Here is a 57671-nt window from a genome sequence, read left to right on the forward strand (position 1 = left end):
CCGCAGCCGCTGCCCCCGGCCGCCGACGTCCGCCCGGTGCGGCTGCGGATCCCCGCCATCGGCGTGGACGCGCCCGCGCTCGTCCCGCTCGGCCTGGGTGCCGACCACGAACTGGAAGCACCCGAACGATTCGAAGACGTCGGCTGGTACGCCGCCGGCCCGGTGCCGGGAGACCCCGGGCCGGCGGTGATCGCCGCCCACGTCGACTCCCGGTCCGGGCCGGCGCCGTTCTTCCGGCTGCGTGACCTGCGCGACGGCGACCAAGTGTTCGTCGCGCGCTCCGACGGCCAGGAGACCCGATTCGTCGTGGACACCGTCCAGCGCTACCCGAAGAACGCGTTCCCGACCGACGCGGTGTACGGGCCCGCGCCGGGCAGCGCGCTGCGGCTGATCACCTGCGGCGGCAGTTTCGACGCGGCGAAACGGTCCTATCGCGACAACATCGTCGTCTACGCCTCGACCCGCTGGGGTTAGAACTCCTTGATCAGCCCGCGGCGGGCCAGCTCGGGCCGGACGCCGTCGCCGAACCAGTACGCCTCCTCCAGGTGCGGGTAGCCCGACAGCACGAACTCGGTGACCCCGACGCTGTGGTACTCCTCGATCAGGTCGGCGACCTCGGTGTGGCTGCCCACCAGCGCGGTGCCCGCGCCGCCGCGGACCAGGCCGACACCGGCCCACAGGTTCGGGTGGATCTCCAGCCCGCGGACGCCGCCCTCGGTCCGGCCGCCGTGCAGGGCGACCATCCGCTGCTGCCCGATCGACTCGCTCGCCGCGAGCTGCGCCTGGGCCTTGGCGACCTGCTCCGGGCTGAGCGCGTCGAGCAGCTTCTGCGCCTCCGCCCACGCTTCGGCCGAGGTGTCGCGCGAGATCGTGTGCAGCCGGACGCCGAAGCGGACCGGCCGGTCGCCGGCCAGCTCGCGGACCTTGCCGATCTTCTCCGCCACCTGCGCGGGCGGCTCTCCCCAGGTCAGGTAGACGTCGGCGTGCCGGGCCGCGACCGGCAGCGCGGCCGGCGACGACCCGCCGAAGTAGATCGGCGGCACCGGGTCGGGCGCGGCCAGCGTCGTCGCCCCTTCGACGCGCAGGTGCTCGCCCTCGAAGGTGAACGGCTGCCCGGACCAGACGCCGCGGACGATGGTGAGGAACTCGTCGGTGCGCGCGTACCGGGCGTCGTGGTCGTGCCAGTCGCCGAAGCGCCGCTGCTCGACCGCGTCACCGCCGGTGACGATGTTGAGCAGCACCCGGCCGTTCGACAGGCGCTGGAACGTGCCGGCCATCTGCGCGGCGAGCGTCGGCGAGATGACGCCGGGGCGGAACGCGACCAGGAACTTCAGCCGGGTCGTCTCGCGGATCAGCGCGGCCGTGGTCAGCCACGCGTCCTCGCACCACGTGCCGGTCGGCGTCAGGACGCCTTCGAAGCCCTGGCGCTCGGCGGCGCGGGCGACCTGGGCGAGGTAGTCCAGATCGGGTTCGCGCTGCGCCGACGGGCCCTGGGACCGGTTGGCGTGGAAGCGTTCCACGATCGTGCGGCCGTCCCCGCTGGTGGGCAGGAACCAGTGCAGCCTGATGCTCATCCGTTGCTCCTCGCCTGGTCCAGGTCGGAGGCGAACCGCCGGTCGGCGAACGCGGCGAAGTCCACCTTGCCCGGCAGAGTCTTCTCCTCGGTGAAGGCGTCCGCGAGCTGCTGCTCGGACTGCACGACCGAGTCGTCCAGCGCGATCGGCTGGTCGCGGCCCGCGTCGACGGCCTTCTGGGCCACTTCGAGCTTGAGCCCGGTCTCCTTGGCCCACGCTGCTGCCCACTCCGGGCGGTGCGTGTCGGCCCACTTCTGGGCCTTGACCACCCGGATCACGAAGTCGCGGATCGCCGAGTTCCGGCCGGGGTCGGCCAGCGCCGCGGTGCTCGCGGTTTCGAAGGCCAGCCCGTTGGAGGCGCCGCGCCCGTCGGCGAGCACCCGCGCCTCGGCCTCGATCTGGGCCTGCGCGGTGTAGGGGTCCCAGATCGCCCACGCGTCGATCGTGTGCTGGGTGAACGCGGCGTAGGCCTCGGCCGGCTGCAGGAAGCTCACCTTGATGTCCTTGGTGGACAGCCCGTTCTTGTGCAGTGTGTTCAGCAGCTGGCCGTGCGCGGAACTGCCCTTCGCGACACCGACCGTCTTGCCCTTCAGCGAGGCGACGTCGGTCAGCGGCGAATCGGGCGGGACGAGGATGGTCTCCCGCTCGACGTTGCTGCGCGCGACGCTGACCACCGCGATCTTGGCCTTCGCCGCGGCGGCGAAGATCGGCGGCGTGTTGCCGACGCGGCCGATGTCGATCGCGCCCGCCGAAGCCGCCTCGAGCAGCGGCGGTCCCGAGGTGAACGTGGACCACTCGATCTTGTACGGCGTGCCGTCGAGCTGGCCGGCCGCGGTGAGCAGCGACTTGACGCCGCCCTTCTGGTCGCCGACCTTGAGCGTCACCTTCGCCAGGTCGGCCGCGCTCACCGGGCCCGGCACCGCGGCCGGCCCCGAGCTCGTCGCCGAGCCGCACCCGGCGAGCACCAGTGCCGCCGCGACGAGCGCGATTCCGTTACGCCACTGCATCTTCGGTCACTCCCAGGTCCGCCAGCACGCGCCGGCGGAGGTCGTCGTGGTCGGCTTCGCGCGGCCGGTGCTCGGCCACGATCCGCCCGCCGTCGAGCACCAGGACCCGCCCGGCGAGCCGCAGGGCCTCGTCGACATCGTGGGTCACGAGCAGCACGCCGGGCTGGTGGCGCTGCCAGAGGTCCAGGACCAGCCCGTGCATCGCGATCCGCGTGAGCGCGTCGAGTGCGCCGAAAGGTTCGTCGAGCAACAGCAGATCGGGTTCGCGCACCAGGGCGCGGGCCAGCGACACGCGCTGGGCTTCGCCGCCGGACAAGGTGAGCGGCCAGTCGTCGGCGTGGTCGGTCAGGTGGACCTCGCCGAGGGCCTTTTCGGCCAGCGCGCGGTTGCGGGCCTTCGAAACGCCGTCCTGGCGCAGCCCGAGGACGACGTTGCGCCAGACCTTGCGCCACGGCAGCAGCCGGGGCTGCTGGAAGGCGACCGAGACGGTGCCGGTCACGTCCGCGCGGCCCTCGACGTCGTCGTCGAGACCGGCCAGCACGCGCAGGAGCGTCGACTTTCCCGAGCCGCTGCGGCCGAGCAGGGCGACGAACTCGCCGCGCTCCACCGTCAGGTCGAGTCCACTGAGGATGGTCCGCTCACCGAAGCTCTTGGTGAGGTCACAGACCTCGGCTACCGGGTTCGCCACCGCAGCACCCTCCGTTCGAGCAGCCGGACCAGCGCGTCGGTGACGAGGCCGAGCAGGGCGTACAGGACTAGGCCGACGACCACGACGTCGGTGCGCAGGAATTCGCGCGCGTTGTTGATGAGGTAGCCGACGCCGGCGTCGGCGTTGACCGTCTCGCCGACGATCAGCGCCAGCCAGGCGATGCCGAGCGACTGCCGGAGACCGACGAGCGCCTGCGGCAGCGCGCCGGGGATCACCACGTGCCAAAGCCGTTCCGCCCGGCTGAACCCGAGCGCGCGCGAGGCTTCGACGAGGTTCGGGTCGGCGCTGCGGATTCCCGAGTGGACGTTCAGGTAGAGCGGGAAGGCCACGCCGAGGGCGACCAGCACGATCTTGGTTTCCTCGCCGATCCCGAACCACAGGATGAACAGCGGGATCAGGCCGAGGAACGGCAGTGTCCGAAGCATCTGCACGGGCGGGTCGACCAGCACCTCACCCCAGCGGGACAGCCCGGACACGATGCCCAGCACCACCCCGATGACCGCGCCGATCGCGAACCCGGCACCGACGCGGCCGAGCGACACCGCGAAGGCGTCACCGAGTTCGCCGCTGCGCGCGACTTCGACGCCGGCCTGCACCACCGTCCACGGTGAACTGAGCTTGTCGGGCGGCAGGACGCCGGTGGCGCTGGCGATCTGCCAGGCGGCGACGAGCACCACCGGGCTGATCCAGCGCCGCAGGTCGAGCCGGCGCACGGTCCGGCGCGGCGACCCTTCGGCGCGTTTCCGGGCGCGCGGAAGCACGCCCGTGAAGGAAATCGACACGGATTTCTCCCGGGGACGGGGATGTTCGGGCTTGCGTGATCCCGAGCTTCGAGCCCGTTCGCGGGGAAGTCAATCCGTGGACGCTCACTCCCAGTCCGTGAACACGGCGGGTTTCACCCCGTGGAACGGTCTCAGCCCCCGAACATGACCTTCCACTCGTCGAGCGACCGCGGCCGGTAGACGAAGTTGGTGCGCTTGACGTCGGACAGCGCGGCCGACGGTTCGGCCGAGTACTGGTGCCCGGGGTAGACGACGGGGTCGCCGGGCAGGCCGGCGAGGGCCTGCAGGCTGCGGTAGATCTCCTCGGCGTCCCCACCGGGGAAGTCGGTGCGGCCACAGCCTTCGAGGAACAGCGTGTCGCCGGAGACGAGCCTGTCCTCGACGAGGAAGCACTGGCTGCCGGGCGTGTGGCCGGGGGTGTGCAGCATCCGCACCGGGATCGACCCGACCTCGAGGACGTCGTCGTGGTCGTGCGCGCGCAGGTCGGTGGGCTCGACCCCGGTCACCCGGCGGACCCACTCGGTCTCGGCGCCGTTGACGTGGACCGGCACCGGCCGGAGCGCGAGCAGCTCGGCGATCCCGGGCAGCTCGAAGCCCATCATCGCGCCGCCGACGTGGTCGGGGTGGTGGTGCGTGGCGAGCACGCCGGTGAGCCTCATGCCATCGGCGTCGAGGACGTCGAGCAGGTCCTGCACGGCGTAGGCCGGGTCGACGATCACCGCGTCCTGGGTGTCCCGGTCGCCGATGAGGTAGGCGAAGTTCACCATCTGCGTCGCGACCGGGTCGCCGACGGCGAAGTCCCGCCCGGCGAGCAGCTGCCGGAAGTAGAGCCCATCTGCCATGGCCACACCCTACGGGTCAGCTTTTCGCCGGGGTCAGCACGATCCGGCCGAACACCTCTCCGGCGTGCATCTTCCGGTGCGCCAGGACCGCTTGCTCCAGCGGCAGCACCTCGTGCACGACCGAGGTCAGCTCGCCCCGGTTCGCCGCGGCGAACAGGTCCGCCGTCACCGCGCGCCGGTCGGCCTGGGGCACGGTGTTGGCGCTGAAGGTCGCGAACGACAGCGACTTCTGGAAGGCCGCGAACAGGTGCTTGCCGAAGTCGCTCGGCGGGTCGCCGGCGACCGCGCCGACCGCCACCAGGCGGCCGTTCGGGCTCAGCTTGGCGAAGAACGACGGCAGCCCCGGGCCGGCGACGACGTCGAGGATGACGTCGTAGGTGTCCGCCGTCCCCTCGCCCGCGCGGTCCAGTACGCGGGTCGCACCCAGCTCGCGCAGGCGGTCGGCGCGCTCGGGCGACGACGTCGTGACCGCCACCGCGCCGGCCCCGGCCCGCGCCGCGAGCTGGACCGCCATGATGCCGATGCCGCCCGCCGCGCCGCGGACCAGCACCGACTCGCCCGGGGCGAAGTGGGCGTGGCGGAGGCCGAAGTGGGCCACGGCGCCGGAGCTGCCGAGCGTCACCGCGTCGGCGGCGGACGTCGCCGACGGGAGCGGGACGAGCGTCTCGGCCGGGGCGACCGCCTGCTCGGCGTAGCCGCCACCCACCCCGGTGAAGGCCCACACGCGCTGTCCGGCCCAGTCCGGGTCGACGCCCGGCCCGGTCGCGGTCACCGTGCCCGCGATCTCGCCGCCGAGGATGTGCCCGTCCCGGAACCCGTACGCGGCGAGGGCGCCGCTGCGGATCACGGCGTCGACGCCGCCCACGCCGATCGCCTCGGTGGCGATCAGCACCTGCCCCTCGGCGGGTTCCGGGGCCGGGAGGTCGATGACCGCCAGCCCTTCGGGACCGCCGAACGCCTGCACCGCAACTGCTTTCATGCACCCGACGGTAGTGGACGCCGGCGTCCACTTGGCTAAAGTGAGAGCGTGGCCGATCAGTTGTCTCACCTGCTGCGCTCCGACGCCCGCGACAACCGCGAGCGCATCCTCGACGCGGCCCGCGCGGTGTTCGCCGCCGACGGCCTGGACGTGCCGATGCGCGAGATCGCCCGGCGCGCCGGGGTCGGGCCGGCGACCCTGTACCGCCGGTTCCCGACCAAGGAGCTGCTGGTCACCGAGGCGTTCGCGGACCAGATGCGGGCGTGCTACGCCATCGTCGACGAAGGGCTGGCCGACCCCGATCCGTGGCACGGCTTCGCCTCGATGGTCGAGCGGCTCTGCGAGCTGCACGCCCGCGACCGGGGCTTCACCGCGGCCTTCGTCTCGGCGTTCCCGCACGCGATCGACTTCGCCGCGGACCGCGCACGGGCGTTGCGCTCGATCGCCGAGCTGATCCGCCGCGCCCAGGAGGCCGGGCAGGTGCGCCCCGACGTCGTCCTGGACGACCTGGTCCTGATCCTCATGGCCAACAGCGGCATCCAGGCGCCGTCACCCGCTGCGCGTGTCGTGGCTTCACGGCGCTTCGCCGCGCTCGCTCTCCGGGGCCTGCGAGCCTGAACCCTGGTGCAGGGCTGCGTACGCGCGTTCGCGCAGGACGTTCGCCTCACGGTCCGACATGGTCGCGTCCAGCGGGCGCAGGGTTATCCGCACCAGGAGGTTCTTCTGGTCCTCGGTGGCGCCGAGCCGGGCCAGCGCCTGGGGCGGCAGTTGCGCGCACGGCGTCTCCTGGCGGATTTCGACGCGCTCGACGACGTCGGCGTCGTCGCCGAGGGCGGTGCGGACGCGATCGCCGAGGTCCTCGGCCCGGTCGTCGGCCGCCACCGCGATGGAGAGGTCGCGGCGCACCGGCGGGAGAACCGACACCGGACGGTACGGCGCGAGATCGGCGAGCTGCGCGACGACGGCCGGGTCCGCCGACCGCAGGAGGCGGATGTCCGGGATGCCCTTGAGCAGCATCACCACCCGGTCGAGGCCCAGGCCGAGGGCGAGCCCGGACCAGCCCTCCCCGAGGCCGGCGCGAGCGAGGACGGCGGGTGCGCTCGCCCGCATTCGGCGATCTCGACCCACTCACCGCGGTGCTCGACGTCGAGCTGGGCACCGTCCACTGTGTACGGATGACGGCGCGGTTCGAGCCGCCACCGGCGTCCCGGCAGAAGGTGCTCGACGAGGGCGGCCACGAGCTGGTCGAGGTCGGGCTCTTCGGTGCGGGTGATGCGCCAGAGGTCGAGCTGGTGCGGAGTGCCGGTGTGCAGCCGGTCGATGCTGTCGCGCCGGTAGACGACGCCGGGGCAGACGAGCAGGACGTCATCGGCCGGGCACGCTTTGAGCGCCCGCAGCGCGGCGGGGACCATGGCGCTGGAGTGGCTGCGCAGGACGTGGTCCGCGTCGACGTAGCGGGTGTAGCGCGCGTCGCGGGTGACGTCGGCGGGGTCGTAGCCGAGGTGGTCGTAGTTGTCGGCAACGGTGACGACCCGATCACCCGGCCACCACCGCACTTCGGTACGCGGTCCTCCGACGGCGGCGACGGCCCGTTCGACGACGAGCTGAACGGCATGCGGACCGGCCGCGCGATCGGTGAGATCGCGGACGGCGAGGTCACGGGTGAGCTGGGTGGGGGTGAGAAGTTTGGGCATGACGGAACCTCCTGGGTGAACGGGACGGGGTGATTGCTCCCCCTGACCCGGACACCAGGCGAGGTTCAGTTCGGCTGTGGCCGATCCACGCGCGGCGGCAACGCCGTTCAGGCAGCGGCAAGCGCGGGCATGGCACCGAAACCCCGCTGGCACCTGGAAAGGGCCAGGGGGCCGGTAAATCGGCGGTACTCCGCAGCGACGGCCACGAACCCAGGTTAGCCGGGCCTGTCACGCGAATTTCCCACCGGCGGCCCGGGGAACGGCCGCCAGGCACGAGAGCGCACAGGACCCCAGCCGGCAAGGAACCGCACGCCACCCAGAGGACCTCACCCGGCCTCCCCTCCCCCCTCCCCGCACCCCCCCGGAGACCCCCTTACTCACCCACCTCCCCATCGGCCAGCTCCCGCAGCAAATCCAAATGCCCCACATGCCGCGCCGTCTCCTGGACCACATGAGCCACCACCCACCGGACCGTGAACTCCCCCCGCCGCCGCGTGCGGTCGTCCGGGCCTACCCGGCGCAGCGCCTTCTCCGATCGCGCCCACTCGGCCTTGTACGCCGCCACCACCGAGGCCGGTGTGTCGTCCGGGGCCAGGTCCCAGCTCGGGTCCGGCGAGCCCACCCACAGCGACGGCAGGTCCGCTCCCCCGGTCTCGATCGACAGCCACCACCGCTCGACCGCCGTCAGGTGCTTCACCACCCCCAGCGCGCTCAGCCGCGGCGACGTCGGCAACGGCGTCGCCGCCGCCTGCGCGACCGGCAGCCCCGCCAGCTTGTTCACCGCCGTCGCGCGGAGGAACTGCAGGAAGTCCAGCTGAAGGCGCAGCTCGTCCCACGCCAGCCGCGCGGGCCAGGACCGATGCGTCTTCGAACTTGTGTTCGACATGACCGGAAAGTATCGCACGGGTCCGACAAAATAGAGTGATCGGCATGTGGTGGGGACTCCTCTGCGCCCTCGGCGCCGCGATCGCGTACGGCGTCGCTTCGGTGATGCAGTCCGTCGCCGCCCAGGCGACCGAAGACTCCGGGTCCGGCGGGGTCGACCCGAAGCTGCTCGTGCGCGTCCTGGGCCAGTGGAAGTTCGTGCTCGGCCTCTCGCTCGACGTCCTCGGCTTCGTCGCGCAGATCGCCGCCCTGCACGTCCTGCCGCTGTTCGTCGTGCAGGCCGCGCTCGCCGCAAGCCTCGCCGTGACCGCCGTCGCCGCGCGGTTCCTCGGGGTCCGGCTCGGCCGGAAGGAATGGGCCGCCGTCGCCGTCGTGGTCGCCGGGCTCGCGCTGCTCGGCGCGGCCGCCGAGAGCGAGGGCTCCGACCCGGTCGGGCTCGGTTTCCGGCTCGGGCTGATCGGCGCGGTCGCCGTCCTGGCCGCCGCCGGGATCGTCGCCGGCAAGGCGAGCCGCCGCGTGCGGACGCCCGCGCTCGGGCTCGTCGCCGGGCTCAGCTTCGGCGTCGTCGCCATCGCCGGGCGGATCATCCCCAGCCTCGCCCCGCTGGACCTGCTCACCGACCCGGCCACCTACACCGTCGCCGTCGCGGGCGGGATGGCGATGCTGTTCTACGCGACGGCGTTGCAACGCGGCAGCGTCACCACCAGCACCGCGATGATGGTGCTCGGCGAGACCGTCTTCCCGTCGCTGGTCGGCGTGCTCGTCCTCGGCGACCGCACCCGGCCCGGGTTCGCCGTCGTCGCGATCGCGGGGTTCGCCCTCGCCGTGGCGGCCGCGCTCGCGCTGGCGCGCTTCGGAGAGCCGGCGACCGAGGGAAATGAGACGAAGCCGACCGTATTCCCGTAACTTGTTTACTTAGACTAGCCTTACCTATCCCACGACAGGACAGGGAGGCGCGGGTGAGCACGACCGGACGGGAAGTCCTCCGCCGTTCGATCACCGGGCAACGACGATCGGTGGCGCTCGCTTCGCTGCTGACCGCGGGCCACCAGGGCGGCGAAGCGCTGGTTCCGGTGGTGATCGGCGTGGTGATCGACCAGGCCGTCGCGGACGGCTCGGTGGGCACGCTGCTCTTCTGGCTGGCGGTTTTGGCTGTGCTGTTTGCCGCGCTGTCGACCAGCTACCGCCTCGGGGCCCGCTTCGGTGAGCGTGCTGCCGAACGCGCCGCCCACGAACTGCGCCTCGACGTCGGACGTCGCGTGCTGCACCCCGGCGGCGGCGCCGAAGCCGGCAACCTCGCGGGCGAGCTCGTGAGCATCGGGACGTCGGACGCGAAACGGGTCGGGCAGCTCAACGGCGTCCTGCCGTTCGGCGTCGCCGGTCTGGCCGGGCTGCTGGTCAGCGCCGTCGTGCTGCTGACCATGAGCCTTCCGCTCGGCCTGCTCGTGCTGCTCGGCACGCCGCCGATGCTGTACCTGGCGCACCTGGTCGGCAAGCCCCTCGAACGCCGCAGCGAAGCCGAACAAGAACGCTCCGCCTTCGCCTCCGGCATCGCCACGGACCTCGTCGCCGGGCTGCGCGTGCTCAAGGGCGTCGGCGCCGAGCGCGCCGCCGTCGACCGCTACCGCCGCACCAGCCAGGATTCGCTGCGGGCCACCTTGCGCGCGGCACGCGCCCAGGCCTGGCACAACGGCGCGCTGCTCGCGCTGACCGGCATCTTCATCGCCGTCGTCGCGCTCGTCGGCGGGAACCTCGCCGCGGCGGGCGACATCAGCGTCGGCGACCTCGTCGCCGCGGTCGGCCTGGCGCAGTACCTGATCACGCCGTTCTCGATCTTCTCGTGGGTCAACGGCGAACTCGCCCAGGGCCGCGCGTCGGCCGGGCGCATCGCCGACGTGCTGAACGCTCCGCCCGCCGTCGACGCCGGCGAGGCCACGATCCCCGCTCCGGCCGCGGGGCACGTCCGGCTGTCCGCGCTCAGCCGCGGCGCGCTGCGCGACGTCGAGTTCGAAGCCCGCCCCGGCGAGCTGCTCGGCGTCGTCGCCACCGACCCGGCCGCCGCGACCGACCTGCTGGACTGCCTCGGCCGCGCCGCCGACCCCGCGACCGGCTCGGTGTCGGTCGACGCGGTCGACCTGTCCACTGTGGACCCGAGCCGGGTCCGCGAGGTGGTGCTGGTGGCGGCGCACGACGCGGACCTGTTCGCCGGGACCGTCGCCGAGAACTTCGCGACCGGGCCGCTCAGCGAAGAGGCGATGTCCGCGGCCGCCGTCGACGAGGTGGCCGGCGCGCTGCCCGACGGCATCGCGACCGCGGTCACCGAACGCGGGCGGTCGCTGTCGGGCGGGCAGCGCCAGCGGGTCGCGCTCGCCCGCGCGCTCGCGGCCGACGCGCCGGTGCTCGTGCTGCACGACCCGACGACCGCCGTCGACACCGTCACCGAGGCCCGGATCGCCGCGAGCCTGGCCGAACTGCGGCGCGGCCGCACGACCATCCTCGTGACCACCAGCCCGGCGCTGCTCGCCGCGACCGACCGAGTCGTCCTCCTCGACGGCGGGCGGATCGCGGGCGAAGGCAGCCACGCCGACCTGGCCGGTCGCGCCGACTACCGGGCGGCGGTGCTGTCATGACCCGTGAACTCCTCCCCGTGGCCGACGGCCGCCGGATCCGCGCCGTCCTCGGCGAGCTCCTCGGCCGGGCGAAGGGCCGCACCGCGGCCGCGTTCACGATGCTGGTCGCGGCCACCGCGATCGGGCTCCTCACCGCGCCCCTGCTCGGCCGGGTCGTCGACCTCGTCGCCACGCGGCGGCCGGCGGCCGAACTGCTCACGCCGGTCGTCGAGCTGGTCCTCGTCGCGGCCGGGCAGGCCGTCGCGACCGCGATCGGCGTGTCGCTGGTGGCGCAGCTGGGCGAGACGATCCTGGCCGAGCTGCGCGAACGCTTCGTCGAACGGGCCCTCGGCCTGCCGCTCGACCAGCTCGAGCGCGCCGGGTCCGGCGACCTGACCGCACGCGTCACGAACGACGTCTCGGTCGTCGCGGAAGGCGTCCGGCAGGCGCTGCCCGAGCTGGGCCGCTCGGTGCTGACGGTCGTGCTGACGCTCGGTGCGCTGGCCGTGCTGGACTGGCGGTTCCTGCTGGCCGCGCTGGTCGCCGTGCCGATCCAGCTGTGGACCGTGCGCTGGTACGTGCCGCGCGCGAAGCCGCTGTACGCGAGTCAGCGCGAGGCTGTCGGCGAGCAACAGCAGCAGCTGCTTGACACCATCGGCGGCGCGAAGACCGTCCGGGCGTTCCGGCTGGCGGACACGCACCTGGAGCGGGTGCGGCAGCGGTCCGACACGGCCGTCGACCTGGCGCTGCGCGGGATCCGGCTGGTGACGCGGTTCTACGCGCGGCTCAACCTGGCGGAGTTCGCCGGGCTGTCCGCCGTGCTGGCCGTGGGGTTCCTGCTGGTCGGGGCGAACGCGGTGACGGTCGGCGTGGCGACGGCCGCGGCGCTGTACTTCCACAGCCTGTTCGGCCCGATCACGACGGCGCTGGCCCTGGTCGACGACGCGCAGGCGGCCGCGGCCAGCCTCGCGCGCATCATCGGCGTGGCCGACCTGCCCGCCGAGGCGTCGCCTTCGCAGCCGGCGCGGCCGGTGGACGCGTCGGTGAAGACGGCGGCAGCCGGTTACTCCTATGTGGACGGTCACCCGGTGCTGCGCGACGTGGACCTCGGCGTCGCCCCCGGCGAGCGGGTGGCGCTGGTCGGCGCGAGCGGCGCCGGGAAGACGACGCTGGCCAAGCTGATCGCCGGGATCCACCGGCCGGCCACGGGTTCGGTGACGCTGGGCGGAGTGGCGCTGGAGGAGCTCGGCCCGGAGGCCACGCGCCGGACGGTCGCGCTGATCAGCCAGGAGGTCCACGTCTTCGCCGGACCGCTGGCCGAAGACCTCCGCCTCGCGCGCCCGTCGGCGTCCGACGAGGACCTGCGGACGGCGCTGGCGAAGGTGGGCGCACTGTCCTGGGTGGACAGTCTGCCTGCCGGGCTGGCCACGGTGGTCGGCGAAGGCGGTCACCAGCTGACGGTGACCCAGGCCCAGCAGCTGGCGCTGGTCCGGCTGGTGCTGGCCGATCCGCCGATCGCCATCCTCGACGAGGCGACGGCGGAGGCAGGCAGTGCGGGTTCGCGCGTCCTGGAGTCCGCGGCCGCGGCGGCCCTGGAAGGCCGGACGGCGCTGGTGGTGGCTCACCGCCTCACCCAGGCGGCGGCGTCCGACCGCATCGTGGTCCTCGACGCGGGCGCGGTGGTCGAGTCCGGCACGCACGACGAGCTGGTCGCGGCGGGTGGCCAGTACGCGAAGCTCTGGGCGGCCTGGTCGGGCCAGCGCACCTGACCCGTCCGCAACGCGAAAAGCGCCGGGAGCCAACGAGCTCCCGGCGCTTTCCTCGGAGAAGGGTCAGGTGTCCATGGCGTCGGCCAGGGACTTCGGCCGCATGTCCGTCCAGTTCGCCTCCACGTGGTCCAGGCACTCCTGGCGGGCGGCCGGGCCGAACGCGACCGTCCAGCCGGGCGGGACCTCCACGAACTCCGGCCACAGGCTGTGCTGGTTCTCCGCGTTGACCAGCACCAGGTACGTACCGGCCGGGTCTTCGAACGGGTTGGTCATGCGAGGCCTCCTCAGGCGGTGATGTCCGTGCGGGCGCCGTTGACGACCTCGGCCAGCTTCTGGATGACCGGGGCCGCGAGCACCGGGTTGAACCGGGGTTCGGTCGACCAGTCGGCGAGCTGGTTCGCCTTGACCGCGGGCAGCTGCGCCCACGTCGGGATCGCCGCCAGTTGCTGGCGCGACAGCGCGAACGTGCGGCTGTCGCTCAGGATCAGGTCGGCCGGGTACTTGCCCGCCTGCTCCCAGCTGAGCGTCTCGAAGTAGTCGTCCGGGCCCGCGCCGTTGATGATGTCGAGGCCCAGGTCGCGGTAGTACGCCAGGTCCGCGAAGAACTCCGGCTTGCAGACGTACAGGTTGTCCTTGTCGCTGGACACCACGAGGACCTTGAGGCCCGGCTTGGCCTTGATGGCGGCCTTGAGGTCGTCGGACGCCTTCTGGAAGTCGTCCTTGCCCTTCTTGATGGCGGCGGAGTTCGCGTCGCCGCCCAGCGCGACGGCGAGCTGCTCGTAGCGCTCGATCACCTTCGGCAGCGTGACCTTGTACTCCGACAGCGCGACGATCGGCGCGATCGCCTGCACCTTGGCGCCGAGGTCGTCCTTGAGCACCCACAGGTCGGTCGGCTTGGTGCCGGTCAGGCCGGTGACGACCAGGTCCGGCTTCAGCGCGGCGAACTTCTCCATGCTGAAGTCGTCCCAGGCGTTGCCGATCGAGGTGACGGCGCTCAGGTCGATGTTGCCGGCCTGGATCTCCTTGGCGCCGTCGGCCGTCTTCTGCGGGCCGAACACGCCGAGCGGGTGGACGCCATAGTCCCACAGGGCGGCGGCCGAGCTGGCGTAGGCCACGACGCGGGACGGTCGCTGGTCGCGGGAGGCCTTCTGGTTCCGGTCGTCGGTGAACTCCCACGGGCCCGAGGACGCCGGGGCGGCCTTGTCGTCGGTGCTGCCGCACGCGGTGAGCGCCGCGGCCGCGGCGAGACCGCCGGTCCCGATCAGGAATCCACGCCGGCTGAGCCCGGCACCGCCTTGAAACACCGACATGAGAACCTTTCGAGGATTTCGGGGGTTCCGGGTGGCGGAGCCCCCGGCCCGGGCCGGGGGCCCGGATGTCACAGTCAAGCTTTTAGGATAGGCACACCTTATTTAGGTGAGCCTGCCAAAAGCAACCGTCGCGACCGACCTGTGTCCACGCCCACCTGCGTCAATTCCGGCCCGACAACTGCGCTTCCGCGCCAGGAACCGGCTCGGCCGGGTCGTGGCCCAGGTGGACCTGGCGGTTGTCCGCGTCGACGTGCACCACGCGCGGCCGGTGCCCCGCGCGCTCGGCCTCGTCGACCTGGGCGTAGGTGATGATGATGACGAGGTCGCCGGGGTGCACGAGGTGCGCCGCCGCGCCGTTGATGCCGATCACGCCGGTCCCGGGCTCGCCGGTGATCGCGTAGGTCTCCAGGCGGGCGCCGTTGGTGATGTCGACGATCTGGACCTGCTCGCCTTCGACGATGTCCGCGGCGGCCATCAGGTCGGCGTCGATGGTCAGGGATCCGACGTAGTGCAGGTCGGCCTGGGTCACCGTGGCGCGGTGGATCTTGGCGTTCATCAGGGTGCGCTGCATCAGCTTCCTCGGGTTTCGGTGATCAGGACGGCGAGGCCGGCCGCGGTGGGGGTACGGAAGAACTCGGCGATCGGGAGCTCGGTCCCGAGCCGCTCGGTGATCCGGTTGCGCAGGACCACCAGCAGCATGGAATGCCCGCCGAGGGCGAACAGATCGTCGTCGGCACCGACGGCGGCGACTTCCAGGACCTCCGCGAAGACTGCGCAGAGGGTCTTCTCCAGGGGTGTTTCGGGGGCGCGGCCGCGGGTCTCGAACTCGGGCACCGGCAGGGCGGCCTTGTCGAGCTTCCCGTTGGGCGTCACGGGGAACGCGTCCAGCGGGACGATCGCGGCGGGCACCATGTACTCCGGCAGTGACCGGGCCACGAACTCCCGCAGGCGCACCGGATCCGCGTGCGCCGGAGTGGTGTAAGCGACCAGGCGCTGGTCCCGGTCTTCCCGGACGACGACGAGTGCCTGCTCCACGTCGTCGTGCCGCGCCAAGGCCGTTTCGATCTCGCCCGGCTCGATCCGGAAGCCGCGGACCTTGACCTGGTCGTCGGTGCGGCCGAGGTACTCGAGCTGCCCGTCAGGCCGCCACCGCACCAGGTCGCCGGTGCGGTACATCCGCTCCCCCGGCTGATGCGGTGAGGCGACGAACCGCTCGGCGGTGAGTGCCGGACGCTCGTGATAGCCGCGGGCCAGCCCGGCGCCGGCCAGGTACAGCTCGCCGGGCACGCCGGCCGGGACCGGGCTCAGGCCGACGTCGAGGACGTACGCGCGGGCGTTGTGGACCGGGCGCCCGATCACCGGCCGGTCGGCGTCGGCGAAGCGGCCGACGAGCGCGTCCACCGTGGCTTCGGTCGGGCCGTAAAGGTTGTACGCCGACGTCCCCGGCATCGACCGCAGCGACTCCCACAACGTCTGCGACACCGCTTCGCCGCCGACACCGACGACACCGAGGGCGCACTTGCCGTCTTCGACCACACCGGCCGCGGCCAGCTGCGCGAAGTGCGACGGCGTGAGCTCCAGGAAGTCGAGCCCGCGCTCGCGCACCACCGCGGCCAGCCGGTCGGGGTCGCGGCGCGTGTCGTCGTCGACGACGTGCACCTCGTGCCCGTCCAGCAGCCACAGCTGCGGCTGCCAGGAGGCGTCGAAGAAGAACGCCCACGCGTGCCCGACCCGCAGCCGCCTCCCTCCCGCGGCGGCGACCGCCGGGCGGTAGAGCGTCTCGCGGTGGCTGTGGAACAGGTTCACCAGCCCGGAATGCGGGATGACGACGCCCTTGGGCTTGCCCGTCGAGCCGGACGTGTACAGCACGTACGCCGGGCTCGCGGGCGACGGCGGGGTCAGCGCCGCGTCAGTGTCCACAATGTCCTCGACGAACAACGCCCCCGGAACCGGCGAGGCCACCGCGCGGCTGGTCAGCACCAGCGCGGCACCGGCGTCGGCGAGGATCGCCGAGATCCGGTCGGCCGGTTGGTCCGGGTCCACCGGCAGGTACGCCGCGCCCGCCTTGAACACACCGAAGATCGCCTCGACGACGGCCGCGGACCGCGGCAGCACGAGCGCGACGACCTTCTCGGGACCCGCGCCGTGCGAAGCCAGCCACCGGGCCAGCCGATCGGTCGTCGTCGCGAACTCCGCGAAGGTGACACTGCGGGAAGCGTCGCTCAGTGCGGTCGCGCCCGGCGTCGCCGCCACCTGCGCGGCCAGCCGGTCGACGACCGTCGGCGCGGACGTCGTCAGCGGCTCGCCACGCCCCCACTCGGTGACGATCCGGTGCCGTTCGGCCGCGTCCAGGACGTCGATCCGGCTCAGCGGCCGGTCCGGATCCGCGACGACGGCCGTCATCAACCGCACCAACCGTTCGGTGAGCGTCCGGGCGGTCGGCTCGTCGAACAGGTCGAGGCTGAACTCGAGGTCGCCTTCGATGCCGTCGGGGGTTTCGACCAGGTCGAAGGACAGGTCGAACTTCGCCTGCCGCAACCCGGTGTCCCGGTAGGACGCGTCGAGGCCGAGCAGCCGCTCCGGCTCCGAACCCGAGTGGTAGACGGCGAGCATGACCTGGAACAGCGGGTGCCGCGCCAGGGACCGGGCCGGGTTGAGCAGCTCGACGAGGTGCTCGAACGGCAGGTCCTGGTGGGCGTACGCGGCCAGGTCGGCCTCGCGGACGCGGTCCAGGAGCTCGCGGAACGTCGGGTCGCCGCCGGTGTCGGTGCGCAGGACGAGGGTGTTGACGAAGAACCCGGCGAGGTCCTCCAGTGCGTGGTCGGTGCGGCCGGCCACCGGGGTGCCGAGCGGGATGTCGGTGCCCGCGCCGAGCCGCGTCAGCAGTGCCGCGAGGGCGGCCTGCAGCACCATGAACGTGCTGGTGTCGCTGCCGTGGGCCAGCTCGCGCAAGCCGCGGTGGACGCCGGCGGGCACGGTGAACGGCACGGCCGCGCCACGGTTCGTCGAGCGCGCCGGGCGGGGCCGGTCGGCCGGGAGCGCCAGCTCGTCCGGGATCCCGGCGAGGGTGTCGCGCCAGAACGCCGCCTGCCGGCCGAGGAGGCTGGCCGGGTCGTCGGCGCGGCCGAACATCTCGCGCTGCCACAGCGTGTAGTCCGCGTACTGCACCGGCAACGGCGTCCACTGTGGACGTTCGCCGCGCAGCCGCGCCGCGTAGGCCGTGTCGAGGTCGCGCTTCAACGGCGGCAGCGACCACCCGTCGCCGGCGATGTGGTGCACCAGCAGTACGAACACGTGCCGCTCGGGCCCGGCCGACACGAGCGTCGCGCGGACCGGGATCTCGGCATCGAGGGTGAAGCAGTACGACGCCGCGGCGGTGACGCTCTCGCCGAGGTCGGCCGCCGTCTCCGTGACCAGCACCGGCCGGGCGCGGTCGTCGCCAGGCGCCAGGACGACCTGGCTCGGCGTGCCGTGGTCCTCGACCAGGATCGTCCGGAGGATTTCGTGCCGGGCGACGACGTCGCCGAGCGCGGCCCGCAAAGCGTCGGTGTCGACCGGTCCGGTCAGCTCCCACGCCCACGGGATGTTGTAGGTCGCGCTCAACCCGTCGAGGCGGTCGAGGAACCACAGTCGCTGCTGGGCGAACGACAACGGCAGCACCTCGGGCCGCTCGACCGGCGCCAGCGCGGGACGGCTCTGCCGGCCCGGGTCGAGCAGCGAGGCCAGGCGGGCCGGGGTGGGCGCGTCGAACACCGCCCGGATCGGGACCTCGACGCCGAGCAGCGCGCGGATCCGGCTGACCAGCCGCGTCGCCAGCAGGGAATGCCCGCCGAGGGTGAAGAACCCGTCGTCCGGCCCGACCTGCGGCACCCCCAGGACGTCGGCGAAGAGGTCGCACAGCGCTTGTTCGGCCGGGGTCCGCGCGACCCGGCCCGAGGTCCGGATCTCCGGGTCGGGCAGGGCGGCGCGGTCGAGCTTGCCGTTGGCGTTCAGCGGCAGTTCCGGCAGCACCACGATCGCCGACGGCACCAGGTACTCCGGCAGCCGCACGGCCAGCGATGCCCGCAGCGCGACCGGGTCGCCCGACGGGGCGACGTAGGCGATCAAGCGGTCGTCACGGGCGATCACCGCCGCGCGGGCCACCGAAGTGGTCAGCGCGGCTTCGACCTCGCCCGGCTCGACGCGGAACCCGCGGATCTTGATCTGCTGGTCCGCGCGGCCGAGGAACTCCAGGGCGCCGTCGGTCCGGCGGCGGACCAGGTCGCCGGTGCGGTACATCCGCTCCCCCGGTTCGAACGGCGACGCGACGAACCGTTCCGCGCTGAGCGCCGGCCGGCCGAGGTAGCCCCGCGCGAGCCCGGCACCGGCCAGGTACAGCTCGCCGCGGACGCCCGGCGGCACCGGGCGCAGCGCGCCGTCGAGAACGTACGCGCGGGTGTTCGCGACCGGCCGTCCGATGGCCACCGGCCCGCAGGCCTGGGCCAGGCTGTCGCCCGCGGCTTCGGAACAGCCGTACAGGTTGACCAGCTTCGCTGCCGGCCACCGCCTCGCCACCTTCTCGGCGAGAGCGGCGGAAAGCGGCTCGCCACTGGTGATCCACGTGGTCACCGAGGCGAACGCGTCGGCCGGGGCGTCCTCGGCGAAGCTGTCGAGGAGGCTCGGGACGACGGTCAGCACCTGGGCGCCGGACGTGCGCACGAGCTCGGCGAGCGCGTGCGGGTCGGCGGCTGTCGCGTCGTCGGCGAGCACCACGGGATCGCCCGCGACGAGCCCGCCGAGCAGTTCGGTCGAGCCGTCGATGAACGTCAGCGCGCTCTTGGCCACGCGTACGCCCGCGGCGATGTCCCGGCCCCAGTACAGCCGGTTGGCCAGCGCGCGCTGGGTCCCGGCGACGGCCTTCGGGCGTCCCGTGGAGCCGGACGTGAAGATCACGTACGCGGGGTTGTCCGGGTTGATCGACGGCCAAGCCGGTTCGGGCCCGGTGTCGCCGGGGCGCACCAGCCGGTCGCCGAAACCATCCTCGGAGACAACCAGGTGCGGGTCGGCGTCGGTGAGCATCAGCTCGACGCGCTCGGCCGGGTGGTTCAGGTCGAGCGGCAGGTAGGCAGCGCCGGTCTTGAGCACCGCCAGGAGCGCGACGACCAGGTCGGCCGACCGCGGCAGCGCCACGGCCACCACGCGTTCGGGCCCGGCGCCGCGCGCGAGCAGCGCGCGGGCGAGGGTCGTGGCCCGCGTGTCCAGGTCCGCGTAAGTCAGCCGCTCGGAGCCGAACACCAGCGCCGTGGCGTCCGGGGTGCGGGCCACCTGGGCGGCGAACAGCTCCGCAGTCGTCTCCGCCGGCAGGGGTGTCGCGGGTGCGGCTTGCTCGTGTTCGGCGTCGGTGAGCAGGTCGACCGCGCCGATCCGGGTGTCCGGGTCGGCGACGACCGCCTGCAGCAGCATCCGGAGCCGGTCGAGGATGGCTTCGACGCTCGCGCGGTCGAAGACGTCGCTGTTGTACTCCGCGGTGCCGCGGATCCCGGTCCGGCTGCCGGGCCGCTCGCCGACGAAGAACGTCAGGTCGGCGCGGGCGGTACCGGTGCGGACCGGCTCCTCCGCGACGGTCAGGCCGGGCAGCGCGAGGTCGGCGACGGCGTTGTTCTGCCAAGCCAGCATCGTCTGGAACAGCGGGTGGTACGCCAGCGACCGCACCGGGTTCAGCGCTTCGACCAGCCGCTCGAACGGGACGTCCTGGTGGGCGTAGGCGTCCAGGCTGCGATCCCGCACCCGGGCGACGAGGTCGCGGAACGACGGGGCGCCGCCGGTGTCGACGCGCAGCACCAGGGTGTTGACGAAGAAGCCGACGAGGTCGTCGAGGGCCTGGTCGGTCCGGCCGGCGATGGAGGTGCCGAGCGGGATGTCGGTGCCCGCGCCGAGCCGGGTGAGCACGGCGGTGAGCCCGGCGTGGACGACCATGAACACGCTGGCACCACACGCGCGGGCCAGCTCGACCAGTCCACCGTGGAGTTCGGCGTCCCAGCCGAAGGCGAACTGCTCGCCGCGGTAGGACGACTCGGCCGGGTGCGGCCGGTCGGTCGGCAGCTCGATCCGTTCCGGCAGCTCCGCGAGGGCGTCACGCCAGTAGGCCAGCTGCGGTTCGATGACCGGCTCGCCGAGGACGTCGCGCTGCCACAGCGTGTAGTCCGCGTACTGGACCGGCAGCGGGGTCCACTGGGGAACCTCGCCGGACTGCCGGGCGGTGTACGCCGTGGCGAGGTCACGCCACAGGGGCGCGGTCGACCAGCCGTCCGACGCGATGTGGTGGAACACCAGCACCAAGACGTGCTCACGGGCGCCCAGCCGCAGCAGCTCGGCGCGCAGCGGGATCTCCGATTCCAGCTCGAACACCGTGCGGGCCGCTTCCGACACCGCGTCGGCGAGCGTGGCTTCGGTGACCGTGCGCGTCGGCAGCGGGATCGTGACGTCGCCGAGGATCAGCTGACGGGCTTCGCCGTCGATCTCCGGGAAGATCGTGCGCAGGGCTTCGTGGCGGTCGACCACATCGGACAAGGCGAGCTTCAGCGCAGGGACGTCGAGGTCGCCGGACAGCCGGATCGCCGTCGGCATGTTGTACGTCGCCGACGGGCCTTCGAGGCGGTGGAGGAACCACAGCCGCTGCTGGGCGAACGACAGGGGCAGCACGTCCGGCCGCGGCTCGACCCGTTCCAGCGCGGGCCGGGCGGCCGAGGAATCCGAAGTGGACAACAACGCCGCCAGCCCGGCGACCGTCGGTGTTTCGAACACCGAGCGCACCTGCAGCTCGACGCCGAACACCGCGCGCAGCCGCGCGACCAGGCGCGTCGCCATCAGCGAGTGCCCACCCAGGGCGAAGAAGTCGTCGTCGACGCCGATCGACGCGGCGTCGAGGACCTCGGCGAACAGGCCGCAGAGGACTTCCTCGACGGGGGTCCGCGGGGCCCGGCCGGCGGTGACGGCCTGCTGGTCCGGGCTCGGCAGCGCGCGCCGGTCGAGCTTGCCCGAGGCGAGCAGCGGCAGCCGGTCGAGGACGACGAACGCCGACGGCACCATGTACTGCGGCAGCCGGTCGCGGACGTGGGCGCGCAGGGCCGACACCAGCGCACTGGTGTCGCGCTGCCCGGCCGGGTGGTTGCCCAGGGTGCCGAGCGCGGCCCGCACCGGACGCGCGCGGTGGATCCGCGTCGGCTCGCCGGTGGTGAACACGACCTCGAGCGCGCCTTCGTGCGTGGGTGCTGCATATACCTGGTACCCGAAATCCTGCAGCCGCTCGAAGTCCACTCCGGACGGCTCGGCGTCCAAACCGGACAGTGCCGCGTCGGCATCTCCGGCGGCGAGCGCGGCGACCGCGGCCAGCTCGCCGGACAGTCGCGCGTCCGGCACTCCGGTGACGCGCAAGCGGGCCGGACGCTCGGCCAGCAGCCGCTCCAGCTCGTCGAGCGAGGTGAAGGCGACGACGTCTTCCTCGACCGGCGCCGGCTTGGGTGCCTTCCGCAGGACGACGTCGTAGCGGTGCCGGGTCAGCTCGTTGTGCGCCGTGCCACGCTTCACCCACAGGTCGACGTCGTCGAAGCCGTCGAGCTGCCGGGCCAGTGCCGTGAAGAAGTCCGGGTCCAGGACGAGTTCGCCCTCGCGCGCGATGGCCTGGTCGACCGCGGCGACGTCGCGACGGCCGTGGCGCAGCTCGGTCGCCGTGCGGAACGCCCGCAGCGAACGCAGGTTGCGGATGTCACCGAGGAAGATCACCCCGCCCGGCCGGACCCGCGCCGCGACCGTGCGGACGACCTCGGCGAGGTAGTCGACGCTCGGGAAGTACTGCGCGACGGAGTTGATGATCACTGTGTCGAACGGCTCGTCGGGCAGGTCCCCGAGGTCGTGCGCCGGGCGGGCCGCGACGTGGACCTTGTCCGCGAACGGCGTCGTCGCGAGCTCCCGCCGGAGGTTGGCGATCGCCTTCTCGGACAGGTCGACGCCCCAGTACGCCTCGGCGTCCGGCGCGATCCGGGACAGGATCAGCCCCGACCCGACGCCGATCTCGAGGACGCGCTTCGGCTTGAGCGCGCGGATGCGGTCGATCGTCGCCGCGTGCCACTCCCGCATCTCGTCGAGCGGGATCTCGGTGCCGTCGTAGCTGGAGTTCCAGCCGGTGAAGTTCTCTTCCAGGCCGCCAGACGCGGCTTCGGTGAAGACGTTCTCGTGCAGCTCGCGCCACTCGCCGACGTGGTCCAGCTCGGCTTCTTCGTCGCGGCCGGCCGCCGGGACCGCGTAGGCGATGAGCCGGCCGTCCTGGGCGAGGACGACGGACTGCCCGACGGCCGGGTGCTCGGTGAGCACGGCTTCGATCTCGCCCGGTTCGATGCGGTAGCCGCGGATCTTGATCTGGTCGTCCGCGCGGCCCAGGAAGACGAGGCGGCCGTCCGGCAGCCACTTCACCAGGTCGCCGGTCCGGTAGACCCGGCCGCCCGAGCCGAACGGGTCCGCGACGAACCGTTCCGACGTCAGCGCGGCGCGCCCGAGGTACCCGCGGGCCAGGCCCGAGCCGGCGAGGTACAGCTCCCCCACCACGCCGGGCGGGACCGGCCGCAGCCCGGCGTCGAGCACGTACGCCCGCGTGCCGGGGTCGGGGATGCCGATCGGGACGACGGTCGCGTCCGCCAGCTCGACCGGGTCGCTCTCGCCGAGCGTCGAGTTGGTGGTGGCCTCGGTCGGGCCGTAGGCGTTGAACATCCGGCGGCCCGGCGCCCAGCGCCGGATCAGCTCCGGCGACACGCGCTCGGTGCCGGCGAGCAGGACGCTGTCGCGCGGGAGGTCGCAGTCCGCCGGCATTGCGTCGAGCAGCGCGGGCGGGAGGATCATGAAGTCCACGCCGTGCTCGTGCGCGTACTCGGTCAGCGCGGGCCCGGCGACCCGGCGCTCGGCCGGGACCACGACGAGGCGGCCGCCGGAGAGCAGGCCCAGGCAGAGGTCCCAGAAGGCGACGTCGAAGCTCGGCGACGCGAACTGCAGGACCCGGCTGTGCGGCCCGATCCCGAACCGGTCGACCTGGGTGGCGACGAGCTTCGCGACGCCCGAGTGCTGGAGGACGACGCCCTTCGGCCGCCCGGACGAGCCGGACGTGTAGATCACGTAGGCCGCGTTCTCCGGCTGCACCACGACGGCGGGGTCCTCTGTGGACATCCCGTCGAGGGCGGCATCGTCGAGGAGCAAGCGAGGCACGTCGGCGGGGAGTTTCGCGTCGAACTCGCGGGTCGTCACGACGCAGACCGGGCGGGCGTCCTCGACCATGTAGGTGATCCGGTCGCCGGGGTAGTCGACGTCGATCGGCAGGTACGCGGCGCCGGCCTTGAGCACGGCCAGTTCCGCGACGATCATGTCGACCGACCGCGGCACGGCCAGCGCGACCACGCGCTCCGGCCCGGCACCGCGGTCGACGAGCAGGTGCGCGAGCCGGTTCGCGCGGGCGTTGACGTCGGCATACGTCTGCTCGACGTCCTCGAAGACGAGCGCGACGGCGTCCGGCGCTTCGGCCACCCGGCGGGCGAACAGGCCGGGGAACGTCTCGGTGCCCGCCGGTTCCAGGGAGCCGGCCCACTCGGTCAGGACCCGGTCGCGTTCGTCGCCGTCCAAGAGGTCCAATGCGCCAACCGGGCGGTCCGGCTCGGCCAGCGCCGCGCGCAGCAGCACTTCGAGGCGGCGCAGGATCGCGTCCGCGCCCTGGTGGTCGAAGACGTCCGCGTTGAACTCCAGGACGCCCGCGATCCCGGCGTCGCGTTCGGTCAGCGAGATGGCCAGGTCGAATTTGGACGTCCCGGTGGTCACCGGGATCTCGGTGACGGTCAGGCCGGGCAGGGCGACGTCGGCGCGGGTGTTGTTCTGCCCGGCGATCATCACCTGGAAGAGCGGGTGGTAGGACAGCGACCGCGCCGGGTTGAGCACCTCGACGAGCCGTTCGAACGGGACGTCCTGGTGGGCGTACGCGTCGAGGTTGCGCTCGCGGACGCGCGCCACGAGGTCGCGGAACGTCGGCTCGCCGCCGGTGTCGACGCGCAGCACGAGGGTGTTGACGAAGAACCCGACGAGATCGTCGAGGGCCTGGTCGGTGCGGCCGGCGATGGGTGAGCCGATCGGGACGTCGGTGCCCGCGCCCAGCCGGGTGAGCAGGGCGGCGAGGGCCGCGTGGACGACCATGAACACGCTGGCGCCGGACTCGCGCGCCAGGTCGGCCAGTCGCGTGTGGAGGTCCGCGTCCCAGGTGAAGGTGTGCAGCTCGCCGCGGAAGGTCGCGGTCGCCGGGTGCGGCCGGTCCAGGGGCAGCTCGATGCGGTCGGGCAGGCCGTCCAGGGTGTCGCGCCAGTAGTCCAGCTGGGTGCTGAGCACGCTGTCCGGGTCGTCCTCGGCACCGAGCAGATCCTGCTGCCACAGCGTGTAGTCCGCGTACTGCACCGGCAGCGGCGTCCACTGTGGAGTCTCTCCGGCTCGCCGGGCCGCGTAGGCCGTGGCGATGTCGCGCCACAGCGGGGCCATCGACCAGCCGTCGGAGGCGATGTGGTGGAACACCAGGGCCAGGACGTGCTCGCGCTCGCCCAGGCGCAGCAGCTCCACGCGCATCGGCGCTTGCTGTTCGAGGTCGAACGAGCCGCGGACCAGTCCGGTCAGCGCGGTGTCGAGGTCGGTGACGTCCCGCACCGGCAGGGCGATCTGTCCGGCCGGGAGGACGTCCTGGTACGGCACGCCGTCGTGCTGCGGGAACCGCGTCCGCAGTGCCTCGTGGCGGGCGACCACATCGGACAGTGCGGTGCGCAGCGCCTCGACGTCCACTTCGCCTTCGAGGCGCATGATCAGCGGGACGTTGTAGGTGGCCGACGGGCCTTCGAGGTGGTGCAGGAACCACAGCCGCTGCTGTGCGCCGGACAGCGGCACGAGCGCGGGCCGGGCCATCGGGACCAGTTCGGGCCGCGCGGTCCCGGTCCCGGCACCGACCAGCGTGGCGAGGCCGGCGGCGGTGGGCGTCTCGAACACCGACCGGACTTCCAGCTCGGCGTTCAGCGTCGTGCGGATGCGGGCGATCAGCCGGGTGGCCAGCAGCGAGTGCCCGCCGAGGGCGAAGAAGCTGTCGTCCGGGCCGACCCGCGGCAGGCCGAGGACGTCGGCGAACAGCTCGCACAGCTGACGTTCGACGGGCGTGCGAGGTTCGCGGTCGGACGTCGGCGCGACGGGATCGGGTGACGGCAGGGCGCGGCGGTCGAGCTTGCCGTTGGCCGTCACCGGGAGCGCGTCGAGGACGACGATCGCCGACGGGACCATGTGTTCCGGCAGCCGGTCGGCGGCGAGGGTGCGGAGTTCGGCGGTCAGGGCGCTGGTCCGCCGGAACCGGCCGGGGTTGCCGGTGTAGGAGAGCAGCGGGTCCGGGCCGGGCCGGAACGCGCCCGCGGTCTCACCGGTCGTGAACACGACATCGACGGACCCGTCGCCTTCGGCGGACCAGGTGACGACCGTGCGGTAGCCGTGCGCGTCACCGAAGGCGTACCAGTCTTCGGGGTTCACCCCGCCCGGCGCGGTGCGGCCGTTCGGAACGCGTTCGATCCGGCTCGGACCGGCGACCTCGTCCACGGTGGACAGATCGCTGCCCCACACGAGTGTGGGAACCTCGGGCGCGACGGCCGAGCCGGGGCGCAGGACCACGTCGTAGCGGTACTGGGTCAGCTCGTTGACCGCCCGGCCGCGCTTGACCCGGATGTCCGCGGTGACGCCGTCGAGCCCGGCGAAGAACTCGGGTGCGACGAGGAGTTCCTTCTCCCGCAAGAGGTTCTGCTCGACGTCGCCCCCACGTGCTTCGGCCACCGCCGCGTGGAAAGCACGGACCTGCCGCAGGTCGCGGACGTCGCCGACGAACAACGAGCCGCCCGGTGCGAGAAGGGCGAGGGCCTTGCGCAGCACCTCCAGCAGGTACGTCCCGCTCGGGAAGTACTGGACGACGGAGTTGAGCACGATGGTGTCGAAGAACCCGGACGGCAGTCCGGACAGGTCCGCGGCGTCGCAGGTGCGCAGCTCGACGCGATCGGCGAGTGCCGGATCGGCCTCGACACGGCGGCCCAGCGTCGCGATGACCTCGGCGGAGAAGTCGGTGCCCCAGTACGTCTCGCAGTGCGGAGCCAGCTCGGTCAGCAGCAGGCCGGTGCCGACGCCGATCTCCAGTACCCGCTTCGGCTGCAGCGACCGGATCCGCGTGACGATGGCGTCGCGCCACTCCCGCATCTCGTCTCGCGGGATCGGTTCGCCGGTGTAGCTGGAGTTCCAGCCTTCGAATTCGTCGGCGGCGGCCGCGTACATCGAGTCGTACAGTTCGCGCCACTCGCCGACCTGCTCGGTCTCGTCCAGCGCTGACGGCTCGGCGGGCACGACGTACCCCACCAGGCGGACGTCGCCCGGGCGATCCTCTCGGGCCACGACCACGGCGTGGGCGACGTCGTCGTGGGCGGCGAGGGTCGCGGCGATCTCGCCGGGCTCGACGCGGAAGCCGCGGATCTTGATCTGCTCGTCGCCGCGGCCGAGGAACTCGAGGACGCCGTCGGGGCGGAAGCGGGCGAGGTCGCCGGTGCGGTACATCCGCTCCCCCGGTTCGAACGGCGAAGCGACGAACCGTTCGGCGCTCAGCCCGGGGCGGCCGAGATAGCCGCGGGCGAGCTGGACGCCGGCGAGGTACAGCTCGCCGGCGGTGCCGGGTGGCACCGGGCGCAGGGCGGCGTCGAGGACGTAGGTCCGCGTGTTCCACACCGGACGTCCGATCGGGACGGACGTGTCCTCGGGGGACGTCCGCCAGGAGGTGACGTCGACCGAGGCTTCCGTGGGGCCGTAGAGGTTGTGCAGCTCGGCGTCCAGGACCTGACCGAACTGGACGACCGCGTCGGCGGGCAGGGCTTCGCCGCTGCACAGGACGCGTCGCAGGCTCGTGCACTCCCGCGCGGCCGGCTCCTGCAGGAACACCTGGAGCATCGACGGGACGAAGTGGACGGTCGTGACCCCGCGGTCGCGGATCAGCCGGGCGAGGTAGGCCGGGTCCTTGTGGCCGTCCGGCCGGGCGACGACCTCGGTGGCGCCGGTGATCAGCGGCCAGAGGAACTCCCAGACGGAGACGTCGAAGCTGGACGGCGTCTTCTGCAGGACGCGGTCGTCGCCGGTCAGGCCGTACTCGTCCTGCATCCAGAGCAGGCGGTTGACGATGCCCGCGTGCGGCACGACGACGCCCTTGGGGCGGCCCGTCGACCCGGAGGTGTAGATGACGTATGCCGGGTTCTCCGGCTTGAGCGCGACGTCGAGCGGCGCGTCCGAAACTCCGTCGAGCAGCGGCATGTCGTCGGCGGTGGCCAGGACCAGCGCCGGAGCCGCGTCTTCGAGCATGAACGCGATGCGCTCGGCCGGGTAGCCGGGGTCGAGCGGCAGGTAGGCCGCGCCGGTCTTGAGCACGGCGAGGATGGCCGTGACCAGGTGCGTCGAGCGCGGCAATGCCACGGCGACGACGCGCTCGGGCCCGGCACCGCGCTCGGCCAGTGCGCGGGCGAGGCGGTTCGAGACGGCGTCCAGCTCGGCGTAGGTCAGCTCTTCGTCCTCGAAGACGAGCGCCGTGGCGTCCGGCGTCCGCGAGACCTGGGCGGCGAACAGCTCGGGCACGGTGACCGCGGGGACGTCCTCGACGGCGCCCGACCAGACGGCGGGCAGGGCGTCGCGTTCCGCCGGGGTCAGGACGTCGAGGCTGCCGAGCCGGCGGTCGGGCGCGGAGACGACCTGGCGCAGCAGGACTTCGAGGCGGTCGAGCAGGCCGGTGACGGTGGCGTGGTCGAACACCTCGGCGTTGAACTCGGCCTGGCCGTGGATGCCGTCGGCGCGTTCGGTGAGGGAGAACCAGAGGTCGAACTTCGCGGTGCCGGTGCCGACGGGCCGCTCGGTGACGGTCAGCCCGGGCAGTTCGACGCCGGCGCCGGGCGTGTTCTGCCAGGCGAGCATGGTTTGGAACAACGGGTGGTGCGCCAGCGACCGCGCCGGGTTCAGCGCTTCGACGAGACGCTCGAACGGGACGTCCTGGTGGGCGTACGCGTCGAGGCTGCGTTCACGAACCCGGGCCACCAAGTCCCGGAACGACGGGTCGCCGCCGGTGTCGACGCGCAGCACCAGGGTGTTGACGAAGAACCCGACGAGATCATCCAGGGCCGGGTCGGTCCGGCCGGCGATCGGGGTGCCGATCGGGATGTCGGTGCCGCCGCCGAGCCGCGACAGCAGGGCGGTCAGGCCCGCGTGGACGACCATGAACGGGCTCGCGCCGCACGCTCGGGCCAAGTCGGTCAGCCCGGCCTGCAGGCCCGCATCCCAGGCGAAGGTGAAGAACCCGCCGCGGTAGGCCGACACCGCCGGGTGCGGCCGGTCGAGCGGGAGCGGGATGCGCTCGGGCAGGCCGTCGAGCGCCGTGCGCCAGTAGCCGAGCTGCGTCGTCTCTTCGGCGGCGAGGAGTTCACGTTGCCAGAGCGTGTAGTCCGCGTACTGCACGGGTAACGGAGTCCACTGTGGAGCCTCGCCGCGGAGCCGGGCGCGGTAGGCAGTGGCGATGTCGCGCCACAGCGGAGCGAGAGACCAGCCGTCGGCGGCGATGTGGTGCACGACGAGGACCAGCACGTGCCGCCGCGGGTCGACGGTCAGCAGCGCGGCCCGCACCGGGACCCCGGCGCCGAGGTCGAACACGCCGCGGACCAGGCCGTCGACGGCGGTGTCCACTTCGGACTCCGGCAGCTCGCGGACGGTCAGCTCCACCGTGGCCTCGGCCAGGACCTGCTGGTACGGGACGCCGTCGGCGGTCGGGAACACCGTCCGCAGCGCCTCGTGCCGGTCGAGGACGTCGTGCAGGGCCGTCCGCAGCGCCTCGACGTCCAGCTCACCGGACAAGCGCATGACGAGCGGGACGTTGTAGGTCGCCGACCCGCCTTCCAGGCCGTGCAGGAACCAGAGCCGCTGCTGCGCGAACGACAGCGGCAGCCGTTCGGGCCGCTCGGTGACCCGGGTGAGCGGGCGTCGCTCGGTGCCGGTCACTGCCCCGGCCAGCAGCTCCGCCAGCGCGGCCGGGGTCGGCGCGTCGAACACCGCGCGCACCGGCACCTCGGCGCCGACCGCCGCGCGGATGCGCTGGATCAGCCGGGTCGCCAGCAGCGAATGCCCGCCGAGGGCGAAGAAGTCGTCGTCGGGTCCCGCTTGCGGCACGCCGAGGACGTCGGCGAACATCTCGCACAGCAGCTGCTCGACGGGGTTGCGCGGCGCGCGGCCCGGCCCGGCGGTGAACCGCTCCGGGCTCGGCAGGGCCTTGCGGTCGAGCTTGCCCGAGGCGAGCACCGGCAGCTTGTCCAGCACGACGAACGCCGAGGGCACCATGTACAGCGGCAGCCGGTCCCGCACGTGCGCGCGCAGCGACGCGACCAGCGCCCCGGTCTCCCGCCGGGCCGCCGGGTTGTTCGCGTACGACGCGGGCGTGCCGGTCTGCCGCCCCGGGCGGTACGCGGGGCCGTCCTCCCCCCTCGAGAAGACGGCCTCGAGCGCACCGCCCTCGGCGGCCCAGGTCACCGCGACCCGGTACCCGGCGCGGTCGCCGAGCCGGTACAGGGCTTCGACGTCGACGCCGTCACGGCGGTCGAGGGCGGCCAGTGCCGCCTCGGCGTCGCCCTCGTCGAGGGCACGCACCGCCGCCAGCTCGCCGGACAGGCGGGCGTCCGGGATCCCGGTCACCCGCAGCCGGCCGGGCGTCTCGGCGGTCAGGAACCGTTCCACCGCCCCGAGATCGCCGTACGCGACGACCTGCTCGTCGACCGGGCCGGGCTTCGGTGCCTTCCGCAGGACGACGTCGTAGCGGTGCCGCGTCAGCTCGTTGTGCGCGCTGCCGCGCTTGACCCACAGGTCGACGTCGTCGAAGCCGTCGAGCCCGCGGGCCAGCGCCGGGAAGAAGTCCGGGTCGAGCACCAGCTCGCCCTCGCGCGCGATCGCCTGGTCGACCGCCGCGACGTCGGCCCGGCCGTGCCGCAGCTCGACGGCGGTGCGGAACGCGCGCAGCGAGCGGAGGTTGCGGAGGTCGCCGAGAAAGATCGTGCCGCCGGGCTTGACGAGTCCGGCCGCGGTCCGGACGACTTCGGTGAGGTAGTCCGCGCTCGGGAAGTACTGCGCGACGGAGTTGATGATCACGGTGTCGAACGGCTCGTCCGGCAGCTCGCCGAGGTCGTGCGCCGGGCGGGCGGCAAGGTGCACGCGGTCGGCGAAGGGCATCGCGGCGACCTCGCGCCGGACGTTCTCGATCGCGCTCTCGGAGAGGTCGACGCCCCAGTACGTCTCGGCGTCCGGCGCGATCCGGGACAGGATCAGACCGGACCCGACGCCGATTTCGAAGACCCGCTTCGGCTTCAGGGCACGGATGCGCTCGATGGTCGCCGCGTGCCACTCCCGCATCTCGTCCAAGGGGATGTCGGAGCCGTCGTAGCTGGAGTTCCACCCGGCGAAGTTCTCCTCGATGCCGGTCGAGCCGGCGAGCATCTCCTCGTGGACGGCGTGCCACTCCTCGACGTGGCCTTGCTCGGCCGCCTGGTCGCGGTCGGGCACCGGCACGGCGTAGGCGTACAGGTGTCCGTTCTGGGCGACGACGACCGACTGGCCGACGCGGGGGTGTTCGGCGAGCACGGACTCGATCTCGCCGAGTTCGATGCGGTAGCCGCGGATCTTGACCTGGTCGTCGGCGCGGCCGAGGAACACGAGCCGCCCGTCCGGGAGCCACTTCACGAGGTCGCCGGTGCGGTAGAGGCGGCCACCCGAACCGAACGGGTCGGCCACGAACCGTTCCGCCGTCAGCCCCGGTCGTCCGAGGTAGCCGCGCGCCAGGCCCGACCCGGCGAGGTACAGCTCGCCGACGACGCCGACGGGCACCGGCGCGAGGGACGCGTCGAGCACGTACGCGCGGGTCCCCGGGTCCGGGACGCCGATCGGCACGGCCGAGCCGGGCGCGATCTGCGGGTCGCACAGCCCGAGCGTCGAGTTGGTCGTGGCCTCGGTCGGGCCGTAGGCGTTGAACATCCGCCGCCCCGGCGCCCACCGGCGCACCAGCTCCGGCGACACCCGCTCGGTGCCGGCCAGCAGCACGCTGTCGCGCGGCAGGTCGCAGTCGTCGGGGAACTCGGCGAGCAGCGCGGGCGGCAGGATCATGAAGTCGACGCCCTGGGCGTGGGCGTACTCGGCCAGCTCCGGGCCGGGCACGCGCCGCTCGGCGGGGACGATCACCAGGCGTCCGCCGGAAAGCAGGCCGAGGCACAGGTCCCAGAACGCGACGTCGAAGCTCGGTGACGCGAACTGCAGCACCCGGCTGTGCGGGCCCACCCCGAACCGCTCGGACTGGGTCGCGACGAGCTTCGCGACGCCGGCGTGCGACACCACGACACCCTTGGGCCGGCCGGTGGAGCCAGAGGTGTAGATGACGTAGGCCGCGTTCGCGGGAACGATCGCCGCGGCCGGGTCCGGTGCCGGCTCCCACGAGACTTCGTCCAGCAGCAGGACGTCGCCGTCGAAGCGGCCGGCGAGGTCGCCGGTGGTCACCACGCAGACCGGGCGGGCGTCGGACACCATGAAGGCGATGCGCTCGGCCGGGTAGTCCGGGTCGAGCGGCAGGTACGCCGCACCGGCCTTGAGCACGGCCAGCTCGGCGACGATCATGTCCGGGGACCGGGGCACGGCGAGCGCGACCACCCGTTCCGGCCCGGCGCCGTGCCCGATCAGGACGTGCGCGAGCCGGTTCGCCCGCGTGTCCAGCTCGGCGTAGGTCAGGTGCTCGTCCTCGAAGACGAGCGCCACGGCGTCCGGCGCTTCCCGGACGCGAGCGGCGAACAGCTCCGGCAGGGTCGCCGGCGGGGTGTCGAGGTCGGTGTCGTTCCAGTCGTCGAGAATCCGGCGCAGTTCCGGCTCCGGCATCAGGTCCAGGCGCTCGACCGGCCACTGTGGACGATTCAGGGCGTCGGTCAGGAGGTGCGCCAGGTGGTCCAGCATGCGGTCCACTGTGGATTCGTCGAGGACGTCGGCGCGGTAGTGCACGCCGTCTTCGGTCAGGTTCAGGTCCAGGGGCAGGTCCGTCTCGGCGCCGAAGCCGACGTTGACGACCACCGATCCCCCGCGACCGGGCTCGGGCTCGACGTCGGAGACCAGGTCGTCGAAGGGGACTTCGTGAGCAAATGCCTTTTCGCGCGCCTCACGCACGCGCGCGACGACGTCGGCGAAACCGGGCGAGCCACCGAGGTCGACCCGCAGCGGCACCAGCGAGCCGAGGCCGAGGACGACGTCGGCGGTTCCCGCGTACCGGGACAGCAGCACCGTGAAAGCCGCGAGGAGGGTCAGCTCGTCGACGGCCGGCAGCGGCCGGGCCAGCCGGGCCAGGACGGGCTCGGCGGAGTACGGCCGGTCGACCGGCAGGGCGAGCTCCTTCGGCGCCGAGGCGAGGCGGGCACGCCAGAAACCGAGCTCCGCCACCTGCTGCACAGCGTCACCGTTGCTCACCGGTAGACCAGCCTCCTGCTGCTCAAGACACCCCGGAAGAGGTGTGAACTTAGGGCAACCTAACAAACCGAGGGTGAGAACGCACTGCTGTACCATCGGTTAGCCTTACCTAAAATGAGTACCAGTCGGAGGTGCGGTGCGAACAGACCCCGGAGGGATCGCTCTCAAGCGACGCCCGCCACACACGGGCCGCGCACTCGGCCTCCTGGCCGCCCTCGGTGTCCTCGTCCTCCTGTGCCTGCTGAGCGTCTGGCTGGGCTCGAAGGAGATCTCGTTCGGCGCCGTCTGGCAGGTGCTGTGGCACGACGACGGCTCCGCGGACGCGGTGATCATCCACAGTGTCCGGATGCCGCGGACGCTGCTCGCGGTCCTCGTGGGCGCCGGGCTCGGGCTGGCCGGCACGGTGATGCAGGCGCTGACCCGCAACCCGCTCGCCGACCCGGGGCTGCTCGGCGTCAGCGCCGGGGCCGCGTTCGCGATCGTCTTCTCGGTCACCGTGCTGGGGATCAGCTCGCTCTACGGCTACATCTGGTTCGCCTTCGCCGGCGCGCTGCTCGCCACGGCGGTCGTCTACTACCTCGGCACGCGCGGGCGGGCCGGGTCGAGCCCGGTCAAGCTCGCGCTCGCCGGCGCCGCCGTCACGGCGTTGCTCTCGTCGTTCACCAGCGCGATGGTGCTGTCGGACCCGGTGGCGCTCAACCGCTACCGCTTCTGGTCGGCCGGCTCGCTTTCCGGGGTGGACGCGACCGCGTTGCTGCAGGTCCTGCCGTTCCTCGTGGTCGGCGTGGTGCTGGCGATCGCGAGCGGCCCGGCGCTCAACAGCCTGGCCCTCGGTGACGACGTCGCGATCGCCCTCGGCCGCAAGCTCGGCCCGCTGCGGCTGCGCGGCGCGCTGGCGATCACCCTGCTGACCGGCGCGGCCGTCGCCGTCGCCGGGCCGATCGTGTTCCTCGGCCTGATCGTCCCGCACGCGGTGCGGTTCGTGCTCGGCCCGGACCACCGCTGGCTGCTGCCCTACACCGCGGTCCTCGCGCCGTGCCTGCTGCTCGCCGCGGACATCCTCGGCCGGGTCATGGCGCGGCCGAGCGAGATCCGCGCGGGCGTGATCGTCGCGTTCCTCGGCGCGCCGTTCTTCATCTACCTGGTCCGCCGCCGCAAGCTCGTGGAGTCCTGAGATGAGCCTGCTGCAGATCCGAAGCGACCGGGTCGCGTTTCGCGCCGGCGCGGTGTCCGGCCGGGTCAGACCGCGACTGCTGCTCGTCTCCGTCGTCCTCGCGGTGTTCGTGTTCGTGCTGTTCTGCCTGGGCATGACGATCGGCGACGTGCCGATGACCGTGTCCGACGTGCTGTCCGGCCTGTTCGGCAGCAGCGACAGCGGGAACGGCTACATCGTGCAGGAACTGCGCCTGCCGCGGGCGCTCACCGGGCTGCTGGCCGGGCTCGCGTTCGGCGCGTCCGGCGCGGTGTTCCAGACGATCACCCGCAACCCGCTGGCCAGCCCGGACATGATCGGCATCAACGCGGGCGCGGCCACTTTTGTCGTGGCGGGCATCGCGTTCGGCTTCGGCGGCGGCCTCGGCACGACCACCCTCGGCCTCCTCGGCGGCCTGCTCACCGCGCTGCTGGTCTACGCGCTGGCGTGGCGGCGCGGCACCACCGGGTACCGCATCCTGCTGGTCGGCATCGGGATCTTCGCGATGTGCACCAGCCTCACCGACTACCTGCTGAGCCGGGCGCAGATCACCGACGCGCAGGCGTCGATCGGCTGGCTGGTCGGCAACCTCGCCAACCGCGGCTGGGAGCACGTCGTGCCGCTGTTCGCCGCGCTCGTCGTGCTGTTCCCGGTGGTGCTGGCGCTGTCGCGGTGGATGCAGACGCTACTGCTCGGCGATGACGTGGCCGCCGGGCTGGGCACCCCGGTGCAGCCGGTCCGGCTCGGCCTGCTGCTCGCGGGCGCCGGGATGGTCGCGTTCGCGACGGCGTCGGCGGGCCCGATCTCGTTCGTCGCGCTGACCGCACCGCAGATCGCGCAACGCCTCGCCCGGCTCTCGTCCCCGCCGATCACGGCGTCCGCGCTGACCGGCGCGGTCGTGGTGCTGGGCAGCGACATCATCGCGCGCTCGCTGACGGCGTCGGCACTCCCGGTCGGCATCGTGACCGGCGTGCTCGGCGCTCCCCTGTTGCTCTGGCTGCTGGCCAGGGCCAACCGATCCGGCTCCGGAGGCTGAAGATGACACCGTCCCTGCGAGTGCAGGACCTCCGCGTCGCCTACGACGACCGGGTCGTCATCGACGGCCTCGACCTCGACATCCCGCCCGAGCAGATCACGGCGATCGTCGGGCCGAACGCGTGCGGGAAGTCGACGCTGCTGCGCACGCTCGCCCGGCTGTTGACGCCGAAGTCGGGCGGGGTGTACCTCGACGGCCGCTCGATCCACGACCTGCCGACCCGCCAGGTCGCCCAGCGGCTCGGGATCCTGCCGCAGTCCCCGGTGGCGCCGGAGGGCATGACGGTGGCCGACCTGGTCGGCCGCGGCCGCGCCCCGCACCAGAGCTGGTGGCGGCAGTGGTCCACATCGGACGAAGGCGCGGTCGCATCGGCCCTGGAGGCGACTTCGATGACCGACCTGGCGGACCGCCCGGTGGACGAGCTCTCCGGCGGCCAGCGGCAACGGGCGTGGATCGCGATGGCGGTCGCACAGGGCACGCCGGTGCTGCTGCTGGACGAGCCCACGACGTACCTGGATCTCGCGCACCAGATCGACGTGCTGGACCTGGTGGTCGACCTCAACCGCACCGAGGGGCGGACGGTGGTGATGGTGCTGCACGACCTGCCACAGGCGTGCCGCTACGCCGACCACGTGATCGCGATGAAGTCCGGGCGGGTCGTGGCATCGGGCAAGCCGGTGGAGGTGATCACGGAGGAGCTGGTGGACGAGGTGTTCGACGTCCGCTGCCAGGTGACCCCGGACCCGGTGAGCGGAACGCCGATGGTGATCCCGATCAGCCGCCACCACCCGGCACCGCTCACTTGACGAACTAGCGCGCCTTGGTCCGGATCGCCTTGTAAGCCTGGAAGAGGTCATTCATCCGGTGCCGCAATGTAGGTCCACGCAACCGGCAGCAAGACAAGTCGGTCCAGGCATCTGTCGGCCGTGGACTCACTGGTCGAGCGGAGAATCACCTGGTGACCTTTTGCGCAAAGCCCTGACCGAGCTCTCGGCAAAGCCTCGATCCGGCTCATTTTCGACCCGTTCGCCGTAGCGGCCGCGGTGGTCCGCCCGCTCGGGTACCACTTGGGCCCTGCAGCAAGAACCGCTATCCTGGGCTTGGCCCGCCTCGTGTCGTTCCGAGGCCGTCCGGCCGCCACCCCACCTTTGGAGCTGACCTGTGTTCGTGCTGCCCGAAACCACCACCGGATCCGAGCGCCGCCTGCTGGAGGCGACGATGGACCGCCAGCGCCGCGCGGTCGCCGACACCGCGCGCGGCCTGTCCCACGCCGATGTCCGGCGGCGGCTGGTCACGTCCCTGACCACGCCGATCGGCCTCGTCAAGCACGCCGCGATGGCCGAACGCCGCTGGTTCCAGCTCCTGCTGATGGGCCTCGCCGAGTCCGAGTGCGACGGTCCCACGACCCCGGGCGACGCCAGTTTCGCCGTCGCCGACGACGAAAGCCTCGACGACGTGATCGCCGAGTTCGAGCGGGCGAGCGCACGCTCCCGCGAGATCGCGGCCCGCTTCGAACTCGACGACACCTGGACGCACGACGTCCTCGGCGAGGTCAACCTGAGGTTCGTCTACCTGCTCCTGATCGAGGACTTCGCCCGCCACGCCGGGCACAGCGACATCCTCCGGGAGCAGCTCACCGCGCGCTGACGGCGTGATCGCAAGGAAGCAGGGACGGGTCCGCGGCGCAGCGCACTCGCGGCCGCGGCACGCCAACGGTGATCTCGCTCGGCCACCGCCACCCGGCGACGCGAAGACCTCGGCGAACGGTCGCCGGAGGCTCGCACCGCGTCCAGCGCGGCAACATTTCTCGGAGCGCGAGAGCTTGACCGGCGAACTCCGGGTGGAGTCCGCGGTACACGCGAACGCGAATGGCCCTCGGGGACCGGTCTCCGAGGGCCATTCCGCCGCACTCACCGCGCGCTGACGGCGTACTCCCCCTCGGGCGCCGCGACCACGCGCCGATCCACAATGGACTGCAGGATCTCCCCCACCCGCACCGCGGTGTTCGACAGCAGGGACGACGTGATCCCGTGCGTGTGCTCGGTGCCGCCCTGCAGGTAGATCCCGCCGCGCAGGGGCGGCTCCGTCGTCAACCGGTAGTCGCGCTCGACGCGCAAGCGCCCCTCGTCGTCGCGCAGGCACCCTGCGGCGAGCTCGCCCAGCAACGGTGTCGGGTCCGCCGGGCGGTAGCCCGTCGCGTACACCACCGCGTCGGCTTCCAGCACCGTCTGCGCACCCGTTGTCAGGGACTCGATCGTCACCGTTCCCGTGCCCGTCACCTCGACCGGGCGCGAGACGTTGAACAGCCGCAGCCGCTCCACGCCCAGCACCTTCTCGCGGTACACCCGGCGGTACAGCTCGTCGATCAGGTCGATGTCGACGGCCGAGTAGTTCGTCGCACCGTGGTAGCGCATCAGGCGGTCCTTGACCGGCTCGCCCGCGCGGTAGAACTGGTCGACGGCCTCCGGGTCGAAGATGCGGTTCGCGAACGAGCTGTCGTCGGCCGGGCTGTAGCCGTAGCGTGCGAACACCGCGCACACCTCGGCGCGCGGGAACTCGTCGTGCAGCAGCGCCGCGACCTCCGCCGCGCTCTGCCCGGCACCCACCACCACGAACCGGCGAGGATCGGTGCCGCGCAACGCGTCCACGCGGAACAGCAGCTCGCTGTTGTGCCAGACCCGGTCGCCGGCGGTGACGCCCTCGGGGAGCTGGGGCCGCAAGCCCGTGCCCACCACCAGGTTCCGGGCGCGCAGCGACGAACCGTCCGAAGCCTCGACGTCGAAGTAGGCGACTTCCGCGCCGTCGTAGACCGGCTTCACCGCGACGACCTCGGTGCCGTAGGAGACGACGTCGTCGACCTTCGCGGCCGCCCACTCGAAGTAGTCGTGGAACTCGACGCGCAGCGGGAACAGGTTCTTGTGGTTGATGAAGTCGACCAGCCTGCCCACCGAGGAGAGGTAGTTGAGGAAGCTGAACTCGCTGGTCGGGTTGCGCATGGTGACCAGGTCCTTGAGGAACGACACCTGCATGGTCGCGGTGTCGATCAGCATCCCGCGGTGCCAGCCGAAGCGCGGCTGCCGCTCGAGGAAGTGCGCGGTCACCGGCTCCCCCGGGCCCGCGTTGTGCTCGGCGAGCGCGATGGCGAGGGCCAGGTTCGACGGGCCGAAGCCCACCCCGACGACGTCGTAGATCGGGATCCGTTCGCCGGCCTCTGCAGTCATGTTGCTCCCTTGCGCGCTCCGGTACCGTTCAGGGAACCCTAACCTAACTTAGGCGAGCCTCGCCTAGTACGTTCGTGGTGATGTTCGTCCCCCGATCACGAAAGGGCACTCTCGAATGCGCGTGGCGATGTTCGGCTACCAGACCTGGGGGCACCGGACCCTCCAGGCGCTCATCGACGCCGGTCACGAGGTCGCCCTCGTGGTCACGCACCCGAAGAGCGACCACGCCTACGAGCGGATCTGGGCCGACTCGGTCGCCGACCTCGCCGACGCCAACGGCATCCGCGTCCTGCTGCGCAACCGGCCGGACGACGCCGAGCTGCTGGCCGAGCTGAAGACGGCGGACCTCGACCTGATCGTGGCGAACAACTGGCGCACGTGGCTGCCGCCGGAGATCTTCGAGCTGCCGCGCCACGGCACCCTGAACATCCACGACTCGCTCCTGCCGTCCTACGCCGGCTTCTCCCCGCTGATCTGGGCGATGATCAACGGCGAGCCGGAGGTCGGCGTGACGGCCCACATGATGGACGGCGAGCTCGACGCGGGCGACATCGTCCTGCAGCGCGCGATCCCGGTCGGGCCGGCGGACACGACGACGGACCTGTTCCACCGCACGGTGGACCTGATCGCGCCGATCACGGCCGAAGCGATCTCGATGATCGAGACCGGCTACACCCCGGTGCCGCAGGACCGCACGAAGGCGAGCTTCTTCCACAAGCGCGCGGCGCGGGACAGTCTCATCGACTGGACGTCTTCGCCCGCCGACATCGAGCGTTTCGTGCGCGCGCTGTCCGACCCGTACCCGAACGCGTTCACCCACCACCGAGGCGAACAGCTCCGGATCCTGCGCGCGTCGGTGTCCCAGGGGCACTACGGCGGCACGCCGGGCCGGATCTTCATCCGGGAGGGCGAGGGCGTGGTGATCGTGGCCGGGCCGGACGCGCGCCGCGGGCAGTCTCCTGGTCTGCTGGTGGAGCGCGTCCGCACCGCCGACGGCACGGAACTCGCCGCGGCCGACTACTTCAAGACGATGGGGGGCTACCTGACGGACCGGCCTTGACCGGTCGGCAGTCCTTGCCCTGCCCGGTCTCCGGAGGACGCGGATCGGCGGCCTCCGGCAGACCGGTCATCGGGATGCCCCTTGGCCGCCGACCGGCCCGGCGCCAGGATGGCGCGCATGGGCGAGATCGGCTTCCTCGACGAGCACCGGACCTGGGTCCTCACCGGCGAGACGACCACCTACGCCCTCCGGCTCGGCGAGGACGACGTCCCCACTCACCTCTACTGGGGCCCGAAGCTGCGCATCGAAGACGTCCCGCAGCTCATCGACAAGCCCCTCCCGTGGTGGGACGGCTTCAACGACCCCGGCGAAGGTCTCGACGAACTCGCCGCCGACGGCGGGACCAAGTACTGGACCCCCGCCCTGCAGGTCCGCTTCACCGACGGCACCCGCGCCCTCGAATGGCGCTACCGGAACCACGAAATCGACCAGGACCACCTGCGGATCCACTGCGAAGACCGCCACTACCCCCTCCGGATCACCCTCCACTACCGCCTGAAGTCCGAGGTCATCGAGCGCTGGACCGAACTGACCGCCGACACCGGCGTCGACGTCACCAGGGCCGACTCCGCGACCTGGGTGCTTCCCGTGCGCGACGACTACCGGCTCAGCCACGTCACCGGCCGCTGGGCCGCGGAAACCCAGCTCCGCCGCACCCCCGCGCCGCACGGCGAGACGACGTTCGCGAGCCGGCGCGGGATCACCGGGCACCACGCCAACCCGTGGGTCATGGTCGACGACGGCACCGCCACCGAGCGCCACGGCGAGGTCTACGGCGTCGCCCTCGCCTGGAGCGGGTCCTGGCGGCTCACCGTCACCCGGTCCTCCACCGGCCGGATGACCGTCAGCGGCGGCTTCGGCCAAGACGGCGTCACCCACCACGTCGGGCCCGGCACCCCGCTGATCACGCCCGTCATCGCGGGCCTCTACACGAACGGCGGCTTCGGTGCCGCGAGCCGCGCCTGGCACAGCTACGTCCGGGAGCACGTCCTGCCCCACCCGCGGGAACTGCGCCCGGTGCTCTACAACTCCTGGGAGGCAACGGGTTTCGACGTCGACGAGGCGAACCAGCGCACCCTCGCCGAACACGCCGCCGCCCTCGGGGTCGAACTGTTCGTCGTCGACGACGGCTGGTTCGGCGCGCGGACCGGCGACCACGCGGGCCTCGGCGACTGGCACGTCAACCGCGACCGCTTCCCCGGCGGCCTCGAGCCCCTCGTCGACGCCGTGCACGGGCTCGGCATGAAGTTCGGCATCTGGGTCGAGCCCGAGATGGTCAACCCCGACAGCGACCTCTACCGCGCCCACCCGGACTGGGTCCTGCACCACCCGCACCGGCGCCGGTCCGCACTGCGCAACCAGCTCGTCCTCAACTTCGCCCGGCCGGACGTCCAGGAGTGGGCGCGCGACTGGCTCGACCGGCTCGTCGGCGACCACGGCATCGACTTCCTCAAGTGGGACATGAACCGCCCGTTCAGCGAAGCGGGCTGGCCGGGTGACCCGGACCCGGACCGACTCTGGGTCGAGCACACGCGCGCGGTGTACTCGCTCATGGACCGCCTCCGCCAGGACCACCCGGGCCTGCGCATCGAAGCGTGCAGCGGCGGGGGCGGCCGGATCGACCTCGGCGCGCTCGCCCGCGCCGACCAGGTCTGGACGTCGGACAACACCGACGCCCTCGACCGGCTGCGGATCCAGCACGGCTACGGCCAGCTCTACCCGGCGCGCGCGATGTCGGCCTGGGTCACCGACAACCCGAACTTCGTCACCGGCCGCTCGGTGCCGCTGCGGTTCCGGTTCCACGTCGCCATGGCGGGCGTGCTCGGCGTCGGCGGCGACATCGCGCGCTGGCCCGGCGACGACCTCGCGCTCGCCCGCGAGCTGATCGCGCTCTACCAGGACATCCGGCCCGTGGTCCAGCACGGCGCGCTGTACCGGCTGCGGCCGCCCGCCGACGACGGCGTCACGGCGCTCCAGTACGTGCACGAAGACCGAACCGTCGTCTTCGCCTACCGGCAGGCTGCGCACTTCAACGCGCCGGAGCGCCCGCTGCGGCTCGACGGCCTCGATCCCGCTGACCGGTACGTCGATTCGGACGCCGGCACCACGTACAGCGGGGCCGTGCTGCTCGCCCGCGGGCTGCCCCTCGGCCTGCCGACCGGCGACTTCGCCAGCGTCGTCGTCCGATTGCAGCGAAAGATCTGATCTCTCGCCGGATCACTGCGGGATTCGACGGGATTCGACGCTTGACACCGCATCAGAGGTCCGATCAAATGCGTCGTACATCACATATGGTGGGTGGCATGCGGGAGGAACGATGAGGCGGTCCCTGGCGCTCGGAGCGGCGCTGCTCCTGGCCGTGAGCGGATGCTCGGTCGGCTCGAACACCGGCGGCAGCGGCGGCGAGCCGGAGATCACCTTCCTGACCTTCGAAACGCCGAACCTCACGCCGGCCTACTGGGACGCCGCCATCAAGCGCGTCACCGACAAGAACCCGGGGATCAAGGTCAAGAAGCTCGTCGCCCCGACGGCCGACGGGCGGACGTCGTACGCGAAGCAGCTCCTGCAGTCGGGCCAGTTCCCGGACGTGATGATCGCCGTCGACTCCGCGGGCTTCGCCGAAGCGGGCAACCTCTACGCGTGGACGCCGGACGAGCTCAAGGACTTCCAGTTCCCCGACGCCAATCCCGTCAAGGGCAAGTACTACCAGCTGCCGGCGAACACCCAGACCATCCCGCCGATCTACTACAACAAGAAGATGTTCGCCGACGCGGGCATCACGGCGACGCCGAAGACGTGGGCCGAACTGGTGGCCGACGCCGGCAAGCTGAAGGACAAGGGCAGCACGCCGTTCACCATCGGCGGCGGCAAGGACGGCTTCCCGTCTTCGATGATCCTCTCCGGCCTGGTCAGCACCGAGGTCTACAACACGATCCCCGACTGGCTGGCCCAGCGCCGCCAGGACAAGGTCAAGTTCACCGACCCCGCGTTCCAGGCGGCGTTCTCGAAGCTCGCCGACCTCGCCGCCAAGGGCTACGTGGACAAGACGAGCGTGTCCCGCGACTACGCGGCGACCGAGCAGGCCTTCCTCGACGGCAAGAGCGCGATGTACCCGATGGGCAACTGGTTCGCCGCCAACGCCGACACCAAGAAGCACGACTTCGAAGTCGGTGTGTTCGACTTCCCCACCGAAGACGGCAAGCTCGTCGTCCCGGCCTACACCGGCGGCGGCATGATCGTGAACGCCAAGGCCGCGAACCTCGACGCCGCCAAGAAGTTCGCCCTCGGCTTCCAGCTCGACAAGGACCAGCTCGACGCGTCGGTCAAGGCGGACGGCCTGTTCCCCGCGATCAAGGGCTACACCCCGCCCCCGGACGTCGGCCCGGCCTTCAAGGCCGGCTACGACCTCTACACCCAAGCCGTGCAGCAGAACGCGGTCGTGCACGCGTTCCGGTGGGAGACCGCCGACGACGGCCTGCTGCCCGGCATGAAGGACAAGGTCGACCAGGCCGCCCAGGACGTCATCACCGGCCGCAAGTCCGTGGCCGACGCGTGCGCGTTCCTGGACACCGAGTGGGCGAAGGCGGGCTGACCCACATGGCCGCCGTCGTCAGTCCACCCGCTCCCCCGAAGCCGCGCCGGGCGCCGTCCCCGAGCAGGCGGCGCAAGCCGATCCTGCCGCGGCTGGGGCACTTCGCGTCGTTCGGTGCCCCGGGCGTGCTCGTCTACCTGTGTTTCGTGCTGGCCCCGATCCTGATCAGCTTCGGGTACAGCCTGACGAACTACAACCCGTTCAACCCGCCGGTGAAGTTCGTCGGCCTCGACAACTACAAGCTGCTGTTCACCGACGACCAGTTCCTCACGGCGTTGAAGGTCACCACCGTCCTGACGCTGATCGTGGTGATCGTGCCGAACGTGCTGGGTCTCGGTGTCGCCCTGCTGCTGGACCGGAAGGGCTGGCTCTACAACGCTTTGCGCAGCGTGTTCTTCACGCCGGTGATCCTCAGTTCGGTCGTCGTCTCGATCGTCTGGTCCCGGCTGCTCGACGACCAGGGCCCGCTCGACACCCTGCTGCGGTCGCTGGGGGTCGAGCACCCGCCGGGCTGGCTGTCCGACCCGGAAGTCGCGCTGTACTCGGTCGCCTCGATCGTGTGCTGGCAGATGCTCGGCTTCTGCGTCGTCGTCTACCTCGCCGGGCTGCAGGGCGTGCCCGCCGAACTGCTGGAGGCGGCCGAGATCGACGGCGCCGGGCCGCTGCGGCGGTTCCGCGCCGTCACCTGGCCGCTGCTCGCGCCGTCACTGACGATCAACACCGTCGTCCTGCTCATCTCGGCGTTCAAGACCTACGACTACGTCAAGGTGATCACCAACGGCGGCCCGGGATCCGGCGCCACCGCGACGATCGCGTTCGACGTCCTGCAGACCGGCTTCGACTCGAACCACGTCGGGTACGCGTCCGCGATGGCCGTGCTGATGCTGGTGATCGTCGCGGTCGTGACCACCGTCGTGCTCGGCTTCCTCCGCCGCCGGGAGGTGGACCTGTGACCCGGGCCTGGCTGCGGCCGACGGCCGCGCTCGTCGTCGGCGCCGTGTTCTTCGTGCCGCTGTACCTGGTGCTGACCAATGTGTTCAAGCAGGGCGATCTCATCGCGAAGGACCCCGCGTCCCTCCCGCTGCCGCCCACGCTCGCCAACATCCACGCCGTGCTGACCCGCCCGGACGGCCTGTTCTGGGTCAGCCTGACCAACAGCGTCGTCGTCACCGTGCTGTCGATCCTGGTGCTGACCGTGCTGTCGGCGATGCTCGGCCACTACCTGGCGCGTTCGGGCAAGCGGTGGACGAAGGTCCTGACGCTCGTCCTGCTGGCCGGGCTGATGATCCCGCCGCAGGTCATCCTCATCCCGATCACCGACGTCCTGCGCGTCACCCACCTGATGGCGACCCTGCAGGGACTGGTCCTGTTCAACGTCGGGTACTACGTGCCGTTCGGTGTGTTCGTGTTCAGCGGGTTCATCCGCGGGGTCCCGGTGGAGCTGGAAGAGGCGGCGCTGCTCGACGGCGCGAGCCGGATGCAGGTGTTCTGGCGCGTGGTGTTCCCGCTGCTGCGCCCGGCGACGGCGTCGGTGCTGATCTTCCTCGGCGTGTGGATCTGGAACGACTTCATCGACCCGCTGATCATCCTCGGCCCGAGTCAGGGCACCACGATCACGACCGGCATCTACCGCTCGATCGGCCAGTACCAGGCCGACCTCGGGAGCGTGTTCGCGCTGATGTTCCTGGCCACGCTGCCGGTGCTGATCTTCTACCTGGCCTTGCAGAAGCAGTTCGTCAAGGGCCTGACCGGCGGCGCGACCAAGGGTTAGCGGAGCGGGACGACGCCGGTGCCCAGGCTCCCGGCGATCCGTCGGTAGGTGGGGTGTTCCCGCGGCTCGGCCACGCCGTACACGGCGGAAAGCAACTCGGCGAGGTCGGTCAGCAGGTCGGACGCGGTCAGCTGCGGCGGGTCGTAGATCCGGCCAGGCGGCTTGAAGAACAGGCGGCACGGCACGTCTTCGCCCGCGCCAAGCGTGGGCTGCCGGTAGTCGACGGCCAGTTCGCGGCACCCGACGCGGTGGAACGGCGCGGGGTCGGTGCCGGGGCCGATTTCGGCGTACCAGCCGCGGACCTCCGGCCGGTCGGCGAGCAGCCTTTGCTCGAGGCGGGCGACGAGTGCCGGGAACCGGCCCGAACCGCGCAGCGGGCCCGTGAGCGTGACGTAGCCCAGCAGCGCGGCGGCGGTCAGCGCGTGGAACGACGCCATGCCCGACGGCTCCGGGTCGGCAGGCTCCGCACGCAACGCCCACAGGTGGTAGCCCGGCTGGGCAACCGCGCTCCGGAATTCGTCCTCGCCGACGGCCGTGGGCCCGGGCGGGAACGCGATCCGGTAGACGTCCAAGGTCCGGGCGAAGTCCGGGTCGTCCGCGCCGCCGACCGCGTGCACGTCGAGCGGCCGGGCGGCGTCGTGGCCGACGTAGCGGTCCAGGGGCAGCCGGCCGACGTCGTCCCGCGCGCTCAGGTGCGCGGCCATGCACCGGTACTCGGCGGAGTCCACGGGACGTTCGATCCGCATGGCCCACCGCAGGTATTCCCGCACGACCAGGATGATGGCGGCGGCCGGGACACGTTCCCGCCAGGCCGCTGACAGCGGCTTGCCGATCAGGATCAGCCCGGTCACCGGAGCCTGCCCCGGCGAGAGCGCGGGCTGCCGGTACGGAAAGTCGAGGCCGACGTAGCCGTACCGGTGCCAGATCAGGGCTCGCGCAACCGGATCGAGGTTGTCGGCCATGGCCGACACCGCGCGCGGGTCGTTCATCTCGGCCACCACGCCGGCGAGTTCGCGCCCGCCGGCGGAGGCGTCGGCGGCCAGCACCGCTTCGATGTGGTCGACCAGCGCGCGGCCGACGCCCCGGCCGCGCACGTCGGGTGAAACGAGCAGGTACTCGATCACGCCCGCGGCGGGGTCGGCCAGGTAGTCGGCGATCACGGCGCCGGCCAGCAGGTCGCCGACGAACGCGAGGACGATGTGGTAGTTGTTCGCGCCGTACCAGCCGTGTTCCTTCAGCCGCAGGTAGCCGGCCATGTTCGCGAGCGACTCGCGTTCGTCCGGATCGGGGAAGAGGCCGACGTAGAGGGTCCGGTGGAACTCGGCCAGCGCGGCGAGGTCGTCCCGGTGGGCGGTGAGCTCCCGGAAGGTGATCACCGCCCGTCGTCCTCGCCGATCGAGCCGAGCAGCCGCTGGAAGTCCCGCGAGCCGAGCGCGGGATCCCCGGGCACGAGGAAGCCGGACTTCTGCAGCAGTTCGAGCTTGCCGTGGCGCTCGCGGACGTAGGCGGCCTTGTGCGCCAGGCTGTCGAGGTTGTACTCGATTGCGTCGACGTTGGTCAGGTCCGTGTGTTCCCAGAGCAGGTAGCAGTCGTGCAGCCGCGGCGGCCGGCCCTCCGGGACGTCTTCGGTGGCCCACCAGCACTGCCAGATGTAGGCGGAGTAGAAGTCCGGGACCTCGATCATCGGGTCGATCCGGTGGTGGTCGGCTTCCAGCAGCAGGCAGTAGTCGAACTCGCCCTGCCACCGGGCGGCCGCGGCACCCAGCGCCGGGTTGCGCGTCATCAGGTGGGACCGGTGGCAGAGCAGCGCGGTGACCTCGGCTTTGAGCGCGCCGACCCCGCGCTCCTGGAACATCGGCATGATCCCGCTGCGGATCGCCCGGCCCTTCTCGCCGACCGCGGCGACGAGGATCGAGTTCGCTTCGTCGCCGCGGCCGAGCTGGCCCAGGAAGAACCGGGACCGGTCCGGCCCGTCCTCGCTGGTGAAGTCCCACGACGGTGCCCACTCCTCGAACCCCGCGTAGGTCCACTGCTGGATACCGTTGCCGCGCACCGGATCCGAGCCGCCCCGGGCGCGCTCCCACCACCCGGCGTTGAGCAGCACGGCGGGTGAGAACACGCCGGTGACGCGCACCGGCTCCGGGTGGCGCGGCGGCCGGTTCGCCGGACCGAGCCGGGCGCGGAGCTGGTCCACGTCCAGCACCTTCGGCATCCGGTCCCGGCGAGGCACCGACGAAGGCATGCCCCCGACGAACTCGGTCGTGTGGAGCACCTTCTGCAGCAGCAAGGTCAGCGGGTCCACGATCTCGGCCCGGATGATGTCGGCGATCAGCCCTGGCCGGTAAGGGATCCCGCAGCTGATCTTCAGGGGGCCGACGCCGCCCGAAATGTGCCACAAGGATTCGGTGCCCGAAACTTCGCTCCGGTTGACCGTCATGTCTCCGCCCGTCCGCTCGATCGCTGAACGGTCATAGGTCGGAGCCGTACCGGATGTCGTTACACCGGCGGTGAATCCGGGATCAGGTGAGGATCTTGACCATCGTGTCGGACTCCGCGGAGCCCGCGCCCACGACCTCGTAGCCTTCCGCGAGGTACAGCCGCTGCGCGAAGTTCTTCCGTTCGACGCTCAGGGCGATCCGCCCGATGCCCGCTTCGACGGCGCGCGCTTCGATCGCCCGCAGGAGCGCCCGCCCGACGCCGCGTCCGCGCCAGGGAGCGGCAACGCCGATCGTCAGCTCGGGGACGTCGGCGGCGACGAACCCGTACCCCGGTTCCTCCGGCGGGAAGAAGCGCAGCCAGGCCGCGCCGACGCGTTCGCCGTCCGCTTCGGCGACCACGCCCAGGTCGTCGTCCCGGGGCCACCCGGCGATGTAGTGGGCGGTGTTCGGCGCCGCCAGCACCCGGCGCCGGCTCTTCTTCTTCCACTCCGGCGACCAGTTGACGGCCGCCACGAGCATGTCGGCGAGGAAGTCGCCGTCGTCGCGAGCCGCCTCGCGGACGATCACAGCTCGCGGACCTTGCCGCCGTCGACTTCGAGACGGCGGGTGACGTGCACGGCGTCGAGCATCCGGCGGTCGTGCGTCACCAGCAGGAGCGTGCCCGGGTACTTGTCCAGCGCCGCTTCGAGCTGCTCGATCGCCGGCAGGTCCAGGTGGTTGGTGGGCTCGTCCAGCACCAGCAGGTTCACGCCGCGCGCCTGCAGCAGGGCCAGCGCGGCCCGCGTGCGCTCGCCCGGCGAGAGCGTCGCCGCGGACCGCAGCACGTGCGCGGCCTTGAGCCCGAACTTGGCCAGCAGCGTCCGGACGTCGGCGTCGGCCAGCTCCGGCACCTCGCGGGCGAACGCCTCGGCGAGCGGGACGTCGCCGAGGAACAGCCGCCGCGCCTGGTCGACCTCGCCGACGACGACGCCGGGGCCGAGCGTCGCGCTGCCTTCGTCCGGGTCGAGCCGGCCGAGCATCGCGGCGAGCAGCGTCGACTTGCCCGCGCCGTTCGCGCCGGTGATGGCGACCTTGTCCGCCCAGTCGATCTGCAGGTCGACCGGCCCGAGCGTGAACCCGCCGCGCCGGACGACCGCGCCGCGCAGGGTCGCGACCACCGCACCCGCCCGCGGGGCCGCGGCGATCTCCATCCGCAGCTCCCACTCCTTGCGCGGCTCCTCGACGACGTCCAGGCGCTCGATCATCCGGTCGGTCTGCCGGGCCTTCGACGCCTGCTTCTCGGTGGCCTCGGTGCGGAACTTGCGGGCGTTCTTGTCGTTGTCGGGCTGCTTCCGGCGGGCGTTCTTGACGCCCTTTTCCATCCACGCCCGCTGCATCCGGCCGCGCGCTTCGAGCGCGGCCTTCGTGTCGGCGAACTCCTCGTAGTCCTCCCGCGCGTGCCGGCGCGCGACCTCGCGTTCTTCGAGGTAGGCCTCGTAGCCACCGCCGTAGACGTTGACCTGCTGCTGCACGAGGTCCAGCTCGACGACGCGGTCGACGGTCCGGGCGAGGAACTCGCGGTCGTGGCTGACGAGCACGGTCGCCGACCGCAGCCCGGACACGAACCGCTCCAGCCGGGCCAGGCCGTCCAGGTCGAGGTCGTTGGTCGGCTCGTCGAGCAGGAAGACGCCGTAGCGGCTCAGCAGCAGCGACGCGAGCCCGGCGCGCGCGGCCTGCCCGCCCGAGAGCGAGGTCATCGGCTGGTCCAGGTCGACGGCGAGCCCGAGGTCGGCCGCCACTTCGGCGGCTCGTTCGTCGAGGTCGGCGCCGCCCAGGTCGAGCCACCGGTCCAGCGCCACGGCGTAGCGGTCGTCCGCGCCGGTTTCGCCCGCGGTGAGGGCTTCGGTCGCCGCGTCGAGGTCCGCCTGCGCCGCGGCCACGCCGGTGCGCCGGGCCAGGAAGGCGCGCACCGACTCGCCTGCACGCCGCTCGGGCTCCTGGGGCAGGTGCCCGACGGTCGCGGTCGGCGGGTTCAGCCGGATCTCGCCGTCATCGGGTTTGGCGAGCCCGGCCAGCGTCCGCAGCAGCGTCGACTTCCCGGCGCCGTTGACACCGACCAGGCCGACGACGTCGCCGGGCGCGACCACGAGGTCGAGGCCGGAGAAGAGGATGCGGTCACCATGGCCCGCGGCCAGGTCCTTCGCGACGAGAGTTGCGCTCATGAGGTGGCCAAGTCTACGGGGCCGTGCTGAACTGTCAGATCATGGTCAAACCCACCGACTGTGTGTGTCCGGTGGCGCTTTGATCACTCAGTGTGGGTAATCTGTTCGGTTGTCGATACCCCCGAGCAGTGAGGTGAAACAGCATGGGCGAATCCGCTCCCCCGGTCACCCTCGGCCGCAGGCCGAAACCGAGGGAAGGCCGCCCGTCCGCGCCCCGGCCCACGGTGAGCCGGCGGCGCGAGGTCAGCCACGCCAGCGCGCGGTCGCTGCTGATGACCGTGCTCGGCGAGTACACGCTGCCGCGGGACCAGCCGGTCTGGACGTCGATGCTGGTCGAGGTGCTCGGCATCCTCGACATCGAGGAGAAGTCGGCGCGGCAGGCGCTGGCCCGCTCCGCCGCCGAGGGCTGGATGGTCTCCGAGCGCGTCGGGCGCCGCGTGCGCTGGTCGCTGACGCCGCCGGGCCGCCGGCTCCTGACCGAAGGCGCCGAGCGGATCTACGCGTTCGGCCGCGAAGAGCGCCCCTGGAACGGCCAGTGGCTGATGCTGATCGTCTCCGTGCCGGAGGCCAAGCGCGACCTGCGCCACCGCCTGCGCACGCGCCTGACCTGGGCGGGCTTCGGCTCGCCCGTCGCCGGTGTGTGGGTCAGCCCGGACCTGAGCCGTCAGCGGGAGGCCCAGCAGATCGTCAGCGAGCTCGGCCTCGACGCCCAGGCGATGTCGTTCACCGCCGGTTACGGCGAAGTGGGCGAGCAGGAGACGATGGTCGCCCGGTCGTGGGACCTGACCGAGCTGAAGGACCGCTACGAGGACTTCATCGACCGGTTCACCGGCCTGCACCCCACCGGCGGCCGCGCGGTGCTGCGCGCGCAGACCGAGCTGGTGCACGAGTGGCGGCGGTTCCCGTTCCTCGACCCGCAGCTGCCCGCCGAGCTCCTGCCGGCGAAGTGGAGCGGGACGAAAGCGGCGGAACTGTTCCATCACAAACACGTCGACTGGCGCCCGGAGGCCCAGCAGTATTGGGACGACATCGTCGCCGCCGAAGAACAAGGGTGAACATGACCGACCAGGCCCGCCTCGACCGTGACGGCGGGCTCGCCGTCCTGACCATCGACGCTCCGCCGCTGAACCTCTACACGGCTTCCCTGCAGTCTTCGCTGTCGTCGGCGCTCGATGCGCTGGAGCAGGCGCCCGCGCGGGCACTGCTGATCCGCGCCGAGGGCAAGATCGTCAGCGGCGGCGTGGACGTCTCGCTGTTCGACGCGCAGGGCTCGCCCGCCGAGGCGAAGGTGCTCTTCGACGAGATGCTCGCGGTGCCGGACCGGATCGCGGCCCTGCCGTTCCCGACGGTGTTCGCCGCGCACGGCCTGTGCCTGACCTGGGCGTTCGAGGTGGCCGTGGCGTGCGACATCATCCTCGCCGCGACGCGCGCGAAGTTCGGGCTGGTCGAGAAGGTCGTCGGGCTGACCCCGACCATGGGCGGCACCCAGCGGCTCGCCGCGCGGGCCGGCGTCGGGCGCGCCAAGGAGTTCGTGATGACCGGCGACACCTACGACGCCGCGACGCTCGAGCGCTGGAACGTCGTCAACCGCGTCCTGCCGGACGAGGGTTTCGACGAGGCGGCTCGGGCGTTCGCCGCGCAGCTGGCTTCCGGTCCGACCCAGGCCCACGCGGCGACCAAGCGCGTCCTCGACCACTTCTCCGCCGGCGGTGTCCCGGAGGCGAACGCAAACATCACGTCGATCGCCGCGGAGCTGTTCGAAACCGAAGACCTCCGGGGCGCCGTGAAGTCGTTCCTTGCCGACGGACCCGGGAAGGCGACCTTCACCGGGCGGTGAAACCCCCGTTCGGACAACGGCTTCGGCCGTTCGGGCGCGCGCCCGTTTCGTCTTGATCGATGTGGTCTGGACCTGTTGTCCCGGCGCGGGTTACATTCGGACGTGGTCTAGACCACCTCGTCCCCGCGTGCCGCTTGGAGAACCGCCATGAGACGCACTCCCGCACGACTACGCTCCGCACTCGCCGCCGTACTGATCGCAGCCGGCGGCGTCGCGGCGCTGGCCCCGCCCGCCGCCGCGGCCGGTTCGCTGACCGCCACCCTCGCGCTGAGCGGCACGACCGGCACCTACACGGTCGCCAACACCGGTACCGCGTCGGTGAGCAACTGGGCCATCACCTTCACGCTGCCCACCGGCGTCACCGCTTCGACCGGCGAAAACGGCACGGTGACCCAGAACGGCACCCAGGTCACGCTCACCCCGGCGTACTACATCGCGACGCTGGCCCCGGGCCGGAACACCTACCCGTACAGCCCGACCTTCCGGCTCAGCGCCGCCGCGACGCCGGCGCAATGCCGCGTCGACAACGCGAACTGCGACGGTTCACCCGACACTCCCCCGGGCGCGCCGGCGAACCTGCGGCTGGTCGCGAAGACGACCAAGACGGTCGCGCTGGTCTGGAACGCCTCGGCCGCCGGTTCGCTGCCCGTGACCGGTTACGACGTCTACCAAGGGGCTTCGCTGGCTGCGTCGGTGACCGGGACGAGCGCGACGATCAGCGGGCTCACGCCGAGCACCGCCTATTCGTTCACGGTGAAGGCCAAGGACGCCAAGGGAACCACCTCGCCGGCCAGCGCGGCATTGGCCGTGACCACCAACAACCCCGCCGACGACACGTCTCCGCCGTCGGCACCGGGCGGGGTGCGCTCGACGGCCGCCGACTCGGGCAGCGTTTCGCTCGCCTGGAACGCTTCGACGGACAACACCGGGGTCGTCAGCTACGACGTCTACCGCGGCGCCGCGTTGGCGACGACGGTGACCACGACGTCCGCCGTCGTGACCGGGCTGGCACCGTCCACTTCGTACACCTTCACGGTGCGCGCCCGGGACGGCTACGACAACGTGTCGGCGCCGAGCAGTGCGGTGACCGCGCGGACCGGCGACATCGTTTCCGGGTACGCGAAGGTCGGCTACTTCGTGCAGTGGGGCATCTACGGGCGCCAGTACTTCGTGAAGAACCTCGAGACGTCGGGCGCAGCTTCGAAGCTGACGCACCTGCTGTACGCGTTCGAGAACATCGATCCGGTGAACCTGACGTGCCTGTCCGGCGTCACGAAGGGCACCACGGCGAACCCGCAGGACCCCAACCAGGGTGACGGCGCGGGCGACGCCGAAGCCGACTACTCGCGGCCGTTCTCGGCGGCGCAGTCGGTCGACGGCGTGGCCGACACGGGCTGGGAGTCGTTGCGCGGCAACTTCAACCAGCTCAAGAAGCTCAAGGCCAAGCACCCCAACCTGAAGGTGCTGGTCTCGCTGGGCGGCTGGACGTATTCGAAGTACTTCTCCGACGTCGCGGCCACGGATGCGTCGCGCAAGAAGTTCGTCTCGTCGTGCCTCGACACGTGGATCAAGGGCAACATCGCCTCCTACGGCGGCGCGGGCGGCCCGGGCACGGCGGCCGGCATCTTCGACGGCATCGACCTCGACTGGGAATGGCCCGCGAGCGCCGACGGCCACCCGGGCAACCACTGGAGCCCGAACGACAAGAACAACCTGACGGCGCTGCTGGCCGAGTTCCGCACGCAGCTCGACGCGTACGGCGCGACGACCGGCAAGCGGTACCAGCTGCACGCGTTCACCCCGGCCGACCCGGCGAAGGTGGCGTCCGGCTGGGATCTGTCCAAGGTGTTCAGCTACCTGGACGTGGCGAACGTGCAGGGGTACGACTTCCACGGTTCGGGCAGTGACAATTCGTGGGAGCCGAACCGCACCGGGCACCAGGGCAACCTGTACGCGGACGCGGACGACCCGTACACCTTCCATTTCAGCGCGGAAGCAGCGATCAACGCCTATACGAACGCGGGTGTCGATCCGCGGCGGCTGACCCTGGGGCTGGCGTTCTACGGCCGGGGCTGGCAGGGCGTCGCGGACGGCGGGAAGCACGGCGAGTGGCAGTCGGCGACCGGCGCGGCGCCGGGTCAGTTCGCCGAGGAAGCCGGGACGCGGGGTTACGCGAACCTCGTGGCGAGCGTGCCGGCGTGCACGGTCTACCACGACACGGCCGCGGTCGCGACGTCGTGCTACACGGGCAACGGCGGCCAGTGGTGGACGTTCGACGACGCCTGGTCGATCGGGCTGAAGACGACGTGGCTGAAGCAGCGCGGCCTGCTGGGCGTGATGGCGTGGGAGATGTCGGGTGACACCGGGACGTTGATGAACGCGGTCAGCGCGGGTCTCGGCTAACGGCACGGCGATTCAGCCCGCTGAACGGAAAACGCCTTCCGTTCAGCGGGCTGAACAATTTCCGGCTCTTTTCTTCAGGAGCCGAAGAAAGGGCTCTCCCGGCCTTGACTCTCGATGGTCTGGACCATGAAACTGTCGGGACAGCGCGCTCTGGACTGACAACGCCGTCTCGAGGAGAGCCATGTCCCGCTTGAGAAAAGTCCTGACCCTGGCCATCTCGGTCCCGCTCGCCCTGGGCCTCGTCGCCACCCCGGCACCCGCGGCGCCGGCGACGTTCACGCACCCGGGCGTGCTGGTCAGCCGTCCACAGTTGGACTTCGTGAAAGCGCAGGTGAACGCCGGCGCCCAGCCGTGGAAAGCCGCTTACGACCAAGCGCACGCCAGCTCTTACGCTTCCCTTTCCCGTACGCCGAAACCCCGTTCGGTGGTCGAATGCGGCCCGTATTCGAACCCCAACAACGGCTGCACGGACGAGCGCGAGGACGCGATCGCGGCGTACACGGACGCCCTGATCTGGTACATCTCGGGTGACGCGCGTTATGCCCAGAAGGCGATCGCCCTGATGGACGCGTGGTCGGCGACGATCACGAACCACACCAACAGCAACGCGCCGCTGCAGACGGGCTGGGCGGGCTCGTCCTGGCCCCGGGCGGCGGAGATCATCAAGTACACGTACACGAGCTGGCCGAACTCGGGCCGCTTCGGCACCATGCTGAGGAACGTGTACCTGAACAAAATCATCAACGGCAGCAACAGCAACGGCAACTGGGAACTGTCCATGATGGAGGCCGCGGTCGGGATCTCGGTGTTCCTGGAGGACAAGACGAACTTCGACAAAGCGATAACCCGCTACCGAAACCGCGTCGCGGCTTATGTTTACCTTTCCTCCGACGGCTCACTGCCGAAGACGGTCCCGGGCAGCGGCCTGTCCACTCGCGACCAGATCGTGGGCTACTGGCAGGGCCAGGGAACGTTCGTGGACGGCCTCACCCAGGAGACCTGCCGCGACTTCACCCACACGGGCTACGGCATAGCCGCGATCGCGGACGTGGCGGAGACGCTGCGCATCCAGGGCCAGGACGTGTACGGAACGGACGTGGGCGAGCGCCTGCGCCAGGCGCTGGGCTTCCAGTCGAAGTACCAGCTGGGCACGGCGGCGCCGTCGTGGCTGTGCGGCGGCAAGCTGAACCTGGGCCTCGGCCCGGTGACGGAGGTGGGGTTCAACGCACTGCACACGCGCCTGGGCATCGCGATGGCGAACACGCAGACGTTGACGGAGCGCCAGCGCCCGGCGGGTTCGAACAACCTGTTCGTGGCGTGGCAGACGTTGACCCACGCGGGCAACACAGCGTGACGACGCCGCGGTCCGCCTGACCTGTTTCCGCAGGTCAGGCGGATCAGGCCCCCGCGTGCAGGGCCGTGCGCCGGGCACGCTAGAGTACTCATCACGCACTCAGCGAGTGCGGGTCCGGGCTGTGGCGCAGTTTGGTAGCGCACTTGACTGGGGGTCAAGGGGTCGCAGGTTCAAATCCTGTCAGCCCGACGGACAAGCCACGTTTACGCAGGTAGACGTGGCTTTCGTCGTATCCAGGGCCGCTCACGGCTCAGCCGCTCAGCTGCGGCTTGCCTCCGACGCCTCTCCGGGGTTCACGGTTACGGTATGCGCCTCTACAGGAGGTTCGCAGCGACGATGACGGGTACCGAGACCTACGACTACGACATCGCGGTGTCATTCGCCGGCGAGGATCGTGAGCTCGTCAGGGACGTTGTGACCGAACTCAAGGAGCACGACGTCAGCGTCTTCTTCGACGAAGACAGCACCGCCGAGATGTGGGGCGAGAACCTCGTCGACTTCCTCCAGGCGATCTACAGCCGGCGCGCTCGCTATGCCGTTATCTTCATCTCGCGCCACTACGTCACCAAGAAGTGGACCACCTACGAACGGAAGGCAGCGCAGGACCGCGCCTTCCAGCAGTCCGCTCCCTACATCCTTCCCGTGCGCATCGACGATTCGGAGCTTCCCGGGCTCCTGTCGACCATCGGCTACGTCGACGCCGGCTTCGCCGGTGTGCCAGGCATCGTCGACGCCGTCCTTCGCAAGCTGGGCAACCATGCCCCGGCCCGGGCTCCGAAGTTCGACGGTCGGGCACCGCGGACGCCGGAAGCTGTCGCCGTTGTGCTCAGCGAACGACCTCCCTGCTGGGAGTTCCTTCTCTACGGCGGGCTCCTGCACCGGGGAATTGCCGACTTGGAAGAGAAGTACCGGGACCACGTCATCGAGTTCGCGTCGCACAACGGCCAGGTGATCGCAGAGAACGACGGGCTGTCGTGGCTGGGGAACAAGCTGACCTCGGTCAGCGCGATCGTCGCCAACCTCGAGCGAGTGCTTTCGGACGAAGCACAAAACGCCGCCTTCGGAAGGCCCGGCGAACCCGGTGATCCCGGACGGATCATCCATCTGGCGAACCGGCTGACCGGCATCTACGGCGAACTACTCGACTGGGCCGCCGGGATCAGGGCGACCGGCTTCGACGATGAAGCGATCCAGCACCTCGCCATTGCCGAAGCGCGGCTCGCCGACCTGCCGATCCAGCAGCTCCGCGGATTCGTCGAAGATTACTTGCACGAGATGGACGGACTCACCGCGAAGCTCCACGCCGACGAGAAGGTGAACCTCACCTTCAGCGTGAAGATCGAAATGGACCCGGAAAAGCTGGAGGCCTACCACAGCGCCCTCCGAGCCTACGGCACCATGCGATTCCGTAACTCCTGACGAACGTCCGACCCGACCCGCTAGGGTGGTCCGAGCCGATTCGAGGGGGATGCGATGACCGATCAGGAAGGCGTGGACTGGATCCCGCCCGGGGCCGATCTTTCCCGGCCCAGTGCCGCGCGGATCTACGACTACCTTCTCGGCGGGGCGCACAACCTCGCCGCCGATCGGGCCGTTGCCCAAAAACTCGAGGCCATCCAGCCCCAGGTCGCCTCCGTGGCCCGGCGGAACCGGGCCTTTCTGCGCCGGGTCGTGCGGTTCATGCTCGAGCAGGGCATCCGGCAGTTCCTCGATCTCGGCTCCGGGATCCCGACCGTCGGCAACGTCCACGAAGTCGCCCAGGCGGTCGACCCCCACTCGAAGGTCGTCTACGTCGACTACGAACCCGTCGCCGTCGCGCACAGTCTCATGCTGCTCAAGGACAATCCGAACGCCGTCGCCTTCGAGGCCGACGCCACCGACACCGAAGCCGTTCTCGGCTCCGAGGCCGTGAAGCTGCTCGACCTCGGCGAACCCGTGGGGCTGCTGGCCATCACCCTCGGGCACTACCTCCCGGAGGTCCGCGGTGTGTTCGGCGCTTACCGGGACGCGCTCGCACCCGGCAGCCACTTCGCGCTCACCCATCTGACCAACGACTTCGCCGTCCTGCGCGACCCCAAGATCGCCGAGACCATGCGCTCGACGCAGGACAGCATCTACCCGCGCTCGCGCGACGAGGTGCTCGCCCTCTTCGACGGTTTCGAGCTCGTCGAACCGGGGCTGACCACCTCCGCGAACTGGCGGCCGGACCGGCTCGCCGCGGTCGTCGACCCCGAAGAGGACGGCCTCTACGCCGGGGTGGGCGTCAAACTCTAGGTCTCGCTGGCGAAACGCTCCCACGCCGACTGGCGGGTCATGCCCAGCGCGTCCCCGATCTGTGCCCACGTGCCGCCCAGGGTGCGCGCCTTGCCGACCCACGCGGCGAGGTTCTGCTGCACCTGAGTGGTCGCGGCGGCGACCGGGCCGAGGTTCTGCAGGACCTGTTCGAGTGGCAGGTCGTGCTCCCACGGCGCGATGAGCGGCGCGTCCGCCGGCTTGCCGTCGATCACCGTGACGCACAGCTGGACGCACCCGTCACAGATGAACACCCCCGGACCGCCGACGAGCGTGTCCACTTCCGTGTTCGGCTTCGCGCAGAACGAACACCTGGCGATCACAGCCATCCGGCCTCCCTTGTCAGGGAAGACCTTACGCTCGTAAGGATGCCCCTGACAAGCTCAAGAACGCCGACGTCCACTCGGAGAGCTCGATCATCCGAGCCTTGAGCTCCTCGATCTCGGCCCAGCGCCGGTGTTCGCGCTCGAGGTCGGGAACGAGGAAGTCCTCGACGATCTGCAGCAGGGTGGCGATCTCGTAGGCGACGTCGGCCAACTGG

38 protein-coding genes, 1 tRNA gene and 1 pseudogene (2 of these 40 only partly in view) are annotated in these 57671 nt (G+C 71.6%); 21 read left to right on the top strand and 19 right to left on the bottom strand.

The window, feature by feature from the left end:
* Positions 1-474: the 3' portion of a class F sortase gene (locus tag QSK39_RS16165; protein ID WP_285478553.1), read on the top strand. Its footprint begins 129 nt before the window's first position; only the last 474 of its 603 coding nucleotides appear in the window; its start codon lies beyond the left edge, outside the window; its stop codon occupies positions 472-474.
* Here QSK39_RS16165 and QSK39_RS16170 read toward each other — a convergent pair.
* From QSK39_RS16170 to QSK39_RS16195, 6 genes are all read right to left on the bottom strand, one after another.
* Positions 471-1574 (bottom strand): LLM class flavin-dependent oxidoreductase, encoded by a 1104-nt coding sequence (locus QSK39_RS16170; protein ID WP_285478554.1) that lies wholly within the window; start codon positions 1572-1574, stop codon positions 471-473. The two genes, QSK39_RS16165 and QSK39_RS16170, sit on opposite strands and share 4 nt — an antisense overlap.
* The gene (locus tag QSK39_RS16175) at positions 1571-2581 is read right to left on the bottom strand and encodes an ABC transporter substrate-binding protein (RefSeq protein WP_285478555.1); all 1011 of its coding nucleotides are present in this window, start codon (positions 2579-2581) and stop codon (positions 1571-1573) included. Before QSK39_RS16175 ends, QSK39_RS16170 begins: the two co-directional genes overlap by 4 nt.
* Complete coding sequence (locus tag QSK39_RS16180) at positions 2568-3269, bottom strand: ABC transporter ATP-binding protein (RefSeq protein ID WP_285478556.1); 702 nt, start codon at positions 3267-3269, stop codon at positions 2568-2570. The genes QSK39_RS16175 and QSK39_RS16180 overlap by 14 nt, the downstream gene beginning before the upstream one ends.
* Positions 3254-4072 (bottom strand): ABC transporter permease, encoded by an 819-nt coding sequence (locus QSK39_RS16185; RefSeq protein WP_285478557.1) that lies wholly within the window; start codon positions 4070-4072, stop codon positions 3254-3256. Before QSK39_RS16185 ends, QSK39_RS16180 begins: the two co-directional genes overlap by 16 nt.
* A 131-nt stretch (positions 4073-4203) precedes the next feature.
* Positions 4204-4914 (bottom strand): MBL fold metallo-hydrolase, encoded by a 711-nt coding sequence (locus tag QSK39_RS16190; RefSeq protein WP_285478558.1) that lies wholly within the window; start codon positions 4912-4914, stop codon positions 4204-4206.
* Positions 4915-4930: 16 nt separating this feature from the next.
* Positions 4931-5893: a zinc-binding dehydrogenase gene (locus tag QSK39_RS16195; protein ID WP_285478559.1), complete on the bottom strand. Its 963-nt coding sequence runs from the start codon at positions 5891-5893 to the stop codon at positions 4931-4933.
* 60 nt (positions 5894-5953) lie between these two features.
* On the opposite strand from QSK39_RS16195, the gene QSK39_RS16200 reads away from it, so the two are divergent.
* A complete protein-coding gene (locus tag QSK39_RS16200; protein ID WP_502873296.1) occupies positions 5954-6511 on the top strand; it encodes a TetR/AcrR family transcriptional regulator in 558 nt (185 codons plus the stop codon).
* On the opposite strand, the pseudogene srmL reads toward QSK39_RS16200, so the two are convergent.
* Both srmL and QSK39_RS16215 read right to left on the bottom strand, forming a co-directional pair.
* Positions 6467-7587 (bottom strand): annotated as a pseudogene (gene srmL / locus QSK39_RS53000) (PheS-related mystery ligase SrmL). The gene QSK39_RS16200 and the pseudogene srmL sit on opposite strands and share 45 nt — an antisense overlap.
* 373 nt (positions 7588-7960) lie before the next feature.
* The gene (locus tag QSK39_RS16215; protein WP_285478563.1) at positions 7961-8473 is read right to left on the bottom strand and encodes a DinB family protein; all 513 of its coding nucleotides are present in this window, start codon (positions 8471-8473) and stop codon (positions 7961-7963) included.
* 44 nt (positions 8474-8517) lie between these two features.
* On the opposite strand from QSK39_RS16215, the gene QSK39_RS16220 reads away from it, so the two are divergent.
* From QSK39_RS16220 to QSK39_RS16230, 3 genes are read left to right on the top strand one after another with little or no spacing between them, the layout of a single operon-like run.
* Positions 8518-9378, top strand: coding sequence for a DMT family transporter (locus QSK39_RS16220; RefSeq protein ID WP_285478564.1), 861 nt, complete (start codon positions 8518-8520; stop codon positions 9376-9378).
* 53 nt (positions 9379-9431) lie between these two features.
* Positions 9432-11102 carry an ABC transporter ATP-binding protein gene (locus QSK39_RS16225; protein WP_285478565.1) on the top strand — a complete coding sequence of 557 codons (1671 nt, stop codon included), beginning with the start codon at positions 9432-9434 and terminating at the stop codon, positions 11100-11102.
* Positions 11099-12850, top strand: a complete 1752-nt coding sequence (locus tag QSK39_RS16230) for an ABC transporter ATP-binding protein (protein WP_285478566.1) — start codon at positions 11099-11101, stop codon at positions 12848-12850. The genes QSK39_RS16225 and QSK39_RS16230 overlap by 4 nt, the downstream gene beginning before the upstream one ends.
* A 63-nt stretch (positions 12851-12913) precedes the next feature.
* On the opposite strand, the gene QSK39_RS16235 is transcribed toward QSK39_RS16230, so the two are convergent.
* The 4 genes from QSK39_RS16235 to QSK39_RS16250 all read right to left on the bottom strand — a co-directional run bounded on the left by QSK39_RS16235 (position 12914) and on the right by QSK39_RS16250 (position 32733).
* Positions 12914-13123 carry an MbtH family protein gene (locus QSK39_RS16235; protein ID WP_285478567.1) on the bottom strand — a complete coding sequence of 70 codons (210 nt, stop codon included), beginning with the start codon at positions 13121-13123 and terminating at the stop codon, positions 12914-12916.
* An 11-nt stretch (positions 13124-13134) separates the two neighbouring features.
* Positions 13135-14160: an ABC transporter substrate-binding protein gene (locus QSK39_RS16240; protein WP_285478568.1), complete on the bottom strand. Its 1026-nt coding sequence runs from the start codon at positions 14158-14160 to the stop codon at positions 13135-13137.
* A 160-nt stretch (positions 14161-14320) separates the two neighbouring features.
* Positions 14321-14731: an aspartate 1-decarboxylase gene (gene panD, locus QSK39_RS16245; protein ID WP_285478569.1), complete on the bottom strand. Its 411-nt coding sequence runs from the start codon at positions 14729-14731 to the stop codon at positions 14321-14323.
* Positions 14731-32733 (bottom strand): non-ribosomal peptide synthetase, encoded by an 18003-nt coding sequence (locus QSK39_RS16250; RefSeq protein WP_353051058.1) that lies wholly within the window; start codon positions 32731-32733, stop codon positions 14731-14733. The genes panD and QSK39_RS16250 overlap by 1 nt, the downstream gene beginning before the upstream one ends.
* 136 nt (positions 32734-32869) lie before the next feature.
* On the opposite strand from QSK39_RS16250, the gene QSK39_RS16255 reads away from it, so the two are divergent.
* The 4 genes from QSK39_RS16255 (at position 32870) to QSK39_RS16270 (ending at position 36608) form a co-directional block, all read left to right on the top strand.
* On the top strand, positions 32870-33907 hold the full coding sequence (locus tag QSK39_RS16255; protein WP_285478571.1) for a FecCD family ABC transporter permease: 1038 nt from the start codon (positions 32870-32872) through the stop codon (positions 33905-33907).
* A gap of 1 nt (position 33908) precedes the next feature.
* A complete protein-coding gene (locus QSK39_RS16260; RefSeq protein WP_285478572.1) occupies positions 33909-34961 on the top strand; it encodes a FecCD family ABC transporter permease in 1053 nt (350 codons plus the stop codon).
* A gap of 2 nt (positions 34962-34963) precedes the next feature.
* Positions 34964-35767, top strand: a complete 804-nt coding sequence (locus QSK39_RS16265; RefSeq protein WP_285478573.1) for an ABC transporter ATP-binding protein — start codon at positions 34964-34966, stop codon at positions 35765-35767.
* A gap of 355 nt (positions 35768-36122) precedes the next feature.
* Positions 36123-36608: a DinB family protein gene (locus QSK39_RS16270; protein WP_285478574.1), complete on the top strand. Its 486-nt coding sequence runs from the start codon at positions 36123-36125 to the stop codon at positions 36606-36608.
* 263 nt (positions 36609-36871) lie between these two features.
* Here the strand turns inward: QSK39_RS16270 and QSK39_RS16275 are convergent, their stop codons facing one another.
* Entirely contained in the window at positions 36872-38182 is a 1311-nt protein-coding gene (locus QSK39_RS16275; RefSeq protein ID WP_285478575.1) for a lysine N(6)-hydroxylase/L-ornithine N(5)-oxygenase family protein, read from the bottom strand.
* Between the two features lie 115 nt (positions 38183-38297).
* Between QSK39_RS16275 and QSK39_RS16280 the strand changes: the two genes are divergently transcribed.
* The 5 genes from QSK39_RS16280 to QSK39_RS16300 all read left to right on the top strand — a co-directional run bounded on the left by QSK39_RS16280 (position 38298) and on the right by QSK39_RS16300 (position 44605).
* A complete protein-coding gene (locus QSK39_RS16280; RefSeq protein ID WP_285478576.1) occupies positions 38298-39242 on the top strand; it encodes a methionyl-tRNA formyltransferase in 945 nt (314 codons plus the stop codon).
* A 117-nt stretch (positions 39243-39359) separates the two neighbouring features.
* Positions 39360-41447 (top strand): alpha-galactosidase, encoded by a 2088-nt coding sequence (locus QSK39_RS16285; protein WP_285478577.1) that lies wholly within the window; start codon positions 39360-39362, stop codon positions 41445-41447.
* Between the two features lie 112 nt (positions 41448-41559).
* Positions 41560-42834, top strand: a complete 1275-nt coding sequence (locus QSK39_RS16290; RefSeq protein WP_285478578.1) for an extracellular solute-binding protein — start codon at positions 41560-41562, stop codon at positions 42832-42834.
* Positions 42816-43787 (top strand): carbohydrate ABC transporter permease, encoded by a 972-nt coding sequence (locus tag QSK39_RS16295; protein WP_353051059.1) that lies wholly within the window; start codon positions 42816-42818, stop codon positions 43785-43787. Before QSK39_RS16290 ends, QSK39_RS16295 begins: the two co-directional genes overlap by 19 nt.
* A complete protein-coding gene (locus tag QSK39_RS16300) occupies positions 43784-44605 on the top strand; it encodes a carbohydrate ABC transporter permease (RefSeq protein WP_285478580.1) in 822 nt (273 codons plus the stop codon). Before QSK39_RS16295 ends, QSK39_RS16300 begins: the two co-directional genes overlap by 4 nt.
* Here the strand turns inward: QSK39_RS16300 and QSK39_RS16305 are convergent.
* The 4 genes from QSK39_RS16305 to QSK39_RS16320 form a co-directional block, all read right to left on the bottom strand.
* Positions 44602-45981, bottom strand: a complete 1380-nt coding sequence (locus tag QSK39_RS16305; protein WP_285478581.1) for a GNAT family N-acetyltransferase — start codon at positions 45979-45981, stop codon at positions 44602-44604. The genes QSK39_RS16300 and QSK39_RS16305 overlap by 4 nt on opposite strands.
* Positions 45978-47042 carry a hypothetical protein gene (locus QSK39_RS16310; RefSeq protein ID WP_285478582.1) on the bottom strand — a complete coding sequence of 355 codons (1065 nt, stop codon included), beginning with the start codon at positions 47040-47042 and terminating at the stop codon, positions 45978-45980. The genes QSK39_RS16305 and QSK39_RS16310 overlap by 4 nt, the downstream gene beginning before the upstream one ends.
* A gap of 82 nt (positions 47043-47124) precedes the next feature.
* Entirely contained in the window at positions 47125-47610 is a 486-nt protein-coding gene (locus tag QSK39_RS16315) for a GNAT family N-acetyltransferase (RefSeq protein WP_285478583.1), read from the bottom strand.
* The gene (locus tag QSK39_RS16320) at positions 47607-49244 is read right to left on the bottom strand and encodes an ABC-F family ATP-binding cassette domain-containing protein (RefSeq protein ID WP_285478584.1); all 1638 of its coding nucleotides are present in this window, start codon (positions 49242-49244) and stop codon (positions 47607-47609) included. The genes QSK39_RS16315 and QSK39_RS16320 overlap by 4 nt, the downstream gene beginning before the upstream one ends.
* Before the next feature lie 143 nt (positions 49245-49387).
* Here QSK39_RS16320 and QSK39_RS16325 point away from each other — a divergent pair, with 143 nt between their 5' ends.
* The 7 genes from QSK39_RS16325 to QSK39_RS16355 all read left to right on the top strand — a co-directional run bounded on the left by QSK39_RS16325 (position 49388) and on the right by QSK39_RS16355 (position 57112).
* Positions 49388-50299 carry a PaaX family transcriptional regulator gene (locus tag QSK39_RS16325; RefSeq protein WP_285478585.1) on the top strand — a complete coding sequence of 304 codons (912 nt, stop codon included), beginning with the start codon at positions 49388-49390 and terminating at the stop codon, positions 50297-50299.
* A 2-nt stretch (positions 50300-50301) separates the two neighbouring features.
* Positions 50302-51081, top strand: coding sequence for an enoyl-CoA hydratase/isomerase family protein (locus tag QSK39_RS16330; RefSeq protein WP_285478586.1), 780 nt, complete (start codon positions 50302-50304; stop codon positions 51079-51081).
* Positions 51082-51228: 147 nt separating this feature from the next.
* Positions 51229-53484 carry a glycosyl hydrolase family 18 protein gene (locus QSK39_RS16335; protein WP_285478587.1) on the top strand — a complete coding sequence of 752 codons (2256 nt, stop codon included), beginning with the start codon at positions 51229-51231 and terminating at the stop codon, positions 53482-53484.
* Between the two features lie 181 nt (positions 53485-53665).
* A complete protein-coding gene (locus QSK39_RS16340) occupies positions 53666-54838 on the top strand; it encodes an alginate lyase family protein (RefSeq protein WP_285478588.1) in 1173 nt (390 codons plus the stop codon).
* Between the two features lie 115 nt (positions 54839-54953).
* Positions 54954-55027: transfer RNA gene (locus QSK39_RS16345), tRNA-Pro, on the top strand.
* A 117-nt stretch (positions 55028-55144) separates the two neighbouring features.
* Positions 55145-56257 carry a TIR domain-containing protein gene (locus QSK39_RS16350; RefSeq protein ID WP_285478589.1) on the top strand — a complete coding sequence of 371 codons (1113 nt, stop codon included), beginning with the start codon at positions 55145-55147 and terminating at the stop codon, positions 56255-56257.
* Positions 56258-56311: 54 nt separating this feature from the next.
* Positions 56312-57112, top strand: a complete 801-nt coding sequence (locus QSK39_RS16355) for an SAM-dependent methyltransferase (protein ID WP_285478590.1) — start codon at positions 56312-56314, stop codon at positions 57110-57112.
* Here QSK39_RS16355 and QSK39_RS16360 read toward each other — a convergent pair.
* The gene (locus QSK39_RS16360; protein ID WP_502873280.1) at positions 57109-57459 is read right to left on the bottom strand and encodes a ClpX C4-type zinc finger protein; all 351 of its coding nucleotides are present in this window, start codon (positions 57457-57459) and stop codon (positions 57109-57111) included. The two genes, QSK39_RS16355 and QSK39_RS16360, sit on opposite strands and share 4 nt — an antisense overlap.
* 25 nt (positions 57460-57484) lie before the next feature.
* A protein-coding gene (locus QSK39_RS16365) for a hypothetical protein (RefSeq protein ID WP_285479918.1) crosses the window boundary here: on the bottom strand, positions 57485-57671 show its final stretch. 203 nt of this gene lie beyond the right edge of the window; only the last 187 of its 390 coding nucleotides appear in the window; its start codon lies off the right edge, out of view; its stop codon occupies positions 57485-57487.

Origin of the sequence: Amycolatopsis sp. NBRC 101858 (genome assembly GCF_030269325.1) — a bacterium.
Classification (GTDB): domain Bacteria; phylum Actinomycetota; class Actinomycetes; order Mycobacteriales; family Pseudonocardiaceae; genus Amycolatopsis; species Amycolatopsis ponsaeliensis.

Bases quoted from the DNA above. Each gene is read 5' to 3' on its own strand.
- QSK39_RS16170 (WP_285478554.1), bottom strand. From the start codon at position 1,574: ATGAGCATCAGGCTGCACTGGTTCCTGCCCACCAGCGGGGACGGCCGC.
- QSK39_RS16175 (WP_285478555.1), bottom strand. From the start codon at position 2,581: ATGCAGTGGCGTAACGGAATCGCGCTCGTCGCGGCGGCACTGGTGCTC.
- QSK39_RS16190 (WP_285478558.1), bottom strand. From the start codon at position 4,914: ATGGCAGATGGGCTCTACTTCCGGCAGCTGCTCGCCGGGCGGGACTTC.
- QSK39_RS16195 (WP_285478559.1), bottom strand. From the start codon at position 5,893: ATGAAAGCAGTTGCGGTGCAGGCGTTCGGCGGTCCCGAAGGGCTGGCG.
- QSK39_RS16215 (WP_285478563.1), bottom strand. From the start codon at position 8,473: ATGTCGAACACAAGTTCGAAGACGCATCGGTCCTGGCCCGCGCGGCTG.
- QSK39_RS16220 (WP_285478564.1), top strand. From the start codon at position 8,518: ATGTGGTGGGGACTCCTCTGCGCCCTCGGCGCCGCGATCGCGTACGGC.
- QSK39_RS16230 (WP_285478566.1), top strand. From the start codon at position 11,099: ATGACCCGTGAACTCCTCCCCGTGGCCGACGGCCGCCGGATCCGCGCC.
- QSK39_RS16235 (WP_285478567.1), bottom strand. From the start codon at position 13,123: ATGACCAACCCGTTCGAAGACCCGGCCGGTACGTACCTGGTGCTGGTC.
- QSK39_RS16240 (WP_285478568.1), bottom strand. From the start codon at position 14,160: ATGTCGGTGTTTCAAGGCGGTGCCGGGCTCAGCCGGCGTGGATTCCTG.
- panD (WP_285478569.1), bottom strand. From the start codon at position 14,731: ATGCAGCGCACCCTGATGAACGCCAAGATCCACCGCGCCACGGTGACC.
- QSK39_RS16260 (WP_285478572.1), top strand. From the start codon at position 33,909: ATGAGCCTGCTGCAGATCCGAAGCGACCGGGTCGCGTTTCGCGCCGGC.
- QSK39_RS16265 (WP_285478573.1), top strand. From the start codon at position 34,964: ATGACACCGTCCCTGCGAGTGCAGGACCTCCGCGTCGCCTACGACGAC.
- QSK39_RS16275 (WP_285478575.1), bottom strand. From the start codon at position 38,182: ATGACTGCAGAGGCCGGCGAACGGATCCCGATCTACGACGTCGTCGGG.
- QSK39_RS16280 (WP_285478576.1), top strand. From the start codon at position 38,298: ATGCGCGTGGCGATGTTCGGCTACCAGACCTGGGGGCACCGGACCCTC.
- QSK39_RS16285 (WP_285478577.1), top strand. From the start codon at position 39,360: ATGGGCGAGATCGGCTTCCTCGACGAGCACCGGACCTGGGTCCTCACC.
- QSK39_RS16290 (WP_285478578.1), top strand. From the start codon at position 41,560: ATGAGGCGGTCCCTGGCGCTCGGAGCGGCGCTGCTCCTGGCCGTGAGC.
- QSK39_RS16310 (WP_285478582.1), bottom strand. From the start codon at position 47,042: ATGACGGTCAACCGGAGCGAAGTTTCGGGCACCGAATCCTTGTGGCAC.
- QSK39_RS16320 (WP_285478584.1), bottom strand. From the start codon at position 49,244: ATGAGCGCAACTCTCGTCGCGAAGGACCTGGCCGCGGGCCATGGTGAC.
- QSK39_RS16325 (WP_285478585.1), top strand. From the start codon at position 49,388: ATGGGCGAATCCGCTCCCCCGGTCACCCTCGGCCGCAGGCCGAAACCG.
- QSK39_RS16330 (WP_285478586.1), top strand. From the start codon at position 50,302: ATGACCGACCAGGCCCGCCTCGACCGTGACGGCGGGCTCGCCGTCCTG.
- QSK39_RS16335 (WP_285478587.1), top strand. From the start codon at position 51,229: ATGAGACGCACTCCCGCACGACTACGCTCCGCACTCGCCGCCGTACTG.
- QSK39_RS16340 (WP_285478588.1), top strand. From the start codon at position 53,666: ATGTCCCGCTTGAGAAAAGTCCTGACCCTGGCCATCTCGGTCCCGCTC.
- QSK39_RS16350 (WP_285478589.1), top strand. From the start codon at position 55,145: ATGCGCCTCTACAGGAGGTTCGCAGCGACGATGACGGGTACCGAGACC.
- QSK39_RS16355 (WP_285478590.1), top strand. From the start codon at position 56,312: ATGACCGATCAGGAAGGCGTGGACTGGATCCCGCCCGGGGCCGATCTT.
- QSK39_RS16360 (WP_502873280.1), bottom strand. From the start codon at position 57,459: ATGGCTGTGATCGCCAGGTGTTCGTTCTGCGCGAAGCCGAACACGGAA.